Below are 57032 nucleotides of genomic sequence, written 5' to 3'. Positions count from 1 at the left end.
ATGGCGACAAAGGCTTCATCTTTACGCTCTGATTTATCATGGATGAATCGAGCCAATACTTCTTTGCCTGAACCGCTCGGCCCTAGCACCATCACGCTAGCATCAGATTTAGCGACTTTATTGGCAAGTTCAAGTAATTGCAGACTTTGTGGATCAGCAACCACAGGGCCTTCAGTTTCTTTTTCTTTTGCCGGCATATAACGACTAACCATATTCAGAAGTACTTCTGGCGCGAACGGTTTTGCCATGTAATCAATGGCACCTAAACGCATGGCCTCTACTGCATCGTCAATAGTTGCATAAGCCGTCATCATCAGCACAGGCAAATCTGGGTAGTTAAGCTTAATGGTTTTGAGTAAATCCAAACCACTCATTGCGCCCATTTGCACATCGCTGACCACAATAGAGAAGGTTTGTTTTTTCAAAAGCATCACCGCTTCTTCGGCAGAGCTCGCCTCAACCGTATCAAAACCTGAAAGTTGAAGTGTATCGATTAGTGCTTCTCTTAACCCTGCATCATCTTCAACGACTAATATTGAATGACTCATACAACCTCCAATTGCTCTGTACTGAATGAAATCGGCAGTAATAAACTAAAACACGCACCGCCTTGCTCATTATTGGTGACTTCTACTTTACCTTTGTGTGAGTTAGCCACTGAGCTAACAACCGCTAAACCTAGGCCTGTACCTTGGCTTTTTGTGGTAAAGAAAGGTTCAAATATTTTTTCTGACAGCGCTAAATCAACACCTGGGCCATTGTCAGACACTGAAATTCTGACTCTATCTGACTCTTCATCACGCGCTGCGCTTAATGTGATGTGCGCATGTTTGCCAATCACTTGAATACTGTTGTGAATTAAGTTTTGGATGGCACTGGCGAGCGCTGTTTTATTACCTAAAATCTCAATGTCTGGTTCTGGTAAATTTACTTCAAGCTCACTACTATTCATCGCCACCATGGCATCTGCCCCCGCTTTCACTTCACTAAGCAGTTGCTGCATAGACACTTTTTCGATCACTTGCTGCTCACCGCTTTTTGCAAACAGCAACATATCGTTTACTTGCGATTCGAGATCTTTCAATCTAGACATCAGTTTTTCATGAAAGCGTGAACGAGATGCTTCAGGCACTTTATTACTACCTAAATTAGCTGCATACAGCATAGCTGCCGAAAGTGGCGTTCTAACTTGGTGCGCTAACGATGCAACCATTTTACCTAGAGAGCTCAAACGCTGCATATGTGCCATACGTTTCTGTAAACGACGGGTTTCTGTTAGGTCGGTCATTAAAATTAATTGCCCCGGCTCTGGTGCAAGTGCAGTAATATCAAGCTTGATCAAACGACCGTCTCGCAATGACACTTCGTGTCCATCGTCTTGTTGCGGGCTAAAAGAGCGTTGAATGATATTAAACCATTTTTCACCTTCTAGCGGCTCACCCAACATGTCAATGGCTATTTGATTTGCCTTGGCAATCATACCTTGACCATCGAGTACCACAACGCCAGCAGGCATAGTATCAACTAGGTGACTTAACCAACTTGCTTGTTGACGTAAGTCGCTTAATTCCCCCACATAAGCCTCCTGCAGTAAACATGGGTTAAACTCTAAATCAGGTCGACGACTTAGAGGCGTTACTGGAGATAAATGTGATGTCTGGGCTAATTGTGCTAGTGCCATAACGTTAATCTCAAAACTTTAAACTAACCGAATAAAGCAAATTGTGCGCCAAAATTAAAAACTATTTACTTTCAATAACTAAGGTGCATTTCAGTCTAAATTTATTAAGTGTTACATTTTTGACACTGTTTTTTTATACAGCTTTATATATACTCTTTTTATACTCGTACCAATCCTCTTAATTAAGTGAACTATTTTGAGGATTGGTATCAATCAACAGGGATACAAAAAATGTGCACACGCTGTCTTTGGCTAGATGAAACAAAACCAGATTACGTTGCTTATCACGATGAAGAATGGGGTATCCCAGTATTTGACGACCAAAAGCTATTCGAGTTTATCACCCTTGAATCAGCACAAGCAGGACTGAGTTGGTACACTATTTTGAAAAAGCGCGACGGCTACCGAGCTGCTTTTAAAAATTTTGACGTCAATAAAGTTGCAGCTATGACAGATGAAGATATAGAACGTTTAATGGCTGAGCCAGGCATTGTTCGCAATAAATTAAAAATTGCGGCGACAATAAATAATGCCAAAGCATTTATAAACATACAGCAAGAGTTTGGCAGCTTCGCGAAATACCAATGGCAGTTTGTAAACAATACACCCATAGTGAATCAAATACATAGCCGAGAAGATTACCCAGCCACCAGCGAGATCAGTGAAAAGTTTGCCAAAGATTTAAAAAAACGCGGGTTTAAATTTTTAGGCCCAATCACGGTATACGCACATATGCAGGCGTGTGGCATGGTCAACGACCACGATAATGCCTGCTTTCGAAAGCAAGAGATCATTGATTTATATTGCGATAAAGATTTTGCAAAAGAGCTTATGTAATAAACAGAAAATATAGAAAAGTAAAAAGCGCGTATTAAACGCGCTTTTTACTATAATTCACTGGCTCAGTTACCAATATCTATGGGTAGTTGGTTTAGTCTTTATTTAAATTATATTTTTTCATTTTTTCTACGAGCGTTGTACGACGTACACCTAGTATTTCCGCTGCACGGGCCACCACGTAGTCATTTCTTTCTAGCGCTTGAGTAATTAAACTCACTTCTAATTCAGCCAAGTACTCTTTTAATTCAATACCTTCATCTGGCAACAGGCCAAACTGATTTGCAGATTCATCGAACCCAGAGTCAAACTCAACCGACTCTTCATCATAGTCGCTAAAGCCACTACTAAATAATTCGTTAAATGCATCCTTCTCAAGTAATTCTTCAGGGTACTCTGGTTCAAACGCCTCAACTTCAATATGTCGATACTTAGTCGGCAAGTCAGTGACGTCGACCACCTTTTCAGGAAACATAATCACCATACGCTCAACAAGGTTAGCCAGCTCTCGAATATTACCAGGCCAAGGGTGGGCTTTAAGACTCTCAATTGCACGCTCTGTAAATTTAGCTGTGCTGCCACTTTGCTCATGCACGCGACGCATAAGCTCGTTTAATAGCAGTGGAATATCATCTGCGCGCTCATGTAAAGAAGGGTTTTCGATTGGGAAAACATTTAAACGGTAAAATAAGTCTTCACGAAACTTACCGTCTTCTATCATGACCTCTAAATTTCTATGAGTCGCTGCAATGATTCGAACATCAGCCTGAATTGCTTTTGTACCGCCCACTCGCTCATAACTGCGCTCTTGCAACACTCGAAGCAATTTTACCTGCATTTGCAATGGCATATCACCAATTTCGTCTAGGAATAAGGTACCACCTTGAGCGAGTTCAAAGCGGCCTTTTCGTGCTGAAATCGCCCCTGTAAAAGCCCCTTTCTCATGACCAAATAATTCGCTCTCTAATAAATCACCAGGAATGGCTCCACAGTTCACAGGCACAAATGGCCCTGAGCTTCTTTTTGATAAAAGATGAACATTGCGTGCAACCACTTCCTTACCTGTACCTGACTCACCTAAAATCAGTACGTTGGCATCAGTTTTAGCCACTTGTGAAATTAAAAAGCGAACTTGCTTAACCGCTTCAGTTTCACCCACTAAACCATCGAAACTCTTGCCCGCTGTGGCATCAGCTTTATTTGGTAGCATTCGAAGGTATTGCTGAGCATCATGCAATAATTGCATGGTTACATCATGAATAAAGGGCTCTGAGATTAAACCAATGACGTTAGCGAGATCTAAAAGTGGTTTGAGCGTTTCGCCTATTAACAAAAATGGAGTCGCAGGAGAGGCTTTAATGACTTGTTCGTGATCAAGCTCTGCAAGCGCACCAAGGACGACTATGGCATCTTTAGTCTTAGACATCTCTTTCTGAAAATCACTTTCAGAAACCATTTGCGCAGGTTGCCCTACAAAGTTAAGAGCAGCTGATAAACCATTCGCGCGATTATTATTGTTATCTAAGATTAAAACCATTTAAGGAGTCCAATGCTTCTATCAATGTGACTTAATAAAAGATTGTAAGGGAGTGTGTCAGGGATGCAATACCTAAGTGGCAAGTTTTTGACTCTATCGCCAAAAAAATGCCACTGAGTATGAGGTATATCAATACTTTGTTATTAAAAGATTTATTAACTTAATAACTTATCAATCCCATTTGGTAATGCGTTTGATTGCGCTCTTAATGCAATATCAACATCTAGCTTAAGCTGAAACGCAACACCTTTTGATGATTCTAATGCATACTCTGTACTTTCAATACGCTGTCGGCCTGCGATCGACACAAGCTGTGTTTCTCTGTTTGTATTAACTGATTGATAAATCGAGTTTGAGAAACTAGCCAAATCACTTTGCAGATCATTTACGCCTTCTCTAAGCTCTTTAGCTAATTCAAGAGACTGACCCGCTTTTAGTTGAGATGACACGTCCAAGTTAGATAGTTGCTCCAACACTTGAGAAACATCGACAGAGTAAGATTGTATTTCTCCGTTGTTTGATGAAACTTGAAATTGGATTGACTCCCTCGAAAAAACTGGTTTACCTGCAAAGTTGGTAGACTCTATTGTTTGCGCTATACCTGCTTGAAGTTGTTCAACTTCAGATTGAATTGCACTTCTATCACTTGCGGATAAAGCACCACTATTGGCTTGAATAGCGAGGGCTTCAACTCGGTTTAAGTTATCTGTAACGCTTTGTAATGCCCCATCAGCCACCTGCGCAAAAGATACGCCATCATTTGCATTTCTTATTGCAACTGCATTGCCATTTTGTTCAGCAATAAGGCTTGTAAAGATATGAATTGCAGCGGCATCATCTTTTGCTGAATTGAGCTTTTTACCAGAAGCGAGTTTCTGAAAACCACTTTCTAGACGGTTCGTGTTTATAGTACTGGGTGAACTGGTTTTCACATTGACTCCAAACAACATACAAAATCAGTTTAAGTGTAGATGAGGTGTTCAAACTATCATCAAATTAAGCCTAGTTTCTTAAATCCTGTTATTTAATATGCTATTTAGTTTTCATATAAGCTAAAGTATTGTTTAATTGTAAGGTTATTCTAAATCAACTTCGCACGAAGGCTTTCACAATGTTTAAAGTGTAAAGTTCTAAGTGAAATGGGTAAAAATCAATGTTCAATAATTCAACCATTTTAATCACTGGCGGTACAGGGTCATTCGGCAAGAAATATGTGAAGACCTTGCTTGAACGTTATAAACCTAAAAAGATCATCATTTTCTCCAGAGACGAATTAAAACAATTCGAGATGCAGCAAGAATACAATGCATCATGTATGCGCTATTTTATTGGTGATGTGAGAGATAAAGATAGATTACGCAGAGCCATGCAAGGCGTTGATTATGTGATCCACGCAGCAGCGTTAAAACAAGTCCCAGCCGCTGAATACAACCCTATGGAATGTATAAAAACAAATATTAATGGTGCTGAAAATGTCATTGAAGCGGCTTTAGATGCAAATGTTCAAAAAGTAATAGCATTATCGACGGACAAAGCAGCCAATCCAATTAATTTGTATGGTGCTACCAAGCTTGCCTCCGATAAACTATTTGTCGCAGCCAATAATATTGCCGGCGGACATAAAACAACATTTTCAGTTGTGAGGTACGGTAACGTTGTTTGTTCTAGAGGCTCTGTTGTGCCTATTTTCCAAAAGTTTATCAATGAGAAAAAAGATCATATTCCTATTACTCATGCTGAAATGACGCGTTTTTGGATAACACTCCAACAAGGGGTTGATTTTGTTTTAAAAAACTTTGAGCGCATGCTAGGCGGTGAAATCTTTGTTCCTAAAATACCTTCTATCCGGATTACTGATTTAGCCAAGGCTATGGCCCCAAACATTCCTCAGAAAATAGTCGGTATTCGTCCAGGAGAGAAGCTACATGAAGTCATGTGCCCTGCAGACCTTTGCTTTGATACATTTGAGTTCAGTGATCACTTTGTAATTGCACCAGGTATTAAATTTAGCAGTAGGACAAACGATTTTGATACCAATGCCTTAAGTGAGAAAGGCATTAAAGTAGATCCTGGCTACGAATACAACTCTTTACACAACCCCCATTATTTGACTATTGAAGAAATCAAAGATTTTAACCAGAAGGCGCTTCAATGATACCTTATGGCAAACAGCATATTGACCAAGCAGATCTCGATGCTGTTTTAGAAGTATTAAACTCTGATTTCCTCACTCAGGGACCTAAAGTTCCTGAATTTGAGAAAAGGTTGGCCGATTACTGTAATGTCAATTTCGCTGTTGCGGTTAATAGTGCAACTTCTGCACTCCATATAGCTTGCTTATCTCTGGGTCTTGGCAGTGGCGATATTGTCTGGACGTCACCGAACTCCTTTGTTGCATCTTCAAACTGCGCACTCTATTGTGATGCTCAAATTGACTTCGTAGACATTAACCCTTTCACCGGCAACATGTGTGTCGAAGCATTAGAAAAAAAACTCGCCACAGCAGAGGCTAACCATCGCCTTCCAAAAGTTATTATTCCTGTCCATTTTTCTGGTCAATCGTGTGATATGAAAGCTATTTCAGCTCTCGCCAAACGATATAATATAAAAATAATTGAGGATGCTTCTCACGCCGTAGGTGCTGAATATCAAAACGACAAAGTTGGTAGTTGCAAATACTCAGACATTAGCATTTTTAGCTTTCATCCAGTAAAAATTATTACCTCAGCAGAAGGGGGGGCCGCTCTAACTAAATGCTCTAAACTTGCGAAAAAAATGCAAATGTTTAGAAGTCATGGCGTCACGGGAGCAACTCAAGAGTTTTCTGAGCAAAGTCATGGACCTTGGTATTATGAGCAACAATTACTTGGGTTTAATTATAGAATGACAGACTTGCATGCAGCACTTGGTATTACCCAACTTAATAAACTTGATTGTTTTGTTAATAAACGAAATTTACAAGCTAAGCGCTACATTGACAAACTTAGTGCTCTGCCTGTTACTCCTCTCAATGTAAATAACGATAACTACTCTTCATATCATCTTTTTGTCGTTCTTCTTAATGAGAAAAGTGCGCGCTCAAAAAGGTTTATAGTCGAGAAGTTACGTGAAGAAGGGGTTTTCGCACATGTGCATTATATTCCTATATACAAACAACCCTATTATCAGCGTTTAGGTTTTAGTCAATTTTATTGCGAGCAAGCAGAAGAATATTATAAACGCGCCATTACTTTGCCACTTTTTCCACTCATGACCGAAGAACAACAGGATAAGGTTATTGCCTCCTTAAAGAAAGTACTACTCATGGCCGATAGTATTGAGTGAAAAACAGCTACAAATATTATTCGTATCGAGGCACAAAATTCAATGAAGGTAAATGCATTTGTCCAAGCAAGAATGAGCTCACGGAGGTTACCCGGAAAAGTTTTGAAACCGATCCTTAACCGCCCTATGCTCAGCTTTTTAATTGAAAGACTTCGAAAGTGCGAACTCATCAACAATATTATTGTTGTTACTAGTGATGAACCTAGTGATCAAGACATAGTTAATTTTTGTCATCAACAAAATATAGCTATTTTTAGAGGTAGCCTGAACAATGTGCTTAACCGGTTTACATCTGCATTAACAAACTACCCATGTGATCATATCGTTCGTATAACTGCTGATTGTCCCCTTATTGACCCTGAAGTTATTGATCAAGTTATTCAATTACACATTAATGGAAACTATGATTATACAAATAATTGCGACACCCCTTCTTTTCCTCACGGTTTAGACACTGAAGTCATTCGGGCTGATTTATTGAAATCACTCGAGCATCATGAGTTGAAACCCTCTGATAGAGAACATGTCACTTTATATGTGAGAAACCGCAGAGAGCAATTTAAACTAGGGATACTAAAAAATAGCTCTGACCTTTCTGATTACAGACTAACTGTAGACGAAATCGAAGACTTGACCGTCATCACCACTATTTTAGAGTCTCTTTACATCAGCAAGCCTGACTTCAGTTACTTAGATGTCGTGCAATTCTTAGAAGAAAATAAAGAACTTAAATTCTTAAATGCTAAATATAAACGCAATGAGGGTTTGATGTTTTCGCTCGAGCAAGAAAAACAATCCTAACATCAGATTCTGAACAGAGTTGCTATGAAAGTTTTATTTAGATTGGATGCAAATCAACAAATTGGTGCTGGTCACTTTGAAAGGTGTTTCTCTATAGCAAAAGGAATTTTAAGCACCGATCAGGGAACACACTTAAGCATTACTTTTGCTTGTATTTCGCTTCCTAACAAATATCAGCAGCGGCTTGCAAATGCAGGCTTTCACTACATAAATTTACCAGCACTCATAAATCAAAGTATAGATGCTGAAAATTTAATTAGTCAGGTAAGTCACCAGATAGATACTCTCTTTGTTGATCATTACAAGTTAGCAAAAGAATGGGAAACTATCATGCGGCCTAAATGTAAGAAAATGGTTGCTATTGACGACTTAGCCAACAGAGAGCATGGCGAAGTAGACTTTTTACTAGACCAAACTTTTAATAGACTTGAAGACGATTACAAAGAATATGTATCGGCGAAAACAACTGTCTTATCAGGCTCTCACTACGCCTTATTACGTGATGAGTTTTACTCCAAAAGAAAAACACAGGCAGTACTACCAGATAAATTCCCACAACAGATTGTTTTAGCCTTAGGCGCTATGAATAATGAAGGCTGTACTAATTTGCTTGTAAAATTATTATTACAAGTTAGGAAGCTCCATAGTTTATCATTTTCTTTAACCATCTTACTTAGCTCTCAGGCCTACCAATTAGATGAATTAAAAAGAGACATTGCCCAATATCCATTTATAAACTTATTGGAAGATTGTGACAATGTCGGTTTGATTTACTCAACATCAGACTTAGCTATTGGCGCATGCGGTACATCAACTTGGGAGAGGTGTACGTTAGGTATACCTTCACTAGCGATCACTTTAGCCGAAAATCAAATAGAAATAGCCGAACAACTAGATAGATATGGGGCGCATAAATATTTGGGTGATATAAAAAACATAGACTTATTTAAGCTTGAACGTACTTTTATGAGCTTTGTGGAAAATAAACATTTAGTCGATGAAATGGCAAATAGAGCATTACAAGTGTGCGATGGGCTAGGTGTAGCAAGACTTCTTAGAAAGCTTGGCCTCGCTAAAATTCACTTAAAAAAAGCAACTGAGCAAGACATTAGAACTCTATATAAATGGCAATCTAATCCTGAAATTAGGAAATTTTCCAGAAACCCTAAACCAGTTTCATGGCTTGAGCACTTAAACTGGATGAAAAAAGCGCTCTGTGATCCAAGCAGACACCTATTTATTATTAAAAGCAATACGCATCTTAATAGTCTTCCAGTAGGGATGTTGAGACTTGATGAATTTTTAGATGGGCATGAAATTTCTATCCTAGTTGATACCGAGTTTCAAAATCAAGGTATTGCTTTAAAAGCAATAAATAATATTCCGGATCATTTTTTGCTAGAAAATATATATGCATCGGTCTCAACTGCAAACAAAGCCTCACAAAAGCTCTTTAGCAATGCCGGATTCAAAAAAGTTGAGGATGAATTATTCGTATTGACGAACAAAAAAGAACTTATCCATGAAGAATAAAGTAATTATTGACAATAAAATAATTAGCGACTCTACTGAGCCTTACATTATTGCTGAAGTTTCAGCAAATCATAATGGCTCACTACAAACAGCCCTTGATACTTTACTTGCTGCAAAACAAGCCGGTGCGAGTGCTGTCAAAATCCAGTCGTATACACCTGACACCATGACAATTGATTGCGACAAAAAAGATTTTATGATTGAAGGCGGTTTATGGGATGGTGAAAACTTATATAGCTTATACGAAAAAGCACATACACCTTTTGCATGGCATCAAACGCTTTTTAATTACGCTAAAGAAATAGATATCACCTTATTTAGTACCCCATTTGATAATACGGCTGTCGATTTGCTCGAATCACTTGGCTGCCCCGCTTATAAAATAGCATCATTCGAGATTACAGATACTCCCCTCATTAAGCGAATTGCCCAAACTGGTAAACCTATTATTATATCGACCGGTTTAGCTAATTTAGATGAAGTCGAAGAAGCTGTAGAGGCTATCAAGGAGCAAAATAACCACCAAATCATCATACTTCATTGTATAAGTGCATACCCTACTCCTGTCGAAAAAATGAACTTAAAGTCGATCATCACTTTACAAAATCATTTCAACCTCTTAACTGGTTTATCTGATCACTCAATTGGCTCAGCCGCAGCAAATACTGCGGTAGCATTAGGTGCGCGAGTTATTGAAAAACACTTTATTTTAGATCGCAATCAAGGTGGACCAGATAGTACTTTTTCGATTGATCCGAGTGAGTTAACAGAGTTGATCAACACTTGTAATCAAACTTGGTTATCACTTGGTTCGGGTGATATAACAACATCGAACGAAGAGTCTCCGAATAAAAAGTTTAGGCGTTCAATTTATGCGGTAAAGAATATTCCAAAAGGGCACATAATTTCTGAAGAAGACGTTAGAGTAATTCGCCCTGGGTTTGGGCTTGCTCCGAAATACATAGATAAGGTTATTGGAAGTAAGGCCACCATAGCGATTGAAAAAGGTACCCCTATTTCACTTAACTTTTTAAATAATTCTGCATTAAAGGATAATTAGAATGGATTTAAATAATATCGGAAAAGTGATGTACGAAAGGGCTACTGAGTTATTTCCAATAAATAGAAGCCTCTCTGGTCCTGGAGTGAGACAAACCTTAACTTATCTCAAGGACATTATCCCCGAATTGAACATTCACAGCGTCAGCTCTGGTACTCAAGCTTTTGATTGGACCGTCCCTAAAGAGTGGTATATAGAAGATGCTTATATCATTGCACCAAATGGCGAAAAGATATGCGACTTCAAAGAGTGCAACTTGCATTTAATGGGGTATTCAATTCCACAGAATCGAACCCTATCGCTAGAAGCGCTTCAAAAACATTTATACAGTATTCCATCAATGCCTGACGCCATACCGTATGTAACGTCTTATTACAAAGAAAATTGGGGCTTTTGCTTAACCCATAACCAAAGAACTAAGTTACGGGAAGGTGATTACAAGGTCGTCATTAAATCTAAGTTGTTTGATGGAGAGCTAAATTATGGTGAAATTGTTTTGCCAGGCAAGAGTACTAAAGAAATTCTGCTCTCTACTTATGTGTGCCACCCTTCAATGGCAAACAACGAATTATCGGGCCCTGTTGTCACTATCGCATTAGCTGAAGCGATAAAAAAAATGAAAGATAGAGAGTATACTTATCGAATTTTATTCTTACCGGAGACAATTGGGTCAATCGTTTATATATCAAAACACCTTGACCATCTAAAACAAAACTTAAAGGCGGGGTTTATTGTTACTTGTGTCGGTGATGAACGTGATTATTCCTACTTAAACTCTCGACAAGAAAATAGTCTTGCAGACAAAGTTGCTATACATACTTTGAAGCATCATACAGAAAAGTATACCCATTATAGTTTCTTAGAAAGGGGCAGTGATGAACGGCAGTTTTGCTCACCAGGTGTCGACTTACCAGTTTGCTCTATTATGCGCTCTAAATACGGTACTTTTCCTGAATATCATACATCGCTAGATGATTTATCATTTATTACTGAAAAAGGTTTAGCTGGCTCATATAGAGCCTTGCTGTCTGCAATTCAAATTCTCGAGCACAATTGGGTATATAAAGTTACAACCTCATGCGAACCTCAGTTAGGTAAAAGAGGCCTGTACCCAAATACAAGTGATATGCAGCAAGACTATTCACAAGTAAGAAGAATGACTAACTTACTTGCTTATGCAGATGGAACGAAAGATTTAATTGATTTGGCAGATAAAATTAATGAAAGTGCTTTGAGCTTGATACCACTAATTCGCACATTAGTGGATTCAGGTTTGTTAACAAAACAAGAATAACTAACAATCTCCGAGCTCTCGTTAAATAAAAACTAGAGCTCAAAGAATTTAACATTTTTTCCCTACCATTACATACCAGTCATATGAAAGTCCAAACCAATTCATGGTAATTTCAGCACAAGAGATTTCAGAGCAAAATTGTGCAAAATATCCAGTAAAGTCTTCTTTATTTTCAAATTGCTTCATAATTTGCCCATTTCTCACATTAAAGTAGTCATTTCTAATTTCTACATAACCATCTTCAAGAGTTTTACATGAATCATATATGAAAGATGAAGGCATTGGGACTGAAGCAATAATATAGCCACCACTTTTAACTACCCTCATAAGTTCCGTAATATGATGTAGGTAACTATAGTTTTTTGGTTTCATATAATAACTACTATTCCATGTTACTAAGTAATCAAACTCTCCGTTGTTGTAAGGTAAACTGTCACATGAGCCCACCTTTAAATCTAAGTTTAAATTTGAGAAAGCAGGTTGATTAAGCGTGTTTGAAACAATGTCTTTTGTAATTTCTACACCATGACAAAGCAAGCCCAAACGATCAAATAAAGGGAAGTTTCTACCATCTCCGTAACCAACATCTAGTACCTTTTTCCCTTTAAAATTCTTATCAAGAAAACTTAGCTCTGGAAATGTACCTAACAAAATTCTAATCAAAGCCTCTGGTGGGTAAGCTATTTGCGAGTTAGAGGCGTATACCTCATTCCAAGAACTTTCTTTGCTATAAGCCATCTTTTTTACCTAATAAAAAACATGGTTTTAAATTAACACTCTAACCTCTTATATTTCAACACATAAACGTCTGTTCAACATTTATGCGTTCACAACCTACACCTTCTAAATTATTTAACTCAGCTTTGGTTTTGACTTACACTGGTACAGAATATGCTTTAAAGTTAACTGTGTAGAAATATAAATATTAGGCTTTCTGATGCAAAAACCAACAATACTAGAGTGCACTTTAAGAGATGGAAGTTACGAAATCGATTTCCAGTTTACTAAAAAAGATACACAAGTAATTTCTAATGCTCTAGATAACTCAGGGTTTGAACTAATAGAAGTTGGTCATGGTGTTGGCCTGGGTGCAACAGACAAAAAGATTGGTATTGCAGCAGAAAGTGATGAAGTTTATATGCAAGCTGCGTCTAAGGCAGTAAACACCGGAAAGTGGGGAATGTTTGCCATACCAGGCATTGCTGAACTACAACATCTGGATCTTGCTAAAAATTACGATATGGACTTTGTTAGGATTGGTTGCACGATTGAAGGTCTATCAAACTGTAAATCTTTCTTAGAAAAGGCTTTAGAGTATGGAATAACACCTTACGTTAACTTTATGAAATCATATGCAGTACACCCTGAAGCATTAGCAAAATCAGCAAGTGTGGCGTTTGATATGGGCGCTGAAGCAGTTTATGTTGTTGACTCTGCAGGAGGTATGCTCCCCAAAGAGGTGCAAGAGTATATTCAAGCTATAATTTCAGAAAACAGTCAGGCAAAGGTCGGGTTTCATGGCCATAATAATCTAGGCTTAGGAATAGGAAATGCACTAGCAGCTATGGAAGCTGGCGCAATGATCATTGATACTTCTCTACAAGGTTTTGGTAGAAGCGCAGGAAATACTTCTACTGAGCAATTCCTAGGTTGTTTAGCGCGTATGGGGCTAGAAGGCAATATTGATCCTCTAAAAGTCATGGATGTTGGCGAAGATTTGATCAAACCTCTCATTGAAAAACAGGGGATCACTTCCATTGATACGATATCCGGTATGTCCCTATTTCACTCTAGTTATATGCCCCTAATATATGAAGCCGCAAAGAGATATAATGTAGACCCTAGGCTACTCATCGTCTCTGTTTGTTCAGAAGACTTAATAAACGCAAGTGCAGAGATGGTTCAAAAACACGCTCAGAAACTAACAAGCAGCAAAGAAGGGAAACCTTGGAAGCCTGTTTATAAGAATTATTTCATAAATGAGCAGGCTAACTTATGATCCTAAATTACTTTTCACAACCTGATAAGACAGCCATTTACACAGATGGACAAACTATTTCGTATAGTGAGCTAAATCATAAAACCCTTGACTATACAAACACCCTCAGATTTTACCAACTAGATGAAGGAAGTGTAGTTGCCATTCAACTAAGTTCTCCTTTAGAGTTTTATTTCTACTTGCTAGCCTGCTTAGAGCTAGGCCTCACAGCTTGTCCAATTCAAGCTGATTCTAATAAAGATTACTTAGATACATTACTAAATATTGCTCAACCTGAACTTTTAATTACTGACAGTGAAATTATCAATAATAAAACCTCGTCACAAAATAATCACTTCAGAAACTCAGCGGCACTAATAACTTTTACTTCAGGAACAACGGGTGAGCCAAAGGCAGTATGCCACTCGCTAAACAACTTAGTAAATTGCAGTAAATCCTTTATTAAGCATCACAATTTAAATTCAGATATCAATATGTTAAGTGTAATGCCTCACCATTACATGGCCGGTATTTTAAATACTTTCTTGTGTCCATTAATAGCAGGAGGAAGTGTTACAATAAAAGATAGTTTTTCTGCCAAGAATGCAACCGATGTATTTAACTCCTTAATCAACACTAAAGCCAATTGTCTATGGCTTAGCCCTTCTATGCTTATTCTTGCAACTAAGCTATTAAGAAATAAAGAAACTATAAATGCCTTGGAAGAAAAACAGCCAATTATTTTTATTGGTACAGCCCCACTTCCTGAGGCAGCCAAAGATGCTTTTCTAAAAAAGTGTAAAACATATGTTTTAGAAAGCTATGGTACAAGCGAACAACTATTCATAAGTAGTCAAACAATTGAAGAATGTGAGGGCAATAACGTAGGGTCATTACTCCCTGAAGTTAAAGTTGAATTTTCTAATGACAAAGAGATTCTCGCCAATGTTCCTTGGGAGGCTATTGGATATCTAAATACACAATTTCTCAGTCAATCGACTGGTGACCTAGGTGTTTTTAATTCAGATAAACTCAATATTATTGGAAGAAAGAAAGATATCATTATCAAGGGAGGGGTGAATATAAGCCCTAGATTTCTTGAAGAAGCAGTCATGAAACAAAATAAAGTAATTGATTGCGCTGTAATTAAGTCTAAGCACGATTTTTGGGGCGAAGTACCTGTCGTATTTATGATTACTGAAGAAGGTTTTTGTCTCGATAAATTGATAAGTAATATTGAAAAAACAATTCCAAAAGAAATAGCACCTGAAAAATTTATATTAACGGAAAACTTTCCTCGAACGATTACTGGCAAGGTAATTAAAGGTGAGCTGGAGAAGTTGTTAGCATGATTTTTGGCTTTTCACATTTAACTGTAAACTCAAATAACATTCAATCTGATTTGATGGAGTATTTAAAGCTAGGTTATGAATTAGAATTTTCGGCTTTAAAAATACACAACTCTGAACATAAAAAGCCCTTACTTAAAACCCATAGCCCTATCCACAATATTTACTATCTTAAGCATAAGCAGCTAAGTCCTATTGAGCTAATAAATCACTTTAGTGATAATGAAGTTCAAGCTGATAAAATTAACTTGGAAGAGGGACATATAAATATCAGTATTCCAAGTAACTTATTTAGTGACGAACAGAACTTTTGGAAAAGACTGGGCTTTAATCAGAATAACGATGAATTAATTTTAAAAAGATTATGTAAAACTTGGTCTGTTACTTTAAAAATTCAAGTGTCAAATGTACATAAATCAGACTTGTATCTAGATTCAATAGGAGCAACTTCCCTTGCCTTTATTGTGAAAAAACTAAGTCACTATATAGATAACCCTGAACTTACTGACTACATTGAAACTGAAGCCTTTGAGCTCTTAATTAATGAAAAGTTACTAAATATTATTTTTTTAAAAAGCCCTGCTGGTATACCTGTAGAATTAATAGAGATAAAAAAATGAAGATTATAGATTTATCGATGCTTTTAGAAGAAGGGATGCAAACATTTGCTGCTCATTGGCATCCTTTTTATGAGTCAACTCAACTAGGCCGTCACGGTATTGAGAATAGGGAAACTAGAAAAATAATACTTGGCACCCATACCGGAACTCATATTGACGCACCAAGGCACTTTATAAAGGGAGGCTCTACTGTAGAACAAATCTCTTTGGAGCAGTTAAATGGTAAAGCGACTCTTTTAAATCTAACCCATCTACCCAAAAAACATGAAATTTCTCGAAACGAATTAGTTCAAGCATTAAATAACCAATGCCCAGAAAGGCTCGTCTGCAGGTTTGACTGGGATTTACAGTTAAACACAAATGAATATTATACCGACCATGCCTTTTTTTCAGAGTCAGCTTGTCAATGGCTTGTAGATAATGGTTGTAAACTAATCGCTCTTGATACCCCCCAACCTGATAATCCATTGAATGGCAGAGGAGCAGAAAAGGATGCTCCAAATCACAAGATATTACTTGGTGCTGGAGTTGTCATAGTGGAATATCTTGTTAACCTTAGCGCAATTAAAACGAATGTATTTACGCTAATCGTCGCCCCCTTAAAGCTTAAAGACGGTGACGGTGCGCCTGCTCGCTGTTTTGCTATCGAGGAGGTTTAATTTTGGAAATACAAAATCAAATTGCAAACTGGATCTCTCAAAACAAGAATATAGAAAAGGTTGAGCATTCAGTTAATTTTTTTGACAGTGGGTACCTAGACTCTTTTGATATGATTTTATTAATTGAGTTTTGTGAAGAGCGCTTCTCTATATCTTTCCAAGAATTTCATTTTGAAGATAGAAGGTTCCCGTCTGTTGATGGTTTAACAACGATCATTCTAGAAATCCAAGCTGAGAATCCATGAAGTACCACTATACAAAGCAAGAGTTAAAAAAGGCTTTATTAGACTTAGGTGTCAATCGTGGAGATACCCTCTTTTGCCACAGTAATATAGGGTTTCTGGGAGTGCCTAAAGGCGCTGCTTCTAAAAATGACATAATGCAATTGATTGTAGAAACAATCATGGAAGTTTTAGGTCCAGAAGGAACGTTTGTTGTACCTACTTTTACTTACTCATTCGGTAGTAACGAGTATTTTGATTTACATTCTACTCGTTCTAATTGTGGCGCTTTGTCAGAGTATATTCGTGAACTAGAAGAGTCTCAAAGAAGTAATGACCCTTCAGTATCTATTGCTGCGATAGGTAAACATAAAAATGCTTTGACACAGAACTTACCAGAAAACGCTTATTCAGAAGAAAGTGCTTTTGCAAAACTGATAAAACTTGAGTCTAAAATCTTAAATATAAATTTCGATGCTGGTAGCACGCTTCTACACTATATTGAAAAACAATTTGATGTACCTTATCGTTATGAAAAAACATTTTATGGTAAAAAGCGAGTTGCTGGAGAATATGTATCGTCTAAGTCTATTTTATATGTTAGAGACCTTGATATTAAGGGCAGTGAAGCCTGCTTCGACATATTCAATGAATATACAACACAGCATAACCTCTATAAGAGAGCGCCTGTAGGAAGAGGCTCTGTTGGGCTTATAACAACAAGTGATATGCATTCTGCATTCGCTTTTCTTTATGAAAAAAACAAGTTTTTCCTTACCAAAAAGGGAAAATAAAGTTCCAACTTATTAAAATTACTTATAACTCAATTTAAATCATCGCTTTTTTGGAGAGCAGAATGTCATATAAGACTGAACAAGAATCTTTTTGGGCTGGTGAGTTCGGTAAAGAATATATCAATAGAAATAATGCAGAAGAAGCGATAGCAACAAACATTGCTTTATTTTCAAATATCTTTAAATCAACAAACTCGATCTCATCCGTAATAGAGTTTGGTGCAAATATAGGTATTAATTTACAAGCAATAAAACAATTATTGCCAAGTGTTGATGTATCAGCAGTTGAGATAAACCCAGAAGCGGTTAAGCTTCTTAAAAGCAAGATCTCTCCTAAAAAAATAAGTCACTGCTCAATTCTAGATTATAACGCTGATCAACTTTTTGATTTGGTACTAATCAAAGGTGTACTTATCCACTTAGAGCCGGAAGAATTGCCTAATGTTTACAGCAAACTTTATGAGTCAGCTGACAAGTATATATGCATTGCTGAGTATTACAATCCAACACCTATCGAAGTCCCTTATCGAGGTTTCTCAAAAAAGTTATTTAAGCGAGATTTTGCGGGTGAAATATTAGATATGTATCCAAACCTAGAACTTGTTGACTATGGCTTTGTTTATCATAGAGATAATAATTTTAAGCAAGATGACTTAACTTGGTTCTTACTTGAGAAGAAACAGTCTAGTTAGATTTAGCTGTTTTTTCTCAAGTAAAGTTGCCAGGGAGTTACTTATTCAGTAAATATTTTTGTATACCTTTCTGGCCCTTCCTAAGATTTGATACCTCTGAAGCAACTTCTTTACGAGCATCTAGACTGAAGAGCTTTAACTTTTCGATGGTATCACTCCAGTATTGAATTTTTTCTTTGTCTTCAGCATTAAGCTTTGCAGGTAAAGAAAACAAAGTATCCAATTCATTTCGGAGTTGCTCATTTAATTGAACCATCAAATCAAAATCTTCAGGAGAGACATTTTCTTTGCCTGAAATTAGTAACATGTGCTCGAGTAAATCGTCAACTTTCTGACTTTCTGGCATGTCTAACTTCTTTGTTCTGGAGGAATACTTTCCCAACCTGACTTAATTTCTGTCATTATCGAAAGAACTTCATCAATTTTTTGAATATCATTATGCAAATTGGCATCTAATAGCAATTTCTGACAATAATCATAAAGAGAGTCTAAGTTCGTAGAAATTTCTTTGCCTTGTTCAAAATCTAAAATTTGCTGCAATGCACCTAAGAGTGTAATGCAGTCAGAAATCAACAAGCCCTTATTCTCAAAATCTCTTCTTTCTATTAATAATTTAGCGGCTGATAATTTACCTGTAATGTTACTGAATACTAACTTAACTTGCTCATAAGGTGTCATTTCAGAAACACTACTTACTTTTACTTGTTTAAACTTTTTGATGGATGAATGTTGCATACTATTACTCTCAATACTTTACTAAGTTTATGCATAAAAAGTGCCATAAAGTTATCATAAGTGTGATGGCTTATTATAGAACTCCATATACTCTAAATATACATCATTAACATGCTGATGAAATGCGTTAATACATGCGTTTATAAATTCAGCCCGCTTTTCAATGCAATCATAATAGTAGCTATTAGTCATTATATACGCTTGAAAATATCTAAAAGTCCCTTGCACTGTCCAATAGATTAATTCTCCAGCCTTAGATTCTTTTAGTTGATGCAAAAGGCGATTTTGTATTGTAAATGCGTCAGCAAGCTGCTCTCTGGTATTAAATTCACATGCTGTAAAAGACAAAATCTCTTCTAAAATTTGTTTTAAAGAGTTGTTTATTACGCCTAGATTGGTATTCAATCTATTAGGTTCTAATTGCTTATTACTTGTTGAAAGGCGTAACTGCTTTTCAAGTATCTTATCTTTGTCTTCAATTTTATTTTTAATTTTAATACTTTCAATAGAGCAAGGGTTTGCACTCTTGATAAACGCACCATCAGCAGTGTTTTTTGCGTTCACAAAAAGCTCTTGAGATAAAAGTAATTCAATATTACCTTTTGATGAGTCAAAAATGCTGGTTGAAAAAACGGTATCTCTAAAGTTACCCTTTACCTCAATATCACTTCGCATAATTTTCTTTACAAGTTCTTTATGCTTGAAGTCATCATCATAATAGATACTATGCTTAGAATGATGGTGGGCTTCATCTATATAACCAAAATCCATCCCAACTAAGTAAACATCTTCAAACCCTAGCTCAACAGCAACAGATAGAGCCGTGTTAGAAGCTGTTGGATTACTGAATTCAGGGTATGCATATAGCCCCTTTTCATCAAACAAGCGAATTAAACGACCACCTGCATCATTATTCTTAGCTAAAAGATATGCAGACTTAAACTCAGATAAAACACCATTGAAGACAGTATTTAGAGCAAATATGCGTAAGTCTTTTAGACCATATTTCAACTCTTCCGTTCGTGTAACAACACTAACCCAGTCTAATACATTTGCAGCCCTTTCCATTTCAACATGAATATCAGGCTTAATATCATTGGCAAGCAGAGCCTTTAGGGCTGTACCGGCAGAAACAATGAAAATATTGTTTTGGTTTTCTTTTAAGAATTCTATTGCTGAATCTAATGATGGCCCATTCGCACAAACAAACACTGGAAAGTCTTTTAAGTCACTTTTGAAGTGCTTTCTTGATTTTAAAACTGGAAAGCCTTGATCAATATTTGTTAATGTATGGGTCATACCTATAATTTCATCTTCCATGAATCCCCAGCCTGCACTTAACCTGTGCCCAATATTCTTTACTCTTTGGATGGTCTCATTAATTGTCTTACTCTCATAATGAGTGAAAAATAACATTCGACTTAAGTTAAAATGACCCTGCTGAAATAAGAAGTGAGAAATATTATTAAGTGCAGCATCTGAGCTACCCCCAACGAATATTGAAAAGCGTCCGCCTTGTTTAGAACAATGTTCAAAAAGAGGCTTTAACTCAACACAATGCAACAACGCGAAAAAAGTGTCTTTACAAGGTTCAAATAAAAAAAAGTTTAAAACTGGCTTTGCCTCAAATAAAGATTTAATTTGATAGCCTAGCCCTCCTCCCAGCATACAAACAAAATCTAATCGAGGCTCATTTGCAGGGTTAAGCAGCTCATTTTTTGTCTCTTCTTTACGAACATTATAAATAGATTTAAGTAATGCAGCATGTTTAAAAACGATATTTTTATCATCCTGATGACCAATATGATATCGAAAAACGTCTGGCTTATTTAAGAACTGTGCAACTTGCTCATCTGCAAATTTTTCAGGAGAGAATGGGTAGACACTTTTTTGATTGTTATACAGATTTATATTGCCATCATTATCAACAATAACCCCTGTTTCACTGGGAGTATAACTTTTGAATTCATTATAAATATCAGGCATTATACCTTGTAATAGTTTTAAATTCTCAAGTAAGGTAGCTTGTAAAGATAACTTTTTAAGCTGTATCAATTCTGAATTCAAAAGAATAGCCTCTTAATTTTTTATTTTGATTGTTTAACTACACCTGGTAAGTTAGAAAGCTGCTGTTGTAAATATGCACCTGTGGAATTTAGCCCTGATACTAAAAGATCCATTGAGTTGTATTGCTCTAAAAGCCTTGCTTCATAAGAACTCATTTTTAAGTTAAAGCTTTCTACTTCTTTTTCAAGACGATCTAATTGTGATTCACGGCCATCAATACGTGTTTGCATGATCCCATCACTTTCAGTGTAAACTTCTGTTAGACTGGTTAAGTTTGCCACAAAACCATCGTCTCCATTTTCCCCAAGAAAAAAAGTTTGCACTGCGTTTGGATCTGCATCTATGGCTTCTTGCAGTTGGTCTTTATCTAAACTTAACTTACCGTCTCTTTCAGTTCTAACACCTAAATTGGCAAGAAACTCTGTATTACCATTGCCTGTGCCAAACTCTCTAGTAACTAGATTTCTAAGTTGGCTAACTGTGCCTCTTAAAAGCGAGTCACCAGCCATTGCACCAGCGCCATCTTCACCTGAACGACCTAACTGGGCTGCCAAATCAATATAAGCATTAAACTTTTCGATAAATGAGCTGATCCCCGCTTCTACATTTTTATTATTTTCTGTAACCTTGAGCTCACTTAAGTCGTCATCAGTATCATGCTTTTTCTTCACGTTGATAGTAATTCCATCGATGACATCTTTAAACTCATTGGTACTGCTACTCACTACAACTGTACCATCAATGGTAATTGATGCATCTGTAGCAGCAGTCGTTTCAGTCATGTTAGTCGCGAAAGTCGATGAAGCTGCATCAGAATCAAATGCTAATTTTGACAAACCATTTGTATCAGTATCAGTACCGTCGATGTCATCTACAACAACCTTTATCTCATTATCTGCACCTGATGATTTACTTGAAAGCACTAAACGCTGACCAGCATCATCAGTTACTATGGTTGCATTGATTGAGGTGTTATCTTCGGAATCATTGATGGCATCTCTCACTTCTTCAAGAGTGGCTGTGTCTGACACATTTATTTCAAATGAATTAGTACCTGAAGATAAGGTCAGCGTACCCTCGCCTACAGGCGTATCAGCAACGAAGCCATCGGAGAGAATTTTGTGATTTTGAGCAAGTTCATTAACTTTAACAGAATAGGTATTTAACTGAGCTGTTTTCTCAGAAGAAACTGACACAAAGTCATCAGAACCACTGATACTTCTTTTTTGATATTCATCAATATCACCTAACCCCTCAAGAGATTTAGCAATATCTTCTAGGGCACCTTTCATTGCACCCACCGCTGAAATGTCCGTTGTATATTGCGCTTGTTGTCTTGTCACTCGAGCTTGATAAGGAGCTTTCTCAGCATTGACTAACGCAGTTACGATCTCACTTACCTGAAGACCTGAACCTATACCAGTAAAAGAAATTGACATATCAAACTCCTGACAAATTAATTTAGGTTATACTTTATAATCGACTAAGGTGCCAGTAGCTTTAGCAAGCTTTGAAACTATATCCAACACCTCTTCAGAAGGGTATTGTTTAACTAGATCTCCGCTATCTTTATCTATGACTTTAATCACATTTCGACCTGAGTCTTCATGAACACTGAACTCGAGGCTTTTATTCATGCCACTTACAAAGTCCTGCAACTGCTGTGCCACTTTCGTTAGCTCATCCATAGAAAGAAGTTCTTTATTAGAATCAATTGCTTCTAAATTAGCTGCTTCATCTCGTTCTTGTAAGCTTTCACCCTTTGTACCTTTCTCAACACTTTCTATTCCTGCTGGGTTAGATACATTTTTGCTGTCGAGTGAGGTTGTTTTTCCACTTATGTCATAGGAACTTTGTGGTATTACTTGAGATTCCATTTCACACCTCTTAATAATTATTACCAAAAAAGCTGACTTCTACAAACGCAAAAGGAAGGGTCACCCCTTCCTTATAAAAACATCCTAGTTTGTTGTTAAGCCTTATCCTAGAAGACTTAATGCAGCCTGTGGTAACTGGTTAGACTGTGCAAGGATAGAAGTACCAGCCTGTTGCATAATCTGACTCTTAGTTAACTTAGCCGTTTCAGAAGCGTAATCAGTATCTTGAATACGGCTTCTTGCAGCTGATACATTTTCTTCTACGTTTGAAAGGTTACTGATAGTGTTACCAAAACGGTTTTGAACCGCACCTAAATCAGCACGTTGCGCATCAATTTGAGCCAATGCTGCATCGATGGTTTTAAGCGCATCCTGTGCACCAGCTGAAGTAGCACCTGAGATATCGATTGACTCAACAGTCGTTAGTGCACTGGTACCACCCGTTGATGCAATTGCAGCAGAGCCTGTACCTAAGATTTCATCAACATTTGTGCCTGAGATACCAATTTTATCTGCAGACGAGAGATTAAGCTCTGATGAGATACTTAATGAACCAGCAGTTGAAGCCACAGCTTGACCACCGATTGTAAACGCACTCGTATCACCAGCACCTGTAACATCTATACCATCAACGTCAGTTGCTTTGAAAGCAATAGAGTTTGAAGAACTGTCATAAACAGCATCATAGCCATCTTCTTGCATATCTTTAGCAAGACGCTCCATATCTCCACCGTAAGTTGACAGGTCATAACTATCTACAGCTGCACCACCTTTGCTCACTGCTAAAGTTGATGTACTAGCTGCAGTGATACCAGCAATCGTTGTATCTAATTTAGCTTCAGCAACTACACCATTACCTGTTGCATTAATTGTGTCTGCAATTGCTGCTGCACCTGCACCAGCTGCTACCGTCACTGAAGTACCGTTTAGGTTAAGAGTTTGGCTGGTAGTATTCATGTTGTTAGCTAGTGATACTGTTTGAACATCACCTAGTGCTGAAACAGTTGAAGTGGCAGGACCTGAAATTTCGTTTGCGCCAATCGCATCTGCCGACATATCACGAAGACTAACATTAATTGTTTCATTCGCATTTGAGCCGATTTGGAACTGCTTAGTACCAAACTCACCATCTAATAAACTTGTACCACCAAATTTAGTTGTCTCTGCGATACGAGTTAGCTCTTGCTGCAATGCACTTACTTCTTTTTGAAGTGCAGCTCTATCATCAGCACTGTTTGAACCATTTGCTGATTGAAGTGACAAGTCACGCATACGCTGAAGAATATTTGCAGATTCTTGCATTGCACCTTCAGCGGTTTGCGCCATTGAAATACCGTCGTTTGCATTTCGTTGCGCTACATTTAGACCATTAATTTGAGAAGTCAAACGGTTAGAAATTTGTAAACCCGCTGCGTCATCTTTAGCACTGTTGATACGCATACCAGAAGATAAACGTTGCATAGATGTTTGAAGGCTATCGCTTGAACCTGAAAGGTTTCTTTGAGCGTTCAAAGAAGTTGTATTCGTATTTACTGTTAAAGCCATGATAATACTCCTGATTACATTTCGTAATGGAAAGTTAGTTACTTAACCAGGAGCTAAAGCGCTGTTGCTGTGCAATTTTGCTTAATTAAGCTCCTTACTGATTAACTTAACGGCAGGGTTTAAAACTTCTTTAGTAAAAAAATCAATTTTTTTGTTTTTTTCTATAAACATCTAATTATTCTTGTTTTTTCCTTAAGTTCTATAAGCTTTATCGGCTCAAAGAAACAAATGATTATCTTATTTAGCTATTTTAAGAAATTTATTTAATCACTCAAGATGGTTTCAAATAGTAATAATGACTTACTGAAATTGGACGTTTGGAATTGAAAAATAAAAAAGCCACCGAGATGGTGGCTTAATGGAGATGGTAAAACTTGATTAACCACCCAATAGACTAATTGCCGCTTGAGGAAGCTGGTTTGCCTGCGATAAGATCGATGTACCTGCTTGCTGCATAATCTGATTACGTGTTAGCTGCGCTGTTTCTAACGCATAATCGGTATCTTGAATACGACTACGCGACGCTGATACATTTTCAGCAACATTCGCTAAGTTAGAAATCGTATGACCAAATCGATTTTGTACCGCACCTAAATCTGCACGCTGTTCATCAATTTGTGCCAACGCCGCATCAATGGATTTAATCGCATCTTGCGCACCATCTGATGTTGCACCTGAAATATCAATTGATTCAACACTCGTTAGTGCACTAGTACCACCTGTTGAAGCGATTGCTGCAGTACCTGTACCAAATAATTCGTCTGCAGTATTTCCAGAAATACCTATTTTATCGGCCGATGATAGATTAAGTTCTGCAGACATACTAAAAGCATTTGCAGCTGTAGAAATAGCTGTGCCGCCAATTGTAAAGCCACTAGTATCTGTGCCTGTTACATCAATACCATCGATATCTTCTGCCTCAAAACTAATACCGGTTGTTGCATCATATACCGCATTATAGCCATCCTGCTGCATATCTTTTGCAAGACGCTCCATATCTCCACCGTAAGTACTTAAGTCATAAGTATCAACTGCGGTACCGCCTTTCTTAATCTCAATCACACCCGTACTTGCTGATGTAATACCTGCAATCGTTGTATCAATCTTCGCTTCAGCAGTTACACCGTTACCAGCTGCATTAATAGAGTCTGCAATAGTTGCAGCCCCAGAGCCACCAGCAACAGTGATACTTGAACCGTTTATATTTAATGTATCAGCTGTTGTATTATGGTTGTTTGCTAAACTAACCGTTTGCACGTCACCTAAGCTAGAAACAGTTGACGTTGCTGGTCCTTTGATTTCATGTGCACCAATAGCATCAGCAGCCATGTTACCAAGACTTACATTAATCGTTTCATTCGCATTTGCACCCACTTGGAATTGCTTAGTACCAAATGTACCGTCAAGTAAGCTTGTTCCACCAAATTTGGTTGTTTCAGCGATACGAGTTAACTCTTGTTGTAGCGCGCTGACTTCTTTTTGCAGAGCCGCTCGGTCATCAGAGCTGTTAGAGCCGTTTGCAGCCTGTAAAGATAAATCACGCATACGCTGTAAGATATTTGCCGATTCTTGCATCGCACCTTCAGCTGTTTGCGCCATCGAAATACCATCGTTTGCATTTCGTTGTGCTACATTTAAACCGTTAATTTGTGATGTAAGTCTGTTGGCAATCTGTAGACCTGCAGCATCATCTTTAGCACTATTAATGCGTAAACCTGATGACAATCTCTGCATTGACGTCTCTAGTGCCATACTAGACTTCGATAAATTACGTTGGCCGTTTAAAGAGGCAACGTTCGTATTTACACTTAAAGCCATAATACCATCTCCTAAGTATTTCGTAGGTTGTGGTTCAGGACATCACATGGCTGAAACCACTGAATTTTTATTTACACGCTCTGTAAATAGCAAATACCGTTCCAATAGTAAAAAGCTCGACAAATAAATTTTAAACAACTGATTAAAAAGAGATTTTTAATTTTAAAATGCTAGAACACAAACCTATTTAAGGTAAAAGAAATTAGATGACAAAAAATTGCCGCATCGATTTGCCGCATATTTCGATGACTAGTCAAAAACCTTATTGCCTAATATACAGACTTTAAGACTGATACATAGTTGAACAAAATACACATGGATAAACTCCAAGTGAAAATCGACAGTATGGATGATGAGTTAGTATTAAAGAAAAATTAAAATGGAGTATTTAAAATGCGCTTCAATGAGCACTGAAGCGCAGAAGTTATTTCTGTTAAATATAATCTAACAAAGTCAGATTGGCTAAGCGGCCAAAAGTTGCATGTGATGCCTGTAAAGCCGTTTCATGTTTGGTCAAATCACTGATCGCTTCTGCGATATCAACCTCCACGAGATCCGACTTACTCGCTTTATTATTAATATCCAGCGCTTCATTTGAATCCGTAACCCTTTCAAGTGTATTAAGACGGCCACCTAACCTTGATTGAGTAAAAGAAATTTGTTCACTCGAGTTTTTCACTTGCACCAAAGCATCAGCCAAATATTGACGGTATTGATCATTGTCTAATGTCTCGTCTTCTAAGCCAATGATCAGCTGATCTATGGTATTTAAAATATTTTCTTTACCTGGCGATTCAAGCTCAAAATCAAATTGACCTGTTTGATTTGAGGGAATATCTATTTTTAATCCATTAAACTGTATCGTTTCTCCATCTAAATCACCTGTAACAGACGGTACTAATGACACACCATTGTGCATAATTTCATAGGTACTTGAAGCGATATTCGACACGGGTGGCGTGATCACGACGTTATATGTATTTGCTCCGACAGGCGCAGATGGACTGCGATCAAAGTTGGCTTTGTGAAAAAGGTCAAATTCATCCTGGTTTTCAACATATACCGTACCTGTTGCTGTACTGGAGGCTGCGCCGGTATAAGAAATAACATCGAGTCTTGCATCCACATTCTCAAATACTTCAAAGCCATTATCACTCGAACCAATAGTGACGTTTTCAGCAAGCGGCATTGAATGTGAGCCTTGATCGCCTTGATATTCATACTTTTCAGTATTTGGATTGTATAAATATGTTTGCGTACTATCTTGATAGCCTGAAAAAATATAGCGGCCATCTTCAGACTGTGCATTCATAAGGTTTAGCATAGACTTTTGTATTTCTTTCAGTTCTGACGCAATACTTTGCCTATCAATTTCGTTATGTGCACCATTACCAGCTTGGATCGTCAACATTTCGACTCTGAACAAAGTATCATTAATATTATTTAAAACACTTTCTTCGGTTGTCAGGCGCGCATTCAGTAAAACAGCATTTTTTTGGTGCTGCTCATTCATTTGAATACGATCTGTTAATAGTTGTGCCGTTGTAAAAGCTGAAGGATCTTCAGAAGCCCCTAAAAATTTCTTTTGCGTATTTACACGCTGCTGCGCATCCATCACCATCTGCTGTTTTTCAAGCACATTACCGATGTTTTGTTGGTAGATTAAATTATTTGATAATCTCATATTGTTTACCTCGCAGCATTAAGTAGGGTATCAAACACATTTTTTGCAGCTGAAATCACTTGAGCAGAAGCAGCATAAGATTGCTGGAATCTCAATAGATTAGACGCTTCTTCATCAAGGTTTACCCCAGAAAGAGACTCATACCAAGTTTCTGACTGTTGTGATAACGCTTCAAAAGCAACAAAATTAGTCCTTGCTTGATTGGTTTTTACACCCACATCTGTCACTAATTCAGTATATGCTGCATTGACCGTTTTGTGGTTTTCATCAAGCGCTGATGCCACGACATTCTCGCGGACTATACCTTTGTTTTTAATATCAAGTAGCGCCATACCATTTCTATTATCATCAAAACCACCAGTATTAAACTCAACAGAGAAGCTATCACCGGTTTGAGGCACGCCTTCAATATTAAAATCAAATCCATAAGTTGCGAACACAGGATCAACCAATGCAGCTTGGGCGAGGATATTTTCTCTAGGTGCTGGCGCTGTGAAAGTAACAGCTGTACCTGTACGCGTATCGGTTATTTCATATTCATCTGGGTTAGCCGTTTTGACTAATGAAATTGGACCATTGGCAAAACTCGGAGGTGGGCCTGCATTAAATCCAGCTGCTGAGGTATCTGTTACCAAGCCCTCACTGAGTGCTGCCGTACTTTGGTTACCTATAGCTCGTTCCATGCGGATTGGAGAAGCCAATGCTAAATCTTCAGAGCGACCCGTCGTCAAGGTTATGGTCGTTGCCGCTTCAGAATTAAACTTTATTTCGAATTGGTCTGCGTTAGCTGGAACGCCGGTTACATCTATTTGTAAACCAAATGCTTCACCCGAGGTGATGCTTGAAGAGTCAATTCGCCCTGCCACAACATTCGCAGTTGATGGCGTGCCCACTACCTGCCCGTAGTTGTCAATTGCTTCAATTTGCACAGTCGTTGCACTGGTAAACGTCACTCTAAAATCAGTGGCAGTTAAAGACATGCCCTGACCCGGTTCGAGTGTCGCCGATAGTGCTGCAGAGCCAGTATTTGCCTGATAGCCCATAGCATCAACACTCGGAATGGTAAATAAATCGCCACCTAAATTACCGTTCAAGTCCATACCCAACCTATTTTGTTGGTTCATTGCATCTGCCATCGCAACGGTCATTTGACCGAGTTGAGTTTGTGCTGGGATCAGAATTTCATCTCTAAAAGCAAATAACCCGCCAATTTTGCCTTTCAGAGTTCTCGAGTCTAACTCCATAGGTGCTGCATTGCCGTTTTTTACATCTAATTGAAGATTTTTATGCTGAAGATCTGGATCACCATTCGTCACGAATACGCTAAATGCACCATTTTCCATTACCAACGCTTCGCCGGTTCCTGCAAACACCAGCTTCTCACCATTTTTACCATCTAAAACTTGCACATCCATAAGTTCGGCTAGATCTTTAATGGCTTTATCTCGTTCATTAAAAATTGCATTGGCCGCAGACTGATCATCTATTGCACTGATAGAAGCGATTTCTTTATTTAAAGAAGATATTTTTTCTATGTACTTATTAGCATCTTCAGCAAAAATATCTAATTGTTCATTTACAATATTTTTTTGGTCTAAAACGATATCTGATAACCGAGATGCTTGATCTAAATAACTTTGTGCATCAGTGAAAAACAATGAACGTGTAACAGATGAAGAAGGTTGATTAATGCTTTCTTGCAGGTTGTTATACAACGAGTTAATACTATTAGCTAAACTGTTTGACTCTTCAGCAAATAGTAAATCTACGCGCTCAGCTTCATTTACAAACTGCTCATAAAAAGTGGTATTTGAAATGTCTCGATTTAATTGTCTCTGTGCAAACTCATTAAGTAGCCGAACTGTTTCACCACGCCCTACTTGCCCATTACTCAAGGTGACATGCTCAGTACGCTCTCTGACATAGCCTTCTGTATTTAAGTTTGCAATATTTTTACTTGTCGTCTGTAAAAGCTCTGTGCTTGATCGGATACCTGACGTACCAATATTCATTAAATTGAAAGACATCTTAGTTAACTCCTTGACGTACTAGCGACGTTAACATTTGTTTAAACTCTCCTCGCTGTAAGACATTTTTTATTTTTTCTGCGTAGTTCGGATCTGTTGCGTAGCCGGCTTGTTGAAGTTCGTCTAGGTACTGCTCAGGCTTATCTGTGTTATTCAATGCCTGGCTGTAACGTGGATTACTTTGAAGAAAATCGACATAATCATTAATGCTGTCTTTTATCGACTCATACGCCCTAAAACTGGCTTGCTTTTGAACTGGTAAACCTTTTTCAAATTCTATTGTCATTTTTTTGGCTTGTGCACCCTGCCAAGATCTATCTGCCTTAATGTTGAATAAATTAAAGCTACTGCCACCATCTTGTTTAGCGATAACATGTTTACCCCAGCCTGTTTCAAGCGCAGCTTGCGCAATCATTACTGCTGGGTTCAAACCAATTTTCTGTGCAGCTGTTTTTGCGTGTTCCCACATTTCACTAATAAATGACTCTGGAGAATCAAAGCGAGGATGTTCATCTACGTTTTCTACTTTAGCAACCTCTGGCGCTATTTCTGGCTGACGACGAATAAATTCAGGGAGCTGCTCAGATGTTGGCTTTTGCATAGATAACTGTGCATCATTACGAAGTACGGATGACGGTTTATAGCCATCAACATTAGGTGAAAGCTGTTTAACAATGAGTTCGGCTAAACCAAGGCTACCTTTTTTTGATAACTCTAGAGAAAGCTGTTGATCATGCATCTCTTGAAAGAACTTCACCCCACTGGAATTAAATGGGCTGTTTTTATCTTCCATTGCTTCATTGGCTTTACGCATACTTTTCATCAGCATTTGCGTAAAAATAGATTCAAACTGCTCTGCTGCTTTTTTTAGTGCTTCATTCGATGCTTGTTGATCGCCACCGCTTTTCAACGCATCTTGTCTAAGTGCATTTAGATCACCTAAATCAAAGAAGTTTTGTTTTTCTAACGGATTGGTATTCATACTCATCAATTACACTAAATTAGTCATACACTAACATAGCAATAATCGAGCCAAAAAAAAGCCCCGCAATTGCGAGGCTAACTATTTGATTATAAATAAAACACTAAATGACGACTAATTGACCATTAATAGCACCTGCCTCTTTTAACGCTTCAAGGATCGCCATTAAATCCCCCGGTGCAGCGCCTACTTCATTAATCGCTCTGACCAAATCATCTAAGCTCACCCCTGGATTAAATACAAAGGCTCTTGAGTCGTCTTGATTCACATCGACGATGCTTTGACGGGTAACAACCGTTTCGCCATTTGCTAAAGGTTGTGGCTGAGACACCATTTGGTCTTCAGAAATCGTCACTGTGAGGCCACCATGGGTAATAGCTGCTGGCTGTAGTTTGACATTCTTACCAATCACGATCGTGCCTGTACGCGAATTAACAATAATCTTGGCTGAGGTGTCTGCCGGTTTGAACTCTAAATTCTCAAGTGTCGATAAATAAGCAACACGCTGTGAAGGGTCTCGTGGTGCTATTACACGAACAGACGCAGCATCCATTGGTTTTGCACTATTAGGTCCGACCAAATCATTAATGGTGTCAGCCAAACGTTTTGCTGTTGTAAAGTCAGGACGGTTAAGGTTAAAAGTAATAAAATCACCTTGTGTAAAAGGGCTTGCAACCGCTCGTTCAACTGTCGCGCCGTTTGGAACTCGGCCAACTGTAGGAGTATTGATAACGACTCTACTTCCGTCTAACCCTTCTGCGCCTAAACCACCCACAATTAAACTGCCTTGCGCAATAGCATACACATTACCATCAACCCCTTTTAGGAATGTTTGCAGTAACGTGCCTCCTCTCAGGCTACCTGCGCTACCTATTGAAGATACTGTAATGTCAATATTCTGGCCTGGTTTTACAAAAGGTGGTAACTCTGCATGCACGGCAACTGCCGCCACATTTTTAATTTTTGGCTTTAAGTTAGCTGGTAATGTGATACCAAAACCACTCAACATGGCCTTAAAGCTTTGCTCTGTAAAACGAGATTGTTCACCTGTGCCAGGTAAACCCACTACTAGACCGTAACCCACTAACTGGTTAGAACGAACACCTTCGACCATGCTGACATCTTTGATCCGTTCTGCTTGTGCTGCTTGGTTCATAATTAAAAGCAAAGCCGCAGTCATTATTTTGAACATTTTCATCATGGTTCCTTAAAATGGCATCAGAGTGCTTAAGAAAAATTTAGCTAACCAACCCGCACTTTGCGCTTCTTGGCCATCACCTTTACCTGAATATTGAATACGCGCATTAGCAATACGGTTCGACTCTACTGTATTGTCTGACTTAACATCCGCAGCACGAATAATCCCCTCTATTCGCATAAACTCTTCACCCGTGTTAAGTGTTAACCACTTTTCACCACGAACGACTAAGTTACCATTCGGTAGTACTCGCATCACATTCACCGAAATATTACCAAATAGACTATTTGATTGGTTTGCTTGGCTGTCGCCAGAAAAAGAGTTATTTGAGTTAATACCAAACTGCAAGCTTTGACTACCAATATTGATATTGTCACCACCAAGCCCTATAACAGGGTCAAGCGATGCGGAGGTCGCTTTACCTGTTGTGGTATTTGCCGCTTTTGTCGCAGACGTTGTCTCGCGAAGTACCACTGTCAAAATATCGCCAACACGGAGTGCCTTTTTATCTCCATATAAATCATTTGATAAGTTTGGATTAAAAAGGGAACCTGTTGCGACAATTTGCTCAGCTTGTTGCTCTGGATAAATAGGCGCATAGTAAGGATCGTCTTTAACGACGTTTTTATTTTGTGTAGACACACACCCTGTTAAAAACAATGAGCCTAAAATGATAAAACTTACAATACGCATAGTAGCCTCCAGAACTATAATTGCTGGTTAATGTAACTCAGCATCTCATCAACTTTCGAGATAACTTTTGAGTTCATTTCATAAACACGTTGAGTTTCAATAAGGTTCACTAACTCTTCGGTCACGTTAACGTTTGAGGTTTCAAGCGCACCTTGCACAATAGAGCCTAAACCATCAACACTTGGATTGCCCTGAACAGGCGCACCACTGACTGCGGTTTCTGTATAAAGGTTTTGACCTATCGGCTCTAAACCAGATGGATTGATAAAGTCACTGATCACTAGCTGCCCAATAACTACATTTTCTGCTTGTCCTGCTATCGTTACTGACACTTCACCGTCTTGTGAGATGCTAATTGACTTAGCATCGTCTGGCACATTCATTTCTGGCTGAACAGGAAAACCTGCGCCTGAAGTCACAACACGACCATTCTCGTCTGTAGTGAATTGGCCATTTCTAGAATAAGCAACCGTACCGTCTGGCATTTGAATCTCAAAGAAGCCCGGGCCCTGGATCATCCAATCTAATGAGTTCTCGGTGCTTTGCATATTACCTTGCGAGAAGTTCTTTTGGTTCGCAACAACTTTTGAACCAGCACCTAACATTAAACCTGACGGTAGTTCTGTATCTTGCGAAGAGCGACCACCTGGCTGATTGATATTTTGATAAAGCAGATCTTCGAAAATCGCGCGGCTTTTTTTGTAGCCAACGGTACTGGCGTTGGCGAGGTTATTCGAGATAACCGAAATATCAGTTTGCTGGGCATCTAAGCCTGTTTTACTGATCCATAATGCTGGGTTCATAACTTATACCTCACTCATTAAACAATACGCAGAAGCTGAACGTGTTTCTCATCCATTTCTTCTGCCGATTTCATTAATTTCATTTGCATTTCGAATTGACGTTGATGGTTGATCATATCGGTCATTTCATGCACTGGGTTGACATTAGACATCTCTAACATGCCGCTCATTACTCGCGCTGTTGGAGATATGTCACAAAAACCACAAAAGCCATCTTCTAAAGCATCTTCTCTTGGACGAAATAGGCCATCATTGCCCTTTTGCAATTTACTGTTATCAGCTTCAATGATTTTCAGCCTATCAACTACTTCTAAAAAGTTAGCCGGTGCTCCTTGAGGACGAACTTGAATTGAACCATCGTCACTAAATACAACCTTATCAACAGGCACAGGTAAAATAATTGGACCACCTTCGCCAATAACTTGACGGCCGTGACTCGTTCTTAACGCCCCATCAGTGGAGATGTTTAAGGTACCGACTTTTGTGTACGCTTCTTCTCCTGAAGCATCCAACACACTGATCCAAGACTTTTGGTCTACTGCTATGTCTAAATCTCGACCTGTTTCAACGACTGCCCCCATGGTCATATTGGTACCTGGCCGCTCTTGCATCGCAAACACTCGTGTTGGTAAACCTTCACCAAACGCTTGCATTGAACGCGCTTGAGCAAAGTCAGCTTTAAAGCCGGTGGTATTGGCATTGGCTAGGTTATTCGCTTTTAATGCCACACCAAGCAAATTTTGTTTGGCGCCCGACATTGCGATATACAGCATTTTATCCATTACATTGGCCTAAAAATTAATCTTAAACCTAATAAAGCAATAAAAGTGCCAATCTAATTTTGACGTTCAAAAAAGAAAAGAAAGGCCGCTGATGCGGCCTTGATGAAAGAGGGTTTAAGTGATTATCGGATCTGTAGAATGTTCTGTTGTAGAGTCGAGTTAACTTCTAAGGCACGAGAGTTAGCCTGGAAGTTTCTTTGTGCGCTGATCAAGTCCACCAGCTCATTCGTTAAGTTTACATTCGACTGTTCTAGTGCAGATGAATTGATAGTACCCAATGTACCTGAACCTGGTTCACCCGCAATCGGCTCACCTGAAGTTAAGCTCTTCTTCCAAGATGTGCCGCCTACTTGCGCTAAACCTTGTGAGTTAGAAAAACGAACCATAGCAACCTGGCCTAAGAAAGAAGTATCACCATTAGAGTAAGATGCAACTACTTTTCCGTCAGCACCAATATCAATACCTGCTAATCGACCGACTGTTGCACCATCTTGCTCAAGCGCCTTTACTTCAAAACGACTTGCATACTGAGTAGGTACTTTATTTGCAGTATTCGCTTCATCACTCCAGTTCACCGTAATATTATTAGGGAACTGGGCGCCATTGGTTAATAATGACGATAAACCTGTACCAGGTGTACCTGCTGTAGAAGCAATATCAAAATCAGGGAATGTATTTGCTGGGGCTGTTACATCAGGTAAACCTGATGCTGTAAATTGCAGCGTATCAAGCGGTGTTGGTGTTGTAGGTGTTGTTCCCGACGCATCAAATTGTACATCATCCATAGTACCGTAAACTTCCCATTGGTTAGCTGTACCCGTTTTCACGAAGAATAGCTGTATAACGTGCGGCTCACCCAATGAGTCATAAATAGTCGTTGATGTAGATGAGTTATAACTGGTGCTATCACCTTGATCAAAAGGGGTTGTTGTTGGCTGCGACGCTCTCGAATCTAAGTTCATAGAACTATATATATTCGAAGTATGACGAGGAGAACCCGAAGCGTCAGGAATTTGAATCGGAGAAGCAGTACTTAGGCTCAATGAAGTTGTATTACCAGTGCCAGGGTCTACAGGGAAGCCTTGTAAAAAATTACCACTCGCATCAGTTACAAAGTTATCTTGGTTTAACTTAAATGCACCAGCACGTGTATAAGTGTAATCTTGTGATGCTAGGTCTTCACTCATTGCAAAATAACCCTCACCTGTGATTGCTAAATCCAGAGAGTTTTGCGTGAATTTAAGCGAACCTTGGTGAAACTGCTGTGCAACCATAGTCGTTTGCGCACCGTCACCATTCTTTGTTTTACCGGAACTAAATACTGAAGATGCGTACACATCAGCAAATTCTGCACGCGACTCTTTAAAGCCTGTCGTGTTTACGTTAGCAATATTATTTGCTGTAACATCTAAGTCTTTTTGTGCCGCAGCTAATCCTGTTAATGCAATATTGAAACTCATGTTTTCACCTCTTTCACTTAAATTTATTTAAGTACTTAAAATCTATGCTATCTCTGCGACGTCTGATAATTTCACTGCGCCAGAGCTCGTATTAACTATGATGCCGTTAACACCGTTTACGTTAACACTGTCAATATTTTTAAATGTGGCCATGGGTAAACTGGCATATTCACCATTCAAACTACCCTCAGCCTTAATTTTGTAATTACCTGGTGGCATGGTTTCTCCATCACCGTTTTTACCATCCCACTCAAATCGTATCGCACCTGCTTTTTGTGCCCCCATGTCCATCTGACGAACTAGTTGACCTTTATCATCAAATATACTGACTGTTAATCTCTCTACAGGACTTTGGGCAATAATCGAGCCTTTCGCTAATTGGTCATCACCAAAGTCTATTGAATCCGATTCTAATAGCGCTTTTTTGCCGACTAGTGTAGATGCCTGTAATGCCGAATTAGAGGTCATTGAGGCTGACAACAAGTCAAATTTTTCATTTAAACCGGAAATACCTTCGGCCATTGTAAAATTCGTCATCTGCGAAATCATTTGGTCATTGTCAGCAGGTTTACTCGGATCTTGATAAGACAATTGTTGAGTAAGCAGCGAAAAGAAATCTTCTTGCGTCAATGCGTCGTTTTTCTTATCGCTCTGCGTTGTTTTATTTTGCTCAGACCAACGTAACGAATCCATATATGAAGATGCGGCATTAATATCGTTACTCATCGGCTATACTCCCACTAGCGCTGACCAAGTAATAAAGTTTTGCTGAGCATTTGCTTGGCTGCATCAGCAACTTGGACATTGGTTTGGTACGAACGTGAAGCAGAGATCATGTTTGCCATTTCTTCTACTACATTCACATTTGGTTTATAGATGTACCCGTCTTTGTCAGCACTAGGGTGATTAGGGTTGTACTCAACCTGCAATGGTTTATCACTCTCTACTATGCCTAGCACTTTCACTCCAACCGACGCATTTAGCTGGCTTGGATCATGTGCCTCAGACGCTTTGGTCAGTTCAGCTGCAAATACAGGGTGTCGCGCTCGATAAACTTTATCTTGGCTAGAACTGATACTATTGGCATTTGAAATATTACTCGCAGTGGTATTCAATCGAATATTTTGAGCACTCATTCCAGAGCCTGCTATATCGAAAACATTATATAAGCTCATGGTTATGCTCCTTGACTACCTAGGGCTTTCTTCAGCCCTTTAAACTTGCCAGTTAAAAATTGCAAACTTGCCTGATACTCTAATGCATTTTGTACATACAAGTTTCGTTCCACTTGTATGTCGACTGAGTTACCATCACCTGTATCTGCTTGATTTGGATTGCGAAATAACTCAACACTGCTATTTAATTGACTGCCACCATGTAGATGTTTACTGTCTGTTCTTTGCATCATGTTGCCACGTTGCTGAGAAGACTTTGCCGCTTTGAATGCCTGTGCAAAATCTATATCTTTTGCTTTGTATCCTGGTGTGTCTGCGTTCGCAATATTACTTGCTAACATCTCTGCACGTTGTGAACGTATCAACATCGTATGTTGGTGAACGCCTAGTGCTTTATCAAAACTAATTGCCATGACACGACTCCAAAAAATTGACTCTACCAAGTAAAAGCAATAAACGGGCCAAAATAAAATATATAAATTTCAATGAGATAAGAAAAAGGATACAGCTAGAAAGATTTGAGGTGACACTCTTAAGATATAAAAAAAGCGGCAAGTAGGTTGCCGCTTAGTATTTATTATGTTTTTTTACGGTAAATAATCCCCGGATTACAACGTATCATTTCAAACTCATCACTGAGCCCAGCCATAGATTCAGATGCCCCTAAAAACAAGTAACCTCTAGGATTTAAAGCTTGTGCAAACTGAGAAATAATCTTAGCTTTCACTTCTGGCGAGAAGTAAATCAGTACATTTCTGCAAAAGATAACGTCAAACTTCCCCATTAAAGAATATGAATCTAGCAAATTAAGGTGCCTAAAATTAACCATTCTTTTTATTGGGTCAACAACTCGTGCCATGCCGTTGCCACTGTCTTGAAAAAATTTTTGACGACGCTCAACGGATAACCCTCGTGCTAAGGCCAATGAGTCGTACTCTGCATTTTTACACATATCAAGCATGGTATTTGAAATGTCAGTACCAACAATTTGTACACCCATTTTCAGTGCGCCTGGGTTTTGAGACTGATACTCCTGTGTCGCCATCGCAATAGAGTATGGCTCCTGGCCTGAAGAGCTTGCCGCTGACCAGATTTTTACCCCCCTTCGAGTGTCTTTCAATTCTGGGTATATTTTACTTTTCAACAACTCAAAAGGATAAGTATCTCTAAACCAGAGAGTTTCGTTTGTGGTCATGGCATCAACAACAGCAGCTCTTAGCTGACGTTCATGAGGGCTCAGTGTCTTAGCGACAAGCGCTGAAAGAGAGTCCACACCAAAGCGAGCCATCAAAGGAGCTAAACGGCTTTTTACCAAATAAAGTTTGTTATCTCCGAGAACAATCCCGCATTGCTGCTCTAAGAAGGTTCTGAACTGGTCATATTCGCCTTGTTGAAGGTTTTTATTTTCCAAGATACTACCGCCGTTATCTAGTCACAATGAACCCATTTTTTAACCGCTGTTGCTAATTCATCAGGGTTAAACTTTGCAATAAAATCATCAGCACCAACTTTTTCAATCATAGCCTGATTAAACACCCCACTTAATGAAGTGTGTAAAATTACATGCAAAGGGGCTAATTTCGGGTCTGCTTTAATTTCCGCTGTTAGCGTGTAACCATCCATCTCAGGCATTTCTACGTCTGAAATAAGTAAACCTACACGCTCAGTGATGTCATTTTGACAATCAACTTCTGCTATCTCTTTTAGCCTAATTAAGGCTTCTTTGCCATTTTTTGCTAATTCTGTTTGAACACCTAACGGCTCTAGCGCACGCTTAACCTGATTTCTTGCAACTGCAGAGTCATCAGCAATAAATACAATTCGCTCGCCTAGGTCTTTTTGCATCTCGCCATCAGACACTATTTCTTCGCTGACTTCGGTATTAACGGGACATATCTCGTTAAGAATTTTTTCTACGTCTAGTATTTCAACTAATTCATTTTCAATTTCTGTCACTGCCGTTAAATAAGAGTACCTGCCCGCACCATCTGGTGGCGGCATAATTTTCTCCCAGTTCATATTAACGATTCTTTCAACCGCACCAACCAAAAAGCCCTGAACAGAACGATTATATTCAGCAATAATGATAAAGCAGTCTTTAATGTTTTCGATGGGTGGACCACCTACTGCTAAAGACATATCAATAACAGAAATAGTTTGACCACGAATATGGGCTACACCGCGAATGTAAGAATTTGATTTCGGCATACTGGTGAGGGGTGGGCATTGAAGCACTTCTCTAACTTTAAATACATTGATGCCAAATCTTTGACGACCTCTCAGTCGAAAAAGTAGCAACTCTAGGCGGTTTTGCCCAACCAACTGTGTACGTTGGTTTACAGAGTCTAAAACACCTGCCATTTCAATCTCCTACATATCGGTCATCTTGGTAATATCATACGCTTTTCAGGATACTAATCATAGAAGCACCTTGAAGGAATATGGTATTTCACGCAAAATCTTTATACCTTGTTTCTCCTGATAAGCATAGTCGAAACATCATGAGTTTGTTAAAAAAAACCAAATCATATGAGATTTTTTGTGCAATGGCTTGTTTTCTAGCCAGCTATATATGCCAAGCACAAATTTATACGAACACCAATTTAGAAAAGGGAGCTGAAAGGTTCATTGCTCAACAAATTGAGCTAAACCCTGATATTAAAACAACAATCAAAGCATTACCGCTAGATGCTCGATTATCAGAGCGCGTGTGTGAGAGTCCTTTATACCACTCGACTAACGCCAGTCCGCCTTTTAACCGGCAAGTTACCGTGCAAGTGAAGTGCGAAGATATATCAGGCTGGACTCAATTTGTGCATGTCAGAATTGAAGAGCTTCACCCTGTCATAGTGACAACTCAAGCAATTAATAAAGGAGAATTAATTACCAAAGAATCTATCAGTATTGAGTACAAACCTAAGCATTTTGTTAGGGCTAGTAATTTAGACACTGAGCAGTATCTGGTTGGTAGTAGAAGTAAACGAGTAATTAGAGCGGGTACAGCCATTGGACTCCATCATATCTGTATGGTTTGCAAAGGCGATAGCGTAACAATTTATGCTAAAACTCGCACTTTAACGATAAAAACAACGGGCGTGGCACTTCAAGATGGAAATGTTGGTGAACAAATAAGAGTTAAAAATCAAAAGTCTGGAAAAACTATCTCCGCAAGAGTAAAAGATGTAGAATCTGTCGAGGTTAATATTTAACTTTTTTACTAAAGTTATAAGCAAACAGGTCGATAGATAGGCATGAGTAATTTTTGGGTCAATTATCATGGTTAATAATATAAAAGGGCAATCTCAGCCGAACAGTGTGCTTGATAATATCAAGCAACAAAAAACTGGTTTACAAAAGTCTGATGCGAACGTGACAGCTGAAACAGCTAAAGCCCCTCAAAAGGCTGCAACTGACTCTGTGAGTTTAACACCACAAGCACAACAACTAAAAAGTTTGCAAGAAAAAGCGCAACAATCGCCTTCTTTTGACAGCAAAAAAGTTGAGGAACTAAAGAAAGCTATCAGTGAAGGTAAATATCAGGTTGATGCTGAAAAATTAGCTAAGAATATTGCGGCGTTTGAGTTTGACGTGTATGGATGATCAAATAAACCTTTGTCATCATAAGTTAGAAAACCAATTACAGCACCTTAACGCTTTGACCCAGCTTTTAGATGCAGAGCTAGCATGTCTTGCTAGCAAAAAAGGCGATGGCTTAAAAGACATCGCACGTGAAAAACTTACTCTTCTTAATACCATTCAAAAGTTAGATAAAGAACTTTCGGGTTTTAACCAAGATATATTTAAAACTGAACAAATTAAACCTTTAACAGAATCTGTAAATTCTTTACTACTTAAATGTAAGAAGCAAAATGAGGTTAATGCTCAGGCTGCACATCAGGCCCAGCTTGCAGTTAAGGAGCTTAAAAATATATTAATCGGTGCCCCCACTTCTGTTACTTATGGACAAGATGGTGGTGTGATAAGTGAGAACTCTGAGTTTGTTAAAAACTTAAAAGCCTAATACTTGAGAAATTACTAATCACATTCTTTGGTTAGTAATAGATCACACGCTTTACTTTTCTTGGTTTTATAGCACTAATATACAGCTCGTGTACTTTTTTCATATCTAGCTCTAATTCTGTTGCGTAAGTATCACCGACAGAGTATGTTTTCACTATTTTCGCGCCTTTAATTAAACCGCCGACTTTGCTCGATAAGCCATCCGTTTGAGCTATTGCACCTTTTACAGTCATTGTTGATGTGAGCTTTTGCCCATGTACTTGCTCGGCAAGCTCCCTGTATGCTTCTAGTTTAGACACTTTAATTGCCATCAACATCTTTTGCGCATCCGTTTCACCAGGTTGACTGCTCAAAGGCGCATACCCCACAGCTCGTAAAACAGGATAATAATCTGGCTCTTCGTAGGCATACTCTATATGCTTATCAAATACTGAGCTACAGCCTGAAAGTAGAATAGAACATGTTACCAATGATGAATAAAAAACGTTTTTCGCCTTCATAATAAACACACCAAATTAAAGTCTGTCCATGCAATGCATTTTTCACGCCAACAAAGCTGGTACGTCTATTGCTTTTGATATATTAAGCGAATCAGTTTGGAATCGAAATGATGAAACATATTCTAATAATTGCACTACTTGCATTCTGCGCTCATGTAAAAGCGGAATGGTTTGAGGTAGTCGGTTATGGCGGCATAGTTGATGGTGACACGTCTTCAGCGAGACAAATGGCTGTCAAAGATGCCATAACCCAAGCTTTGATATTCTCTGGTGCTACGGTGTCTAGCGTTCAAACAGTTGCCGATGGTGTTCTCGAGCAAGATGAATTAAAGATCAAAACCCATGGTCAGATACAACATGTGAACTTAATAAATGAACAACAACAAGGCGAGCAATACTCTGTCACGCTACATCTAGATATTATTCCCCAGCAAGCACAGTGTCTTGAGTCAAAATTTAATAAACAGATTACTGTCACACAAAGCCAATTGACACACCCAGATCAAGCTAGGCTAGGTCAAATTTTTGACATCCCTAAAGCCAGTTCACAGCGCTTATTTAATACTTTAAATGAGCGAAATTTAGGCGTGAAAATGATCCCATATATCGATCGAAAATTAGATGTCAGGGCTTTCTTCGCACAGCAGTTTGAGTATAACGCCAACTTAATTGATACGTTAAGTCGCAGTAGTAATAGTCAGTACGTATTGCTGAGTCAAATAACAGATATTTCTCAAGGCCGAAAAATGAACAACGATTACGCATTTTGGGAAAGTGAAGCATATATGCGCAACTTTAAAATTGATTTTGCGTTATTTGATTCGCAGACTAACGATCAAGTCTGGTCTCAACATTACAGTGTTCAAGGTATTTGGCCACATAAAAAAACTCAGGTTGTGAATGTAAATAGTGAAGAGTTTTGGCGAACCGATTATGGTCAAAAAATTCAAACTATTTACAATAAGGTCAGTCAAGACCTAAATACCGCAGTAAGTTGCCTGAAAACAACCGGCAAAATATTAATGATCGACTCTGATAGAGTGGTGATTAACTTAGGGCAAAGCCATGGACTAGAAGCGGGGCAAGTACTTTCAATCCTTCACAGAAGCAATTTGACTGCGGCAAATGGCATGCAGTTTTCGCATCATATTCAAACCATTGAACAAGTTGTAGTTGAACAAGTGAATGCGCAAAGTGCCATCGCTAGAAACTTAAGTGACAGACCTTTGAGTAATATTCAGCTAAATGACGTCATTAAGGTAGTTGTTAAAGAGCCAGAATCATTCACGTTAAAGTAACTTCATATACTCACAATTCAGACAATAAAATAAGGGTAATCTAGTTTTTAGATTGCCCTTATTTGTTTTAATTACTTTAATCTAAATACGCACTATAGATAATAAAGGCATTCAACTATGAGGAAGTTAATATGCTAGAAATTCGTGAAGGACAAACAATACCCTCTGTATCATTTCCTGTGAGAATTGGTAATGACTGGCACACTGTCACTACAGAGCAACTTTTTAAAGGTAAAACCGTGGTTGTGTTTTCTTTACCAGGTGCATTTACACCAACCTGTTCATCGACACACCTACCACGTTATAACGAGCTGGCAAATGCATTCAAACAAAATGGCGTTGATGACATAATTTGTTTATCAGTAAACGATACTTTTGTTATGAACGCCTGGGCGAAAGATCAAGAAGCTGACAACATCACCCTACTCCCTGATGGTAATGGAGAGTTCACGGATGGGATGGGCATGCTTGTCGATAAGGCTGACTTAGGCTTTGGTAAACGAAGCTGGCGTTACTCTATGCTGGTTAAAGATGGTGTTATTGAAAAAATGTTCATTGAGCCTGATTTACCTGGCGACCCTTTCGAAGTGTCTGATGCTGATACCATGCTTGATTACATCAACCCAGAGTGTGAAAAGCCTCAGCCTGTGAGCTTGTTTACCAAACCTGGATGTGGCTATTGTGAGAAAGCTAAAGCACACCTGATCAGTAAAGGCATCCAATTCGAAGAGATTGTATTAGGCCGTGACGCTAGCCTAACAAGTTTAAAAGCGATTTCAGGCCAAGAAACAGTGCCGCAAGCATTTATCTCTGGAAAGTATATTGGTGACTCAGAAGCGATACTGTCGCATTTCTGATAACTTGTACAAACTATTGATAATACTCTATTGAGCAAATTAAATTAAGCTAATAATAACAAGGAAGTTATTTTACTGTGATTAAAATATAGAAGTTTAGAGTAGTAGTGATATGAATAATCAAATGAGTGGCGGAGTGGACGGGACTCGAACCCGCGACCCCCGGCGTGACAGGCCGGTATTCTAACCAACTGAACTACCACTCCGCAGTGGTGGGTATTTATAGAGCCAGTTCTGGTGTGACTCTTAGATATCTAATGGCGGAGTGGACGGGACTCGAACCCGCGACCCCCGGCGTGACAGGCCGGTATTCTAACCAACTGAACTACCACTCCGCAGAGATACCTTATTTTTTATTTGCATTGGCGGAGTGGACGGGACTCGAACCCGCGACCCCCGGCGTGACAGGCCGGTATTCTAACCAACTGAACTACCACTCCACGAGCAAATAATTTCGATTAAAACGTTGGCGGAGTGGACGGGACTCGAACCCGCGACCCCCGGCGTGACAGGCCGGTATTCTAACCAACTGAACTACCACTCCACTGAGTTTTAATCTTTTCCTAATTGGCGGAGTGGACGGGACTCGAACCCGCGACCCCCGGCGTGACAGGCCGGTATTCTAACCAACTGAACTACCACTCCACACTTAGGAAAGGGTGCCTAAAGGCATTTTGTAAGATTGGCGGAGTGGACGGGACTCGAACCCGCGACCCCCGGCGTGACAGGCCGGTATTCTAACCAACTGAACTACCACTCCAGCGCGACTTACAAATTTTTAGAATAATTGGCGGAGTGGACGGGACTCGAACCCGCGACCCCCGGCGTGACAGGCCGGTATTCTAACCAACTGAACTACCACTCCGCTTTATTCTTGTTGCCAGGTTGCTCCCTGACAGCGGCGTGAATAATACGAATCGACCTGTTTAGAGTCAACTGTTTTTTTTAAAAAAACTGTCTTTTTTAGTCTCCATCCATAGAAAGGTTCAAAATATCACCTGATTTGTTATTTTTTGAACCATTCGGATCATTTGCGTTAACTTTGTCGTCATCCTGTTCTGTTGTCGATTGCTTTTTCTTGAATGACGGTAATTTAATTTTCAGCTTAATTGGCTTCCTCTGAACAAAGATTCTAATCACCAACCAACCAATTAACATAATAAAAATATTACCAACAGCAATAATTGTGATTAACGCCCCTGTGCTCAAAGTGGGTTCAGGCTCTTGGAGAGGTAATTTAGCAAGTAAAGGGTTTACTTTTGGCGCTTGTAACTCAGGCACCTTCTCAATTGGTCTTTCAATCTCAAAGTTATAAACAGGTAATCTGGCCATAAACTCTCGACCATTGATATTTTCACCAAAGACAGAAAACTCAATTTGATAACGACCCCAATCGTAATTACTTACTTCTAATTTACGGTAAAGGCGCGCTTCTGGGTTAATCGTAAAGATTTGCTCTTCACCGTTTGGATAAAAGATCTTGCCTTGAAAAATAACCGTTTCAGGTTTAATGATATTTTGATCTAACTTAATCAACAGTTCATGACTGGCTGTAGCATTGCTGGCGAGCGTCAAATCAAACTCAAAGGGTGGCTCTGCAATAACGATGGGCGCTTGTACTACCCTTCGTTTAAGAATGGGCGTTTCAATATAGAACTCTGGCTGCCACTCACCGGCGGGAAAAACAAGTTTAAATTCTCCGGTAAAAATACCATCCATTGGTCTTTCATCAAATTCGCGACCATCATCTTTAAACTCGGTGACACTTTGTGTGCCAGCCCCAAAATTGTCATATTGATCATTGTTGGTACTCACGAACTCGACAATTAGACTGACCACATCACGAAAATAGCCAACATCAATAGGCTTATCATCGTTCGTTACTTGACCCGTCACTTTTAGTGTTTCTCCCCTAAACATCAGTTTAGGTAATGGCTCTACCACCAGCTCAATGTCACCTAGCACCATAATTCGGCTATCGGGTTGCACTCTACCTATTACCTGCCAAGGACCTGGCGTTGGGTTTTCTATGGTAATAAGGTCATAGCTTGCTTCATCGTACCACTCTAGCATTTCATCTTTCATAGAATGATGCGCGTAATATTTACTGCCATCAGGTTTGACTAAGATAACCGCCGGTGAACCCGGCTTCCGAAAGAAAAGCAGTGTAATTTTTTCTACTTTATGATCAATACGGAAACGGTTATCTAATAGCGGAACTTCATTTACTTTGCGATTATTCTTCAACAGCGTAATAGATGGGGCTGTTGTAAGTGCAATACATTCATGAACAAACAATAAGAACAGCACTAACAATAATCGCTTCATATAAAATTTACCTTAATTTTGTTGCCAAAGAGTCTCGCCATTTTTATTAACGACTTTCAGCCTTTCTTCATGCGCTATTACTTCATCGGCAGAAGCCTTAACAACTTTAAGTGCCGGACGGTTATCAGCCAAACGTCGAATACTGGTGTTATCAGTTTGCGATGTGTCTTCGGTATTATTTGCCAAGTTCATTTTTACTTGACCACCCGTCATTGCTAGATAAACGTCAGCAAGGATCTCTGAATCCAGTAATGCGCCGTGAAGCGTACGTTTGGCGTTATCTATGTCATAGCGTCGGCATAATGCATCAAGATTATTTTTCTGCCCTGGATGCAGATTTCTCGCCATCACAAGCGTATCTAACACTTCGCAATACTCATGAGTGTTTGGGTAGCCTTGCTGTAACAGCGCAAATTCATTATCCATAAAGCCGACGTCGAACGGTGCATTATGAATAATGAGCTCAGCCCCTTTTATATAATCAAAAAACTCTTGTGCTATTTGATGATAAAGCGGCTTATCTCTTAAAAATTCATTGGTGATACCATGAACATCGATTGCCTCCTCTTCAATATCACGCTGAGGGTTGATATAAACATGAAAGTTATTTCCTGTTAAACGGCGATTAATGAGTTCAACACACCCAATTTCAATGATCCTATGCCCTGCTTTCGGATCGATACCTGTGGTTTCAGTATCCAGGACTATTTGTCTCTTTAACATATCGTCTGCCTGTTAACTTTGCTATTGTTAGCAACTAATCACTTTATTCTACATAAAAACAGGCTAATTCGTGCAAAAAAGCGTAGAGATTTATACCGATGGTTCATGCTTGGGCAACCCAGGACCTGGTGGGTATGGCATTTATCTTCATTATCAAGGCCATGAAAAAACGCTTTCTCAGGGCTATAAACTCACTACCAATAATAGAATGGAGATGCTCGCTGCCATTGTTGCACTCGAAACCCTTAAACGACCTTGCACAGTCGTGCTACATACCGACAGCCAATATGTTAAACAAGGTATCGAGTCTTGGGTTGCAGGTTGGAAAAAACGTAACTGGCTGACTTCCGCAAAGAAGCCAGTTAAAAACGTTGATTTATGGAAGCGCCTCGATGAGGCCTGTCAAAGACATGACATAGAGTGGCGTTGGGTAAAAGGTCACAGTGGCAATAAATATAATGAAATAGTAGATGACTTGGCCAGAGAAGCGGCGGGTAGTTCAAAACTGCTTGAAGATGAAGGATATCAAGCAGCTTAAATTTTGTTGTTAATTAGGCTTGTCTCGAGTTTGTCTAAGCCCCGCATTTTTAACAGCAGGAGCCCATTTGGGCCTTGCGTGCCACTTAGGTTTAATTGGTGTTAAAGGTGCGACCCGCTTTCGTGCCACCAGCATATAACAGCTGCCCATGGGCTTTAAATAATGACGACAAAAACGCCGCCAAGGCGCAAAACGGGATAAACGGCTGCCACGAGCCAACGACGCATAGACAAAGCGCTCATCACTGATTATTTCGAACCCCAATAAATCTAACCAATCTTTTACTCGAGCAGGGGTAAAAAAGCGCCCTGACCACGGCAGCTTTTGTGAGCTAAACGGCAATAAATTTGCCAATCCACACAAACTGAATGGGTTAAACCCTGAAATAACCAAATAGCCGCCAGGAATTAAAGTACGATGCGCTTCACGCAGAATATGATGAGGATCACTTTCATATTCTAAACTGTGAGCCAGCACACAAACATCAACACTGTGCTCCGAAAAAGGCAGTTCATCAATTTCAGCAACCACACTGGTTTTCTTACATTGATGAGGAGATACATTCACTTGATGAGGGATCACACATTTTGATGTATCAAGTTGGCCACTTAATGAACCAAGTTTAAGTAAGTGATATCCGAACATCCTCGGTAACCAAGATTTCATTCTTCGCTCTAAGCCGACTTTTATATAATCGCCATGTGGAAAATCAGACCAAGTTAATGGTTTTGGTCCAGACCGAAAACTTAGTGCTGGTTTCATTATTGATGCTCGTTATACTAAACCTATCTACACTTTATAGAGCAAATACTTATGGTGCAAGTTGATCCAATTAAAGCTTTTTCTGATAACTATATATGGGCATTGAGAAAAGAAAATACAGTCTGGGTTGTTGACCCTGGGCAAGCTGAACCTGTGTTTGACTATTTAAAACAAACTGACACAACGCTGGCAGGCATTTTGATAACTCATCACCACTGGGATCATACCAATGGTGTTGAGGCTTTACTTAAGGCGTTCAAAAACATTCCTGTTTATGGCCCTGAGAACTCCCCTTTTGAAGGTATCTCACACAAATTAAATGATAGTGATGAAATAACTGTTGCCGATACAAAGTTTAAAATCATCTCAACGCCAGGGCACACCTTAGACCACATTTGTTATATGAATGATGCTTTTTGCTTTACCGGTGATACCTTGTTTAGTGCAGGCTGTGGTCGATTATTCGAAGGCGACGCTGAAATGATGTGGCACTCTTTAGGAAAGTTTACCGAATATAGCGATGAAACGCTTATCTACTGCACCCATGAATACACACAAGCCAACCTTAAATTTGCTTTAGCTGTTGAACCTAACAATGCAGACTTATTAGCGTATATCGAAAAAATACAAAAGCTTCGAGATGGTAATCAGCCAAGTTTACCGACACATTTTGGCCTTGAGCGGGCTGTAAATCCCTTTTTAAGAGCCTTTGAAGAAAATAGCCTTGCACATGTACCTAAGCATTTAATTCAAGATACAAATGAAAACTGGCAAAAATTTGCAGCTTTAAGGGCTTGGAAAGATGAATTTTAACCAAGTTACCATGTGATTACTTTAAATAACGCAAGAGAATCTGTAGAATCGAGCGGTTTTTGCTCGAATATGAATCACTATGAAAAAGTCTGCAAGTTTAGTTTTAACGCTCTCATTGTTAACGGGTTGCCAAACCCTAACTGACACACCAAAAGATCAATCAGAGATCACCAATACGGCTGCTAATAAGAACCTAGCAAGCCCTTTAGATATTAGCGAAGCGCTTGCTAATTCAATCACAGAGCCGGTAGAAGCAGACGAGCCGGCTCCTGTATTCGATGATGTTTGGGAACGTATTCGTTACCAACTCTCAATTCCAGTGCCCCAAAACCGCCCTGTTGTAGCTGAGAGAAACTATTATCAACGCCATCAAAAATATTTAGACCGTATATCAAAGCGTGCAGAGCCGTATTTATACTTTATTGTTGAAGAAGTAGAAAAACGCCAAATTCCGATCGAGATCGCTTTACTCCCCATCGTTGAAAGTGCGTTCGACCCATTCGGCTACTCGCATAGAAGCGCGTCAGGTATCTGGCAGTTTATGCCACAGACGGGAGAGCGTTTTAACTTACATCAGAATTGGTGGTATGACGGTCGCCGAGACATAGTACAGTCAACGCGTGCAGCTTTAGACTATTTGAGTTACCTGCATAAAACTTTAGAAGGTGACTGGCTGAATGCCATTGCAGCATACAACTCAGGTGAAGGGCGCGTCTTAAAAGCCATCAGAAAGAATCGTAAAAAGCATTTACCTACGGATTTTTGGTCGCTTGATTTACCAAGAGAAACGACGGCTTACGTACCAAAGCTACTGGCGTTATCAGATCTATTAAAGCGACAAGAAGAGTTCAATGTTACTTGGAAGCCAATTATTAATGCTCAGGTAGTTGAGATTGTCGATGTTGGCTCACAAATTGATTTAGCGCTTGCCGCTGACATGGCTGGTTTAAGCCTCACTGAATTATACCGTTTAAACCCAGGCTTTAACCGCTGGGCAACCGCACCTGAGGGTCCACATCAATTACTGATCCCAATTGATAAAGCGGACGCATTTAAAGACAAACTCGCGCAAACACCAGTAAAAGACAGATTGCGTTGGCAATATTACACGGTGAAACGCGGTGACACTCTATCTGTGATTGCTAAAAAGTTTTCGACGAGCAGTAAAACCATTCAATCTCTTAATAAGCTTGATACCCACATTATCCGTGTTAACCAAAAGCTACTTGTTCCTCTAAGCGATGGAAAAATCAATAGTGAGCACTTACCAGAATCTGTCAGAGTAGCCGCGAATAAATCTACGCGAGCTAAAAAAACACATACAGTGAAATCTGGTGACACATTGTGGGATATCAGCCGAGAGTATGATGTAACAGTAAAGCAACTTGCTAACTGGAATAAGCTTAAAACCAACAGCGTATTAAAGCTCGGCCAAAAGCTCACGATTTATCAAACAAAAGCAAAGAGCAAACCTACCGGATTAGTGTCTACTACCCGAACCATTACTTACAAGGTTAGGCGTGGTGATTCTTTAGCCCGTATTGCTTCCAAGTTTAAACTAACGGTAAAAGAAATTGTCGAGTGGAATAATTTATCTGGACAAAAATATCTTCAGCCGGGGCAAAAGTTAAAGCTAAAAGTCGATGTAAAACGCACGTCTTAAAAAGATGTACTAAAAAGAAAAGCACCCAAGGGTGCTTTTCTTTTTAGATAGGCTCGAACTTATAGCCGGCTCCATAAATCGAGTGAATAAAATTGGCTTCAGGTGCAATGCTTTGTAATTTTTTACGAAGTTTCTTGATGTGACTATCAACCGTTCTATCGCTGACTATCCGGTCGTCTGAATAAATATGATCCATCAGTTTATCACGACTGAAAATACGCCCTGGGTGTACATACATGGCTTTAAGCAATAGAAACTCAACGTGTGTGAGTGCAATGCTTTCATTGTTGAACCTTGCCATAAATGTTTGCTCATCAACTTCTAAGCCATGAAGAGCTTCGTGGTTTTGCTCTGCAATATAATTTACTCGACGCATAATAGCTTTTACCCTGGCTACAACTTCTCTTGGGCTATATGGCTTACAGACATAATCATCCGCACCAACTTCAAGACCAATCAGCCTATCAATTTCTTCAACCTTAGCAGTCGTCATAATGATGGGCATCTGGCTTTGAGCCCTGATCTGCTTACACAAAGTTATACCGTCAACGTTAGGTAACATGATGTCTAACAGCACCATACAAGGCTTATAGCGCTCAAATGCTGTCATTACTTCGCCACCATCAGTAACGACATGACATTTAAAGCCTGAAGCTGATAAGTATTTTGCTAAAATCGCAGCCAGCTTTTCTTCATCTTCAACAATAAGGACCGAATCTGCAGTCACCATTTAATTTTCCTTATATTTGAATTCTATCGTCAATTTTAATCCACCAAGCGTACTTTGCTCTGCGTGAACTTCGCCATTATGCGCCATAATAATATTCTGGCATATCGCCAAACCAAGTCCTGAACCACCCGTTTTACGGTTTCTGGCTGAGTCTGTTCTGTACAGTCTATCAAAAAGGTGTGACAGCTGTTCAGAGCCTACTCCTGGGCTGCTATCTTGCCATATAACTTGGACTCCTTGCCCAATTCTGTTCACCTTAATATCTAACATTCCCTTTTTTTCTGACGATGCATCAGTATAGCGTAATGTGTTCTGCAATAAGTTATCGAATAACTGTCCCATACGATGTGCATCACAGAACAAGAAGCATCTGCGGCTGAAGTCAAACTGTAAATCAAAGTGACTCAGTTCACTTTTTCTTTTTTCAAGACTGCGCTCTATGAGTTCAGGCAACACCATTTGCGACTTTTCATAGGACAACGACCCCCTATCTGACATCGAAAGCTGGTGAAGATCGTTAACTAATTTAGTAAGTCGCATGATCTCTTCATGCAATGAATTAAGCTGCGCTTCATCTGCTTCAATGACGCCGTCAATCATGCCCTCAATTTCAGCCTTAATGACCGCAATCGGGGTTCTTAATTCATGAGAAATATCAGCTATCCAACGTTGTCGAGCAGTCAAATTTTCAGCCAGTGTTTTTGCCAGCAAGTTCATGTCACTTTCAAGCTGACCTAATTCATCTCTGCGAATGATTTGTTTTGATAACGAGTAATCCCCACTGGTGAGGTTTTTTGTTCTTTGCCTTAATGCAAGTATTGGCCTAACTAAATATTTACTAAAAGGGATAGACAGTAAAAAAGTCACTACAAAAGCAATAATAGCAATGACAACGAAGTGTTGACGCTGCTGCTTAGCAAATAATGTTTCAAACTTTCCCGTTACCATCGAGCCATTTTCAACGCCTATATATCCTAACTTGTGCTCTTTTTTATCTGGCCAATAAACAGGTAACCAGAGTGCATCCTTAACCATAGAGGGCCTTCCTACCAATAATGTACCATCTGGCGCTTTAAAAAATAGCTTATCTGAGGGTCCCCTGCCTCTTCGCTCTCCTCGAGGAGGTGGGCGCATATCCTTGCTAGGCTTTGGACGTTTTTTAGGTAAGGCCTCATTGGCGGCACTTACTTGATGGTAAGTTCGCATTAAGTTTTTCCAATGTGGCGATCTTCTATCTAGCCAGTCAACATTCTGTTGCGTTTCCATTGTTTGTTGGAAGGCTTCAATGACGGGCTCTAGGCGCGCTTTAGTTTGACTTTGTACATAGTCAGAAAAGCTTTTATCAAATGCTATCTGATTAGCCACAAATATAGCCAACACCAATGTTGAATTAGCTAACAGCAGCATAATTAATATTTTTATGCGAATAGGTAATCTAAGCGTCTTCATTTTAACTTCAAAAAATTGACTCAAGATCATGTTCTGCCATGAATGTGTAAAGAATGTGGAAGTAACAGGCGCAGTTTATTGTTTTCCTAAGCCTCGAATTTGCTACTATAAACTAAATTTAAAAAAGATCCCGAATACAGTGCAAAACCAAACACTTCAGAGATTCATTTCTTATATAAAATCACAACAAGTAGATAAACTGCCTGAGTTCTATAGCCAACTTAGCGACTCTGATTGCGTGCTTGTATTAAAGTTCTGCTTCGAGCAGGCAACCAAGAACCAAGAGACCTATATATTCTTTCAAGATCTTTGCAAGCAGCTAATCACAACAAAAGAGGCACTTCCTGAAGGACTGATCACTGGTATTAATACATTAGAGCGACTGGCATTTTTCTCGAATGCACTCACTGAAATTGAGGGCTATAAGCAAGCTAACAGACAAGGTAACACGGTTATTCATGCACTTTGCTCTAACGCTCAGCAAACACAATGGCCGTTTAACTTTTTAAGGTCTCTTATGCTATTTGAAAGAAATGAATCACTTGCTCACGCTCTTGGGCATAAGAATCATCAAAGCATGCGCCCTATCGATTGTTATCTTGCATTTAATCATAACTTAGCCACATTGCCAGATCATGAACTTACTGCTCTTTTAGCCCTTATTGAAATACAGTCAAAAACGTCTCAGCAAAGCGAACCGGGTCTATTACATGCGATATGTCAGTTTTTAGTTAAGGAGAAAGTAAATGAACAGCTAGACAATGCGCATCAACGCGTATTACTCATCGCTAGCTGTTTTCAGACACGTGTTGAAACCGTGTGTACACTTTTGAAGATTTAGGCCTTTTCAACCGCTTCTAGCTTGTTTCGTTTGATATACTTATCGCCAAACTGATAAAGAAATAAGCTAAGCAATATCATAGTGCCGCCAATTAAAAGCGATGACGTTAAAACTTCATCATTCAATAACGCGCCCAGACTTACTGCAAAAACAGGGGTGATCAAAGTAGTCAGGGCAACTGTGCTTGCCGGTAATTTTTGCAGCACATGAAAATAAGCTAAGAACCCTAACAATGAGCCAAAAAGTGCTAAGTAACCCGTTGCTAAAATAGACTTCATTTGCCAATGCTCATAATTAATCTCACCACCTGCTGCTAACCAAATCATTGCAAAAACAGGCGTCACAAATGCCAATGCTCCTAGCGTTGTTGCCATTGGGTGTATTGCAATTGGTACTGTCTTAATCATGACGCCACTTAAACTAAAACTTGTTACTGCCATGAGCACATAGATAATCCCTTCAACAGGTACATCCAATTGCTGAATTTGCGTTTTACACACTAAAAACAAGCCGAGTATAGAGAACAATAAGGCACTAAGTTTGACGGGTGTAAAAGCGTGTTCTGATAATATTTTTTGCGCAAAAAGACCCGAGATTATTGGCGCAAGGCCAAACACAAGAGAAATCACACCGGAAGGCACAGTCTGAGCTGCCAAATAGCTGAAAAGCATACCCACTACTATGCCAGCAGCAGAATAGAAATATAACAAGCAGGACTTTTTCGACCACGGCACATGTATTTTTAGAGTAAACACAGTGATGATGGCAAGCACCAATGCAATAAACATACGTAGAAAAACACTTAGTGTCGGTGGCATAGTCTCGGCGCTCCAGACAATACCAAGCGGTGTTGTTGACCAAACTAAGATCACAAATAGATACGACCCCTGCACGGGCATAACTTTTCCTTGGGAATAAAACATTGAAGAGGGCGAAATTATACTGACTAAAATGCTCAAATGTTATCGCTGTATTAGTCTTATCAAACAGTTTTATGTAACGATACATTAATGAAGATAATAACTGCTTTAATCAACATATACATCTGATAGACATATCTGCAATTTTTAATATCATGACCCTTCATTCGGAGGCACCATGACAATTACCGTCTATATCATCACCGCTGTTCTTATCAAACTATCAATTCTTGGCTTTGGCATATTATCTATAGTGACTGCTTTTATTGGCTTGCTACTTTTAAAAGTCATGCACAAAAAACTTTCAGAGTGGTTGATAAATAGATTTAGAAAAAAATTTAAAATAGCAGTTTGGGGGCACACCAGCGTTTACATTGCTTTTATCGGAAAAATGCTATTTATTGACGACTTCAGTGATGTTCCTGCCTTTCTAGCCAGTCATCTTGTTATTCACCATATGGTAAGCGGCTTAATTGCTGCGACTTTAATGATTATGAGCCTCAGAACTTACAACCAGCTTAAAGTAAATAACTCGAATACGAATTAGACAAAATAAAGAATGTCACTCACACTTTTAAAACCCAAATCTAGTGGTGAGTGTTATGAATAAAAAGTAAGGTTGCGGTCCCTATAATTTTAAGTGTTTCTTTAATCTTAGCTGCAAATACATTCAGCATCTTAAAACTTGAATTTTTGATTTGGGATTACCAATCCTTAGTCAACAAAGAACAGCAACGCATTATTCTAATTACCAACGCAGAATCATCTTTCAAAAGCCAAGTTCAAGCATGGAAAAGCCTTCTACTCAGAAATGAAGAAAAGTATTGGCAAGAATTCCTTTCTCTTCATAAAAGTGTGCATAAAGATTTGAAGCAACTGCAAACTTTTGAAGAAAGAGATTGGACTACTCGATTTATTAATCAGCACCAAACTATGCTAAAAGCTTATGAGAAAGCTCAGAGGAGCTTTGTTCTAAATAAAAACTATAAACAAGGCGATACAATGGTAAGAGGCATTGACAGAAATTTCGCTAAAGGACTTATAGACAAAAGAAGCGTAGTAACTAAGCACTTTATTGTTACGACTGTCAATCCAATAATGTCATTCTTCATAGCGATAGTTGCAATAGTCGGTATTCTAATTTTTATACACAAAGCAATTATCTTACCTCTTCGAGACTTAATAGATAAAACAGTTGAGATCTCTAATGGGAAATATGATTTGCACATGGATTACCCTTTTAATGATGAAGTAGGTCAACTCAGTCAAGCCATAACGGAAATAAAAATCATATTGTTGAAGCTGTCTCAAACATATCTGTTGTAAAAGAAGAAGTTGAAGATGCATTTGAAGCAATAGATCACGTTAGTAATAAAATAAGCACATGATCAGAAGAACAAGTCGCATGTTCTCAAACTATGGAAAGTACCATTAATGGATTATCTGAAATTGCATCAAGGTTGCAAAGGCTTACTCAACAAGCTTTGCAATCAACTACCCTAGTTACACAAAAAGCGAATAACTGCGGAAATACTATGGAGCTGTCGGCTAATGGCATGAAGGAGCTTGTTAGAGAGGTAGAAAATATCGATCGTCATCGTGTCTTTAGAATCCAAAGCTGCAAGTGTTAGTGGTGTACTCGATATGATTGGTTCTATCTCAGAACAAACTAACTTACTCGCACTCAATGCTGCAATCGAAGCAGCAAGAGCTGGAGAAGCAGACAGAGGCTTTGCTGTTGTGGCAGATGAGGTACGAAGCCTTGCTTCTAAAACACAGCAATCAACAATGAGTATTACCTCTGTTATAGATGAACTTCAGGCTGCATCAAAACAGGCTATATCTGCAATACAGCATGAAATTAAAATAACAGCTGATAACACAGAGAAGAGCCAAGATGCACAAATAGCATTGAAGGAGATTCTCCAAGAAATGGAGCAAATGAAAAGTCTAAACCAGCAAGTTACAGACTCTGCCAGTGAGCAAACAAAAATACAGAAACGCTTCATGAAACATTAATTCAACTCCAAGTCATTTCTGACAATTATAAGTAATTGGCGTAAAGCAACAACGTATCCCGTACTGTGGCAAATGCAAATCGAGACCTAACGAAAATGTTTGAAGACCTAAGAGGTAACCTATCCCATCAAGAAGCAGAGCTTTTTTAGGATTAAGTGTGAAGTTGATGACTACGTATTACGTGCAAGTAAAGTGCAAAGTTAATGACAGCGAGCAAAGCGAATACATTTACTTTGCGCAAGAAAGGTGTAAAAAGCTAGCGACAGTGAACGAAGTGAACCCACTCTTTTACGCAAGGTGAAATAAGCTAGTTTAGCTAGAGTTGAGGGTGTAGTTATTTACTCA

Annotated in this window: 58 protein-coding genes and 7 tRNA genes (1 of these 65 running past the window's edge); 26 read left to right on the top strand and 39 right to left on the bottom strand. The window is 39.0% G+C overall.

What is annotated here, in order from left to right; translation table 11 throughout:
- Together ACGHEH_RS16745 and ACGHEH_RS16740 are read right to left on the bottom strand one after the other, a co-directional pair.
- Positions 1 to 548, bottom strand: the 5' end (the start) of a protein-coding gene (locus ACGHEH_RS16745) for a sigma-54-dependent transcriptional regulator (RefSeq protein WP_390447557.1). Its footprint begins 862 nt before the window's first position; only the first 548 of its 1410 coding nucleotides appear in the window; the start codon lies at positions 546 to 548; the stop codon falls past the left edge of the window.
- Positions 545 to 1681 (bottom strand): sensor histidine kinase, encoded by a 1137-nt coding sequence (locus tag ACGHEH_RS16740; protein ID WP_390447554.1) that lies wholly within the window; start codon positions 1679 to 1681, stop codon positions 545 to 547. The genes ACGHEH_RS16745 and ACGHEH_RS16740 overlap by 4 nt, the downstream gene beginning before the upstream one ends.
- A gap of 231 nt (positions 1682 to 1912) precedes the next feature.
- Here ACGHEH_RS16740 and ACGHEH_RS16735 point away from each other — a divergent pair, with 231 nt between their 5' ends.
- Positions 1913 to 2518 carry a DNA-3-methyladenine glycosylase I gene (locus tag ACGHEH_RS16735; RefSeq protein WP_390447552.1) on the top strand — a complete coding sequence of 202 codons (606 nt, stop codon included), beginning with the start codon at positions 1913 to 1915 and terminating at the stop codon, positions 2516 to 2518.
- A gap of 94 nt (positions 2519 to 2612) precedes the next feature.
- Here the strand turns inward: ACGHEH_RS16735 and ACGHEH_RS16730 are convergent, their stop codons facing one another.
- Both ACGHEH_RS16730 and ACGHEH_RS16725 read right to left on the bottom strand, forming a co-directional pair.
- Positions 2613 to 4055 (bottom strand): sigma-54 dependent transcriptional regulator, encoded by a 1443-nt coding sequence (locus ACGHEH_RS16730; RefSeq protein ID WP_390447550.1) that lies wholly within the window; start codon positions 4053 to 4055, stop codon positions 2613 to 2615.
- Positions 4056 to 4210: 155 nt separating this feature from the next.
- A complete protein-coding gene (locus ACGHEH_RS16725) occupies positions 4211 to 4987 on the bottom strand; it encodes a hypothetical protein (RefSeq protein ID WP_390447547.1) in 777 nt (258 codons plus the stop codon).
- Positions 4988 to 5208: 221 nt separating this feature from the next.
- Between ACGHEH_RS16725 and pseB the strand changes: the two genes are divergently transcribed.
- From pseB to ACGHEH_RS16695, 6 genes are read left to right on the top strand one after another with little or no spacing between them, the layout of a single operon-like run.
- Positions 5209 to 6210: a UDP-N-acetylglucosamine 4,6-dehydratase (inverting) gene (gene pseB, locus ACGHEH_RS16720; protein ID WP_390447544.1), complete on the top strand. Its 1002-nt coding sequence runs from the start codon at positions 5209 to 5211 to the stop codon at positions 6208 to 6210.
- Entirely contained in the window at positions 6207 to 7379 is a 1173-nt protein-coding gene (gene pseC, locus ACGHEH_RS16715) for a UDP-4-amino-4,6-dideoxy-N-acetyl-beta-L-altrosamine transaminase (RefSeq protein WP_390447541.1), read from the top strand. Before pseB ends, pseC begins: the two co-directional genes overlap by 4 nt.
- 42 nt (positions 7380 to 7421) lie before the next feature.
- Positions 7422 to 8180: a cytidylyltransferase domain-containing protein gene (locus ACGHEH_RS16710; RefSeq protein WP_390447538.1), complete on the top strand. Its 759-nt coding sequence runs from the start codon at positions 7422 to 7424 to the stop codon at positions 8178 to 8180.
- 24 nt (positions 8181 to 8204) lie between these two features.
- Positions 8205 to 9713 (top strand): UDP-2,4-diacetamido-2,4,6-trideoxy-beta-L-altropyranose hydrolase, encoded by a 1509-nt coding sequence (gene pseG, locus ACGHEH_RS16705; protein ID WP_390447536.1) that lies wholly within the window; start codon positions 8205 to 8207, stop codon positions 9711 to 9713.
- Positions 9703 to 10773, top strand: a complete 1071-nt coding sequence (gene pseI, locus ACGHEH_RS16700) for a pseudaminic acid synthase (protein WP_390447533.1) — start codon at positions 9703 to 9705, stop codon at positions 10771 to 10773. Before pseG ends, pseI begins: the two co-directional genes overlap by 11 nt.
- Position 10774: 1 nt before the next feature.
- On the top strand, positions 10775 to 12067 hold the full coding sequence (locus ACGHEH_RS16695) for a DUF4910 domain-containing protein (RefSeq protein ID WP_390447532.1): 1293 nt from the start codon (positions 10775 to 10777) through the stop codon (positions 12065 to 12067).
- A 48-nt stretch (positions 12068 to 12115) separates the two neighbouring features.
- On the opposite strand, the gene ACGHEH_RS16690 is transcribed toward ACGHEH_RS16695, so the two are convergent.
- Positions 12116 to 12805, bottom strand: a complete 690-nt coding sequence (locus ACGHEH_RS16690) for a class I SAM-dependent methyltransferase (RefSeq protein WP_390447530.1) — start codon at positions 12803 to 12805, stop codon at positions 12116 to 12118.
- Positions 12806 to 13004: 199 nt separating this feature from the next.
- Between ACGHEH_RS16690 and ACGHEH_RS16685 the strand changes: the two genes are divergently transcribed.
- The 7 genes from ACGHEH_RS16685 (at position 13005) to ACGHEH_RS16655 (ending at position 18380) form a co-directional block, all read left to right on the top strand.
- A complete protein-coding gene (locus ACGHEH_RS16685) occupies positions 13005 to 14066 on the top strand; it encodes a hypothetical protein (protein WP_390447528.1) in 1062 nt (353 codons plus the stop codon).
- A complete protein-coding gene (locus tag ACGHEH_RS16680; RefSeq protein WP_390447526.1) occupies positions 14063 to 15397 on the top strand; it encodes a class I adenylate-forming enzyme family protein in 1335 nt (444 codons plus the stop codon). The genes ACGHEH_RS16685 and ACGHEH_RS16680 overlap by 4 nt, the downstream gene beginning before the upstream one ends.
- Positions 15394 to 16014, top strand: a complete 621-nt coding sequence (locus ACGHEH_RS16675) for a hypothetical protein (RefSeq protein WP_390447524.1) — start codon at positions 15394 to 15396, stop codon at positions 16012 to 16014. The genes ACGHEH_RS16680 and ACGHEH_RS16675 overlap by 4 nt, the downstream gene beginning before the upstream one ends.
- Positions 16011 to 16673 carry a cyclase family protein gene (locus tag ACGHEH_RS16670; protein WP_390447521.1) on the top strand — a complete coding sequence of 221 codons (663 nt, stop codon included), beginning with the start codon at positions 16011 to 16013 and terminating at the stop codon, positions 16671 to 16673. The genes ACGHEH_RS16675 and ACGHEH_RS16670 overlap by 4 nt, the downstream gene beginning before the upstream one ends.
- A gap of 2 nt (positions 16674 to 16675) precedes the next feature.
- Positions 16676 to 16918: an acyl carrier protein gene (locus tag ACGHEH_RS16665; RefSeq protein ID WP_390447519.1), complete on the top strand. Its 243-nt coding sequence runs from the start codon at positions 16676 to 16678 to the stop codon at positions 16916 to 16918.
- A complete protein-coding gene (locus tag ACGHEH_RS16660; RefSeq protein WP_390447517.1) occupies positions 16915 to 17688 on the top strand; it encodes an AAC(3) family N-acetyltransferase in 774 nt (257 codons plus the stop codon). Before ACGHEH_RS16665 ends, ACGHEH_RS16660 begins: the two co-directional genes overlap by 4 nt.
- A gap of 62 nt (positions 17689 to 17750) precedes the next feature.
- On the top strand, positions 17751 to 18380 hold the full coding sequence (locus tag ACGHEH_RS16655; RefSeq protein WP_390447514.1) for a pseudaminic acid biosynthesis-associated methylase: 630 nt from the start codon (positions 17751 to 17753) through the stop codon (positions 18378 to 18380).
- Between the two features lie 37 nt (positions 18381 to 18417).
- Here ACGHEH_RS16655 and ACGHEH_RS16650 read toward each other — a convergent pair whose 3' ends face one another.
- From ACGHEH_RS16650 to ACGHEH_RS16555, 20 genes are all read right to left on the bottom strand, one after another.
- Positions 18418 to 18726, bottom strand: a complete 309-nt coding sequence (locus ACGHEH_RS16650) for a hypothetical protein (RefSeq protein ID WP_390447511.1) — start codon at positions 18724 to 18726, stop codon at positions 18418 to 18420.
- Between the two features lie 2 nt (positions 18727 to 18728).
- The gene (fliS, locus tag ACGHEH_RS16645; protein ID WP_138483424.1) at positions 18729 to 19115 is read right to left on the bottom strand and encodes a flagellar export chaperone FliS; all 387 of its coding nucleotides are present in this window, start codon (positions 19113 to 19115) and stop codon (positions 18729 to 18731) included.
- 54 nt (positions 19116 to 19169) lie between these two features.
- The gene (locus ACGHEH_RS16640) at positions 19170 to 21182 is read right to left on the bottom strand and encodes a motility associated factor glycosyltransferase family protein (RefSeq protein ID WP_390447508.1); all 2013 of its coding nucleotides are present in this window, start codon (positions 21180 to 21182) and stop codon (positions 19170 to 19172) included.
- A 20-nt stretch (positions 21183 to 21202) separates the two neighbouring features.
- Positions 21203 to 22621 carry a flagellar filament capping protein FliD gene (fliD, locus tag ACGHEH_RS16635; protein ID WP_390447505.1) on the bottom strand — a complete coding sequence of 473 codons (1419 nt, stop codon included), beginning with the start codon at positions 22619 to 22621 and terminating at the stop codon, positions 21203 to 21205.
- 27 nt (positions 22622 to 22648) lie between these two features.
- A complete protein-coding gene (locus ACGHEH_RS16630) occupies positions 22649 to 23059 on the bottom strand; it encodes a flagellar protein FlaG (RefSeq protein ID WP_390447503.1) in 411 nt (136 codons plus the stop codon).
- A 102-nt stretch (positions 23060 to 23161) separates the two neighbouring features.
- Positions 23162 to 24604: a flagellin gene (locus ACGHEH_RS16625; protein ID WP_390447501.1), complete on the bottom strand. Its 1443-nt coding sequence runs from the start codon at positions 24602 to 24604 to the stop codon at positions 23162 to 23164.
- Between the two features lie 378 nt (positions 24605 to 24982).
- Positions 24983 to 26422, bottom strand: coding sequence for a flagellin (locus ACGHEH_RS16620; protein WP_390447499.1), 1440 nt, complete (start codon positions 26420 to 26422; stop codon positions 24983 to 24985).
- Positions 26423 to 26855: 433 nt separating this feature from the next.
- The gene (gene flgL, locus ACGHEH_RS16615) at positions 26856 to 28106 is read right to left on the bottom strand and encodes a flagellar hook-associated protein FlgL (RefSeq protein WP_390447496.1); all 1251 of its coding nucleotides are present in this window, start codon (positions 28104 to 28106) and stop codon (positions 26856 to 26858) included.
- Between the two features lie 5 nt (positions 28107 to 28111).
- Positions 28112 to 30133: a flagellar basal body rod C-terminal domain-containing protein gene (locus ACGHEH_RS16610; RefSeq protein WP_390447493.1), complete on the bottom strand. Its 2022-nt coding sequence runs from the start codon at positions 30131 to 30133 to the stop codon at positions 28112 to 28114.
- A gap of 1 nt (position 30134) precedes the next feature.
- The gene (gene flgJ / locus ACGHEH_RS16605) at positions 30135 to 31115 is read right to left on the bottom strand and encodes a flagellar assembly peptidoglycan hydrolase FlgJ (RefSeq protein ID WP_390447839.1); all 981 of its coding nucleotides are present in this window, start codon (positions 31113 to 31115) and stop codon (positions 30135 to 30137) included.
- Between the two features lie 103 nt (positions 31116 to 31218).
- Entirely contained in the window at positions 31219 to 32313 is a 1095-nt protein-coding gene (locus tag ACGHEH_RS16600; RefSeq protein WP_390447836.1) for a flagellar basal body P-ring protein FlgI, read from the bottom strand.
- A 9-nt stretch (positions 32314 to 32322) separates the two neighbouring features.
- Positions 32323 to 33006: a flagellar basal body L-ring protein FlgH gene (flgH, locus tag ACGHEH_RS16595; protein ID WP_390447490.1), complete on the bottom strand. Its 684-nt coding sequence runs from the start codon at positions 33004 to 33006 to the stop codon at positions 32323 to 32325.
- 14 nt (positions 33007 to 33020) lie between these two features.
- Entirely contained in the window at positions 33021 to 33809 is a 789-nt protein-coding gene (flgG, locus tag ACGHEH_RS16590; protein WP_138483442.1) for a flagellar basal-body rod protein FlgG, read from the bottom strand.
- Between the two features lie 17 nt (positions 33810 to 33826).
- Positions 33827 to 34591 carry a flagellar basal body rod protein FlgF gene (locus ACGHEH_RS16585; protein WP_390447487.1) on the bottom strand — a complete coding sequence of 255 codons (765 nt, stop codon included), beginning with the start codon at positions 34589 to 34591 and terminating at the stop codon, positions 33827 to 33829.
- 122 nt (positions 34592 to 34713) lie between these two features.
- On the bottom strand, positions 34714 to 36051 hold the full coding sequence (gene flgE, locus ACGHEH_RS16580; RefSeq protein WP_390447484.1) for a flagellar hook protein FlgE: 1338 nt from the start codon (positions 36049 to 36051) through the stop codon (positions 34714 to 34716).
- Between the two features lie 42 nt (positions 36052 to 36093).
- The gene (locus tag ACGHEH_RS16575) at positions 36094 to 36777 is read right to left on the bottom strand and encodes a flagellar hook assembly protein FlgD (protein ID WP_390447482.1); all 684 of its coding nucleotides are present in this window, start codon (positions 36775 to 36777) and stop codon (positions 36094 to 36096) included.
- 14 nt (positions 36778 to 36791) lie between these two features.
- Positions 36792 to 37226 (bottom strand): flagellar basal body rod protein FlgC, encoded by a 435-nt coding sequence (gene flgC, locus ACGHEH_RS16570; protein WP_058029153.1) that lies wholly within the window; start codon positions 37224 to 37226, stop codon positions 36792 to 36794.
- A gap of 2 nt (positions 37227 to 37228) precedes the next feature.
- Positions 37229 to 37639, bottom strand: a complete 411-nt coding sequence (flgB, locus tag ACGHEH_RS16565; protein ID WP_138483450.1) for a flagellar basal body rod protein FlgB — start codon at positions 37637 to 37639, stop codon at positions 37229 to 37231.
- A gap of 164 nt (positions 37640 to 37803) precedes the next feature.
- Positions 37804 to 38637, bottom strand: a complete 834-nt coding sequence (locus ACGHEH_RS16560) for a CheR family methyltransferase (protein WP_390447479.1) — start codon at positions 38635 to 38637, stop codon at positions 37804 to 37806.
- Between the two features lie 17 nt (positions 38638 to 38654).
- The gene (locus tag ACGHEH_RS16555; protein ID WP_138483454.1) at positions 38655 to 39587 is read right to left on the bottom strand and encodes a chemotaxis protein CheV; all 933 of its coding nucleotides are present in this window, start codon (positions 39585 to 39587) and stop codon (positions 38655 to 38657) included.
- A gap of 140 nt (positions 39588 to 39727) precedes the next feature.
- On the opposite strand from ACGHEH_RS16555, the gene flgA reads away from it, so the two are divergent.
- From flgA to flgN, 3 genes are all read left to right on the top strand, one after another.
- Positions 39728 to 40435, top strand: a complete 708-nt coding sequence (gene flgA, locus ACGHEH_RS16550; RefSeq protein WP_390447475.1) for a flagellar basal body P-ring formation chaperone FlgA — start codon at positions 39728 to 39730, stop codon at positions 40433 to 40435.
- 67 nt (positions 40436 to 40502) lie between these two features.
- Positions 40503 to 40826 (top strand): flagellar biosynthesis anti-sigma factor FlgM, encoded by a 324-nt coding sequence (flgM, locus tag ACGHEH_RS16545; protein ID WP_390447472.1) that lies wholly within the window; start codon positions 40503 to 40505, stop codon positions 40824 to 40826.
- Complete coding sequence (flgN, locus tag ACGHEH_RS16540; RefSeq protein ID WP_390447469.1) at positions 40819 to 41247, top strand: flagellar export chaperone FlgN; 429 nt, start codon at positions 40819 to 40821, stop codon at positions 41245 to 41247. Before flgM ends, flgN begins: the two co-directional genes overlap by 8 nt.
- A 31-nt stretch (positions 41248 to 41278) precedes the next feature.
- Here flgN and ACGHEH_RS16535 read toward each other — a convergent pair whose 3' ends face one another.
- Positions 41279 to 41746 (bottom strand): LPP20 family lipoprotein, encoded by a 468-nt coding sequence (locus ACGHEH_RS16535; protein WP_138483462.1) that lies wholly within the window; start codon positions 41744 to 41746, stop codon positions 41279 to 41281.
- A gap of 107 nt (positions 41747 to 41853) precedes the next feature.
- Here ACGHEH_RS16535 and ACGHEH_RS16530 point away from each other — a divergent pair, with 107 nt between their 5' ends.
- Positions 41854 to 43044 (top strand): flagellar assembly protein T N-terminal domain-containing protein, encoded by a 1191-nt coding sequence (locus tag ACGHEH_RS16530; protein WP_390447466.1) that lies wholly within the window; start codon positions 41854 to 41856, stop codon positions 43042 to 43044.
- Positions 43045 to 43175: 131 nt separating this feature from the next.
- Positions 43176 to 43901 (top strand): glutathione peroxidase, encoded by a 726-nt coding sequence (locus ACGHEH_RS16525; RefSeq protein ID WP_390447463.1) that lies wholly within the window; start codon positions 43176 to 43178, stop codon positions 43899 to 43901.
- 129 nt (positions 43902 to 44030) lie between these two features.
- Here the strand turns inward: ACGHEH_RS16525 and ACGHEH_RS16520 are convergent.
- From ACGHEH_RS16520 to dnaQ, 9 genes are all read right to left on the bottom strand, one after another.
- Positions 44031 to 44107: transfer RNA gene (locus tag ACGHEH_RS16520), tRNA-Asp, on the bottom strand.
- A gap of 52 nt (positions 44108 to 44159) precedes the next feature.
- Positions 44160 to 44236 (bottom strand) — tRNA-Asp (locus ACGHEH_RS16515).
- 28 nt (positions 44237 to 44264) lie between these two features.
- Positions 44265 to 44341 (bottom strand) — tRNA-Asp (locus ACGHEH_RS16510).
- Positions 44342 to 44368: 27 nt separating this feature from the next.
- A tRNA-Asp gene (locus ACGHEH_RS16505) sits at positions 44369 to 44445 on the bottom strand.
- A 24-nt stretch (positions 44446 to 44469) separates the two neighbouring features.
- A tRNA-Asp gene (locus ACGHEH_RS16500) sits at positions 44470 to 44546 on the bottom strand.
- A 38-nt stretch (positions 44547 to 44584) separates the two neighbouring features.
- Positions 44585 to 44661: transfer RNA gene (locus tag ACGHEH_RS16495), tRNA-Asp, on the bottom strand.
- A gap of 28 nt (positions 44662 to 44689) precedes the next feature.
- Positions 44690 to 44766 (bottom strand) — tRNA-Asp (locus ACGHEH_RS16490).
- A gap of 98 nt (positions 44767 to 44864) precedes the next feature.
- A complete protein-coding gene (locus tag ACGHEH_RS16485) occupies positions 44865 to 46229 on the bottom strand; it encodes a TIGR03503 family protein (protein ID WP_390447460.1) in 1365 nt (454 codons plus the stop codon).
- A gap of 12 nt (positions 46230 to 46241) precedes the next feature.
- Positions 46242 to 46952, bottom strand: a complete 711-nt coding sequence (gene dnaQ / locus ACGHEH_RS16480; protein ID WP_390447457.1) for a DNA polymerase III subunit epsilon — start codon at positions 46950 to 46952, stop codon at positions 46242 to 46244.
- 70 nt (positions 46953 to 47022) lie between these two features.
- Between dnaQ and rnhA the strand changes: the two genes are divergently transcribed.
- Complete coding sequence (gene rnhA, locus ACGHEH_RS16475; protein WP_138484728.1) at positions 47023 to 47490, top strand: ribonuclease HI; 468 nt, start codon at positions 47023 to 47025, stop codon at positions 47488 to 47490.
- A 9-nt stretch (positions 47491 to 47499) separates the two neighbouring features.
- Here rnhA and ACGHEH_RS16470 read toward each other — a convergent pair whose 3' ends face one another.
- Entirely contained in the window at positions 47500 to 48252 is a 753-nt protein-coding gene (locus ACGHEH_RS16470) for a class I SAM-dependent methyltransferase (RefSeq protein ID WP_390447453.1), read from the bottom strand.
- Positions 48253 to 48303: 51 nt separating this feature from the next.
- Here ACGHEH_RS16470 and gloB point away from each other — a divergent pair, with 51 nt between their 5' ends.
- Positions 48304 to 49065: a hydroxyacylglutathione hydrolase gene (gloB, locus tag ACGHEH_RS16465; protein ID WP_390447450.1), complete on the top strand. Its 762-nt coding sequence runs from the start codon at positions 48304 to 48306 to the stop codon at positions 49063 to 49065.
- Between the two features lie 79 nt (positions 49066 to 49144).
- Positions 49145 to 50728 carry a LysM peptidoglycan-binding domain-containing protein gene (locus tag ACGHEH_RS16460; protein WP_390447447.1) on the top strand — a complete coding sequence of 528 codons (1584 nt, stop codon included), beginning with the start codon at positions 49145 to 49147 and terminating at the stop codon, positions 50726 to 50728.
- 43 nt (positions 50729 to 50771) lie between these two features.
- On the opposite strand, the gene ACGHEH_RS16455 is transcribed toward ACGHEH_RS16460, so the two are convergent.
- Together ACGHEH_RS16455 and ACGHEH_RS16450 are read right to left on the bottom strand one after the other, a co-directional pair.
- On the bottom strand, positions 50772 to 51458 hold the full coding sequence (locus tag ACGHEH_RS16455; protein WP_390447444.1) for a response regulator: 687 nt from the start codon (positions 51456 to 51458) through the stop codon (positions 50772 to 50774).
- Entirely contained in the window at positions 51459 to 52907 is a 1449-nt protein-coding gene (locus tag ACGHEH_RS16450; RefSeq protein ID WP_390447441.1) for an ATP-binding protein, read from the bottom strand.
- Positions 52908 to 53046: 139 nt separating this feature from the next.
- On the opposite strand from ACGHEH_RS16450, the gene ACGHEH_RS16445 reads away from it, so the two are divergent.
- Entirely contained in the window at positions 53047 to 53748 is a 702-nt protein-coding gene (locus ACGHEH_RS16445) for a hypothetical protein (protein ID WP_390447438.1), read from the top strand.
- Here ACGHEH_RS16445 and ACGHEH_RS16440 read toward each other — a convergent pair.
- Positions 53745 to 54647, bottom strand: coding sequence for a DMT family transporter (locus ACGHEH_RS16440; RefSeq protein ID WP_390447435.1), 903 nt, complete (start codon positions 54645 to 54647; stop codon positions 53745 to 53747). The two genes, ACGHEH_RS16445 and ACGHEH_RS16440, sit on opposite strands and share 4 nt — an antisense overlap.
- A 199-nt stretch (positions 54648 to 54846) precedes the next feature.
- Between ACGHEH_RS16440 and ACGHEH_RS16435 the strand changes: the two genes are divergently transcribed.
- The 3 genes from ACGHEH_RS16435 (at position 54847) to ACGHEH_RS16425 (ending at position 56687) form a co-directional block, all read left to right on the top strand.
- Entirely contained in the window at positions 54847 to 55215 is a 369-nt protein-coding gene (locus tag ACGHEH_RS16435) for a hypothetical protein (protein ID WP_390447432.1), read from the top strand.
- A 146-nt stretch (positions 55216 to 55361) separates the two neighbouring features.
- Positions 55362 to 55994 carry a HAMP domain-containing protein gene (locus ACGHEH_RS16430; protein ID WP_390447430.1) on the top strand — a complete coding sequence of 211 codons (633 nt, stop codon included), beginning with the start codon at positions 55362 to 55364 and terminating at the stop codon, positions 55992 to 55994.
- Positions 55995 to 56267: 273 nt separating this feature from the next.
- Positions 56268 to 56687, top strand: coding sequence for a methyl-accepting chemotaxis protein (locus ACGHEH_RS16425; RefSeq protein ID WP_390447427.1), 420 nt, complete (start codon positions 56268 to 56270; stop codon positions 56685 to 56687).
- The last annotated feature ends 345 nt before the right edge of the window (positions 56688 to 57032 follow it).

The sequence above is a fragment of the Pseudoalteromonas sp. MTN2-4 genome (assembly GCF_042848605.1).
Taxonomy (GTDB): Bacteria; Pseudomonadota; Gammaproteobacteria; order Enterobacterales; family Alteromonadaceae; genus Pseudoalteromonas.
The sequence above is the reverse complement of the archived record's forward strand: the minus strand, read 5'-3'. Positions and strand labels throughout refer to the sequence as shown.

What these genes read in the sequence shown, in the direction of transcription:
- ACGHEH_RS16740 (WP_390447554.1), bottom strand. Translation starts at nt 1,681, where the DNA reads ATGGCACTAGCACAATTAGCCCAGACATCACATTTATCTCCAGTAACG.
- ACGHEH_RS16735 (WP_390447552.1), top strand. Translation starts at nt 1,913, where the DNA reads ATGTGCACACGCTGTCTTTGGCTAGATGAAACAAAACCAGATTACGTT.
- ACGHEH_RS16730 (WP_390447550.1), bottom strand. Translation starts at nt 4,055, where the DNA reads ATGGTTTTAATCTTAGATAACAATAATAATCGCGCGAATGGTTTATCA.
- pseB (WP_390447544.1), top strand. Translation starts at nt 5,209, where the DNA reads ATGTTCAATAATTCAACCATTTTAATCACTGGCGGTACAGGGTCATTC.
- pseC (WP_390447541.1), top strand. Translation starts at nt 6,207, where the DNA reads ATGATACCTTATGGCAAACAGCATATTGACCAAGCAGATCTCGATGCT.
- ACGHEH_RS16710 (WP_390447538.1), top strand. Translation starts at nt 7,422, where the DNA reads ATGAAGGTAAATGCATTTGTCCAAGCAAGAATGAGCTCACGGAGGTTA.
- pseG (WP_390447536.1), top strand. Translation starts at nt 8,205, where the DNA reads ATGAAAGTTTTATTTAGATTGGATGCAAATCAACAAATTGGTGCTGGT.
- pseI (WP_390447533.1), top strand. Translation starts at nt 9,703, where the DNA reads ATGAAGAATAAAGTAATTATTGACAATAAAATAATTAGCGACTCTACT.
- ACGHEH_RS16695 (WP_390447532.1), top strand. Translation starts at nt 10,775, where the DNA reads ATGGATTTAAATAATATCGGAAAAGTGATGTACGAAAGGGCTACTGAG.
- ACGHEH_RS16690 (WP_390447530.1), bottom strand. Translation starts at nt 12,805, where the DNA reads ATGGCTTATAGCAAAGAAAGTTCTTGGAATGAGGTATACGCCTCTAAC.
- ACGHEH_RS16685 (WP_390447528.1), top strand. Translation starts at nt 13,005, where the DNA reads ATGCAAAAACCAACAATACTAGAGTGCACTTTAAGAGATGGAAGTTAC.
- ACGHEH_RS16680 (WP_390447526.1), top strand. Translation starts at nt 14,063, where the DNA reads ATGATCCTAAATTACTTTTCACAACCTGATAAGACAGCCATTTACACA.
- ACGHEH_RS16675 (WP_390447524.1), top strand. Translation starts at nt 15,394, where the DNA reads ATGATTTTTGGCTTTTCACATTTAACTGTAAACTCAAATAACATTCAA.
- ACGHEH_RS16670 (WP_390447521.1), top strand. Translation starts at nt 16,011, where the DNA reads ATGAAGATTATAGATTTATCGATGCTTTTAGAAGAAGGGATGCAAACA.
- ACGHEH_RS16660 (WP_390447517.1), top strand. Translation starts at nt 16,915, where the DNA reads ATGAAGTACCACTATACAAAGCAAGAGTTAAAAAAGGCTTTATTAGAC.
- ACGHEH_RS16655 (WP_390447514.1), top strand. Translation starts at nt 17,751, where the DNA reads ATGTCATATAAGACTGAACAAGAATCTTTTTGGGCTGGTGAGTTCGGT.
- ACGHEH_RS16650 (WP_390447511.1), bottom strand. Translation starts at nt 18,726, where the DNA reads ATGCCAGAAAGTCAGAAAGTTGACGATTTACTCGAGCACATGTTACTA.
- fliS (WP_138483424.1), bottom strand. Translation starts at nt 19,115, where the DNA reads ATGCAACATTCATCCATCAAAAAGTTTAAACAAGTAAAAGTAAGTAGT.
- fliD (WP_390447505.1), bottom strand. Translation starts at nt 22,621, where the DNA reads ATGTCAATTTCTTTTACTGGTATAGGTTCAGGTCTTCAGGTAAGTGAG.
- ACGHEH_RS16630 (WP_390447503.1), bottom strand. Translation starts at nt 23,059, where the DNA reads ATGGAATCTCAAGTAATACCACAAAGTTCCTATGACATAAGTGGAAAA.
- ACGHEH_RS16625 (WP_390447501.1), bottom strand. Translation starts at nt 24,604, where the DNA reads ATGGCTTTAACAGTAAATACGAATACAACTTCTTTGAACGCTCAAAGA.
- ACGHEH_RS16620 (WP_390447499.1), bottom strand. Translation starts at nt 26,422, where the DNA reads ATGGCTTTAAGTGTAAATACGAACGTTGCCTCTTTAAACGGCCAACGT.
- flgL (WP_390447496.1), bottom strand. Translation starts at nt 28,106, where the DNA reads ATGAGATTATCAAATAATTTAATCTACCAACAAAACATCGGTAATGTG.
- ACGHEH_RS16610 (WP_390447493.1), bottom strand. Translation starts at nt 30,133, where the DNA reads ATGTCTTTCAATTTAATGAATATTGGTACGTCAGGTATCCGATCAAGC.
- flgJ (WP_390447839.1), bottom strand. Translation starts at nt 31,115, where the DNA reads ATGAATACCAATCCGTTAGAAAAACAAAACTTCTTTGATTTAGGTGAT.
- ACGHEH_RS16600 (WP_390447836.1), bottom strand. Translation starts at nt 32,313, where the DNA reads ATGAAAATGTTCAAAATAATGACTGCGGCTTTGCTTTTAATTATGAAC.
- flgH (WP_390447490.1), bottom strand. Translation starts at nt 33,006, where the DNA reads ATGCGTATTGTAAGTTTTATCATTTTAGGCTCATTGTTTTTAACAGGG.
- flgG (WP_138483442.1), bottom strand. Translation starts at nt 33,809, where the DNA reads ATGAACCCAGCATTATGGATCAGTAAAACAGGCTTAGATGCCCAGCAA.
- ACGHEH_RS16585 (WP_390447487.1), bottom strand. Translation starts at nt 34,591, where the DNA reads ATGGATAAAATGCTGTATATCGCAATGTCGGGCGCCAAACAAAATTTG.
- flgE (WP_390447484.1), bottom strand. Translation starts at nt 36,051, where the DNA reads ATGAGTTTCAATATTGCATTAACAGGATTAGCTGCGGCACAAAAAGAC.
- ACGHEH_RS16575 (WP_390447482.1), bottom strand. Translation starts at nt 36,777, where the DNA reads ATGAGTAACGATATTAATGCCGCATCTTCATATATGGATTCGTTACGT.
- flgC (WP_058029153.1), bottom strand. Translation starts at nt 37,226, where the DNA reads ATGAGCTTATATAATGTTTTCGATATAGCAGGCTCTGGAATGAGTGCT.
- flgB (WP_138483450.1), bottom strand. Translation starts at nt 37,639, where the DNA reads ATGGCAATTAGTTTTGATAAAGCACTAGGCGTTCACCAACATACGATG.
- ACGHEH_RS16555 (WP_138483454.1), bottom strand. Translation starts at nt 39,587, where the DNA reads ATGGCAGGTGTTTTAGACTCTGTAAACCAACGTACACAGTTGGTTGGG.
- flgA (WP_390447475.1), top strand. Translation starts at nt 39,728, where the DNA reads ATGAGTTTGTTAAAAAAAACCAAATCATATGAGATTTTTTGTGCAATG.
- flgM (WP_390447472.1), top strand. Translation starts at nt 40,503, where the DNA reads ATGGTTAATAATATAAAAGGGCAATCTCAGCCGAACAGTGTGCTTGAT.
- flgN (WP_390447469.1), top strand. Translation starts at nt 40,819, where the DNA reads ATGGATGATCAAATAAACCTTTGTCATCATAAGTTAGAAAACCAATTA.
- ACGHEH_RS16535 (WP_138483462.1), bottom strand. Translation starts at nt 41,746, where the DNA reads ATGAAGGCGAAAAACGTTTTTTATTCATCATTGGTAACATGTTCTATT.
- ACGHEH_RS16530 (WP_390447466.1), top strand. Translation starts at nt 41,854, where the DNA reads ATGATGAAACATATTCTAATAATTGCACTACTTGCATTCTGCGCTCAT.
- ACGHEH_RS16525 (WP_390447463.1), top strand. Translation starts at nt 43,176, where the DNA reads ATGCTAGAAATTCGTGAAGGACAAACAATACCCTCTGTATCATTTCCT.
- ACGHEH_RS16485 (WP_390447460.1), bottom strand. Translation starts at nt 46,229, where the DNA reads ATGAAGCGATTATTGTTAGTGCTGTTCTTATTGTTTGTTCATGAATGT.
- dnaQ (WP_390447457.1), bottom strand. Translation starts at nt 46,952, where the DNA reads ATGTTAAAGAGACAAATAGTCCTGGATACTGAAACCACAGGTATCGAT.
- ACGHEH_RS16470 (WP_390447453.1), bottom strand. Translation starts at nt 48,252, where the DNA reads ATGAAACCAGCACTAAGTTTTCGGTCTGGACCAAAACCATTAACTTGG.
- gloB (WP_390447450.1), top strand. Translation starts at nt 48,304, where the DNA reads ATGGTGCAAGTTGATCCAATTAAAGCTTTTTCTGATAACTATATATGG.
- ACGHEH_RS16460 (WP_390447447.1), top strand. Translation starts at nt 49,145, where the DNA reads ATGAAAAAGTCTGCAAGTTTAGTTTTAACGCTCTCATTGTTAACGGGT.
- ACGHEH_RS16455 (WP_390447444.1), bottom strand. Translation starts at nt 51,458, where the DNA reads ATGGTGACTGCAGATTCGGTCCTTATTGTTGAAGATGAAGAAAAGCTG.
- ACGHEH_RS16450 (WP_390447441.1), bottom strand. Translation starts at nt 52,907, where the DNA reads ATGAAGACGCTTAGATTACCTATTCGCATAAAAATATTAATTATGCTG.
- ACGHEH_RS16440 (WP_390447435.1), bottom strand. Translation starts at nt 54,647, where the DNA reads ATGCCCGTGCAGGGGTCGTATCTATTTGTGATCTTAGTTTGGTCAACA.
- ACGHEH_RS16435 (WP_390447432.1), top strand. Translation starts at nt 54,847, where the DNA reads ATGACAATTACCGTCTATATCATCACCGCTGTTCTTATCAAACTATCA.